Below are 49527 nucleotides of genomic sequence, written 5' to 3'. Positions count from 1 at the left end.
TATTAGCGATCGCACCTTTTTTGTCCAACCTCACAAAATCGCGTTGCTCCCTTGCTAAAACTATGCTCCTGACACAAGGTACATTTGAAGGTTGAAAGCGCTAGATGTACGTGAGGTTGTCTTGGTTTCCACAAATGTATTGGACTGGCTCCATCGCCGTCAACATCATTACCAAACAGAGCAATTGTATGGCATCCCACCGCAGCTGCAATATGCAATGGCCCTGCATCCACTGAGATGAAGGCTTTGGTTTGAAGAAATGCGCCTGCCAATTCTAACAGAGATGTCTGACCTCTGAGATCAATCAAAGCAGTAGTTTGTAATAACTCGTCCTCTATAGAACCTGCATTGTATAGCGTTTTCTGTATCTTCGGCGCACTGCCCACTAAACCGACACTCAATCCTTGTGCCGCACACCACTGGATAACTTGCTGCCAAGCATGAATCGGCCAGAGTTTAGCAGGCCGGGTGGCTGTCACATGAATTAGCACATCGGGTACAGGAAAATTAGGTACTTGACTGGGCAGTTCTAGCTTGAAAAAGTCGGTTTCAACATAGGCTAAACGACAGAAGATTTCCCCAATGTAGTTGCTCTGAATCACGCCTTGATGCCGTTCGACCAATTCAGAACTATTCCAATCTTGATCCTGGAGCAGGCGTTGAATTGAATTCGCATTTTCACCTCCATCAAGCTTTTTCTGAAAGTCTTGTGTCAAAGCCGCTCCTGTCACATACAGAGGACGTAGGGCAGTTGTCATCACTAGGTTGATGGGGCTGAATTCATCACAATTAATGGCTAAATCGTAAGAGCCTGCGACTTGTTGCCGTTGATGAACTACTTGCGCTAACTGCGCTAAGATATCATCGCGATCGCTATACAGAGAAAAGCGCCAATCAATGTAGGGACAATAGAGTTCAAAATCTTGGGTTACCTCACTGCCAAAAAAATCCAACGTGCAATCTGGATATTTTTCTTTCAGGCCTCGCAGCAAGGGGGTAGTTACTACATAATTGCCAACCTTGCTGGAGCCGAATACAGCAAGATGGGGATGTGGGCGTAAGGATTGATCGACAAAGACTTGCATATCACAGATTTATTACAAATTTTTCAAATTATTTTTAGATGATGCCTGACAACAACTTTCCAAGCATTCTCTTAGTTTTATTAATTCGTGATTAGTTTACTCAGTCGATTAAAGGAGTTGAGTTGTTCAAGAATGAATTCCAAGCAGTCTTCAAGAACTTCCTTCTTTTTCTCACCAACAATAACTAGATTCTGATTTTGAGGATAAGACCATCGACGCAGATGGGCAATACTAAATCCTTCCTGTTTCTCTTCTTCTAAAGAAGCTTTTTTCACAGCATCCCATAAAACCAGTGTTGGTTTCGCAAATGCAGTGGCAATATGAGAAGGCCCAGTATCAAATCCTACATATAAATCGCTTGCCCAAATCAGAGCCATTGCTTGTCTAATAGTTGTTTTTGGTGTAAAGATAGAAAACGTCTTTTGCTCAAAGTCATTATTGCCAATATGTAAAAAACTTACTTGATTTTTCAAGTAATCGACTAATTCTAGCCAGTTATCTAAGTGCCAAGGTGAGTCTTTAGTACTCGATGAAGTCCCATAGGGACAGATACAAACAACGGGACGTTTGAGGTGAGCAAGGGTCTTTAATCCCCACTGCATTTCTGCGTGAGATAAAAATAAAGAACCCCTTAATTGACGAGGGCGCAGTCCATGAGCAAAACAGATATTTTCTATGATATGACGGCTTTGACAAAAATTATCTGATTCAACGGACACTTCTAGCATGATGTTCGGGTCTATGTCATCGGCATTGATAATTGTCTCAATATATGGATTGTTCTCCCAGATTGCATACCCGTTTTCTTGAGCTTTTTTATAATAGTTTAAAGGAGCTGTCAATACTTTTATAAATCGCCCTTTGTTTAAAAATAATGCTTCAACTAATGGCGTATAACAGACACAACTTCCTATTCCAAGATAACTAGGTATTGCCAAGTCACAGTTATATTTTTCAGTATAATATTTCGATGCTGCTAATGGTTCTGAATTTCGAAATCGTGGATAGAAGATTGATTGATCTGTAGTACTGTTATTAAACATATTTGGCTTTTCCATATTTAGTGTGTTCAATTTTTAGTTAAATGCCAAAAAAGTAAAGTTAGTATCTCAAAATTATTAAAAGTTTTCCAATATCTCAGCTTGCTTAATGCAGAACTATAAATGTTATTAATAATATTTGGGAATCTTTATGAAACAAAGTACGTAGTATTATAAATCATTACAATAGTTGTGTTAGAGAGATAGTAAAAGCAAGCAGAGTTTTAAAAGTACATACGGTTAGAGTTTCCAAATTCCACCCTTATAAGTTAAGAATTTGCTGGTACAACTGAATGTACCGTTGGGCTTGCACCTCTAACGAGTACTCTTCAACTGCAACCTTGCGGCAATTTTGATTCATCCGATCGCGTAAATTAACATTTTCTAATAATTGGACAATCCCATTACAGAAATCATCAGCATCTTCCGGTTTTGCTAAATAGCCAGTGATACCAGGACGGACATAATCTGGAACGCCACCAACATTGAAGGCAACTGTTGGCGTACCACAAGCTGCTGCTTCCAGACCGACTAACCCGCAAACATCAGCACGGGTTGGAAACAGAAATAAATCGGCGGCAGAATAGGCAACCGCTTTCAAGCGATTGCTGCTGATATAGCCAAGGTGCAGTACTTCTATTTCTGCGGCATTTGAGATTGCCTTAGCTTCATCCCCAAAAGTCAGCAACACGGTTTCAGCTTTGAGCGATTTAGGTATGCGAGAAAGGGCTTTGAGCAATAAATCGCCACCTTTACGCCGATTGGTCATGTCTTGTGCTCCAAATATGAGAACTTTTTTATGCTGGGGAATTCCCAGTTCAGATTGACACTGCTGTTGATCGAGTGGTTGATAGGCTACTGTATCAATTCCGTAGGGAATGTGATGAATGGGGAAACAGTTGAGCATACTCTGTTTAGCGCATTCAGCCAACCAGCAACTAGGAGCCACGATCGTTAAGTTGGAGTGTCGATATGCCCAATTTTTTAACTTCCACTCTAGAGATGTGGCATCTCGTTGAATCGGAGGTAACGCATTAGGATAAGGACATTTTCCACAACCAGTTTGCCATTTTGAACAGTCATAACTGTAGGCACAGTGTCCTGTGAAACTCCACATATCATGTAGCGTATAGACCGCAGGTTTATCTCTCGTCAATGAAGGAAGCATGAGATAGGAAAAATAATCATCATGAAGCAGGTGAAAGTTGAGTAAAGCAGCATTTTGGTAGCAGGCTTGATGTTTAAGATCAGCAATTGAGGGATTGGCAACGTAATTCAAGCCAATTCGTCTTGTAATTGAGTTCGCTAAATCAACAAACTGATTTTTTCTTTGGACAATCTGTACCGTATTTCTCAAATCATTAGCTTTTTCTTGAAATACTCCATCAATCTCATCTTTATAGGCAAAGAAAGATTGAATACCAGCTCTGGATAAACCTTGATGCAGATTGTAGGCAGCAATAAATGCACCACCTAAGCCAAACCAGTTATTAATATGAAGTATATTGAGAGAATTCATTTTACTTCGTCTCCAGTGCCTTCTCTTAAATCTCCCATCTGGGTAGTACTTTTTCACCTCTCTAGTCGATACCTGCTATGTGAATTATTAGCATAGGACTATTTGATAGGACTAAGTAAGACAAAAATACGTGTATTAGGCGCGTGTGTTGGATCATTGATCAACTGTAAGATTTCTAGACCTGTTGACTTACATAATTGCTCAATATTCTTAGTATTTAAGGTTGTCCCCGTCCATGTTTTATCAATGCTAGATAATCCTAGTAATTTCAATAGAAATTTTGAAAGATGACTTTTAGCAAATATTTTGAATTTAGTTAATGGAGAAACTGTCTCTGTCCTTAAGTGAATCATTGCTTTACCAGTTATTTTAAGAAATCGTCGGATCTCAGTAAAGTTTTTCAAGATTACTTTCAAAGAAGACATATGTTGAAAAACTTCATAGGAAAAGACAAAATAAACACTTTCTGATTCTATTAAAGATAGAGAAGTCCCGTCATTTGTATAGAATTTCAAATTAGCATACTGCTCCTCAGAGGATAACTCTTTAGCTTGACGAATCATTTCATCAGCAACATCAACTGCAATGACGCTACGGAATCGTTTGGAGAGCGCACGACTAAACCTACCAAGACCATACCCTATTTCTAATACAGATGCATTACTTGCCGATGGTACTAATTGAGTAATGATCGGGTCAACAATTAATTTAGTTCTCTCTTCACCAAGAGCAAAAAAAGCATCTATATCCCCATTATAGAAAGTTGTTTCTATATAATAAAACGCATCTTTTTTAGCACGTTCATTCCGATTAATTTTCATCAAATTTTTAGCCAAATATAATTATTCTTTGGTAGTTTTTTTGATACATTAAATAATGTTTAAAAAAATATTTTTGATATATCTTTTAGTGTTTTTGAATTAGTATTTAACCTCAAGAGTATCAAATGATAGCGAAAAGTCTGTACCTTCTACTCATTATCATTTTTCTCTACGAGTTACAAAATGGCATTACCCCACTCTGTTTAACAACTGAAGATTCAAACATACCCTGAATATATTCTCTTAAAGAGATCTGAAACAGTCATTTCTGAATGGCTAACAAGCTTCGTCAGAATTTCCTGATAGTTGTTTAATAGGCGATCAATTGTCTCTGCTGTGAATTTCTCAGTGCCGTATTTAGCCCTGATCCGGATTGTTTTTGATAGTTCAACGTAAAGCTCCAACGGAGGTGTTTTGCCATAAAGTTCCATTGGTATATCGCCCCATTGTTCCAATGCGATCGCTTCCCAACCTGGGATTTGATCTTGAACCGAGGGGGTCATGGTAATGCTTGCCAGCAGATTCAGGGGACGTAAGTGTTGGATCTGCTCGATCACCTGATACAGCTGCACCTCTTTATGTTCGATCGCTTCATTGACGGTTTCTTGAAGTTGTTTAATTACAGTCGAGCCAGTCTGTTCCGGTAAAATTAGCGATCGCAGAATCACGTCATTGATAAAGCAGCCAATCATCCGCTCTGTGTCTGGCCCGGTGCGGTTGCCGAGCGTTGCCAGAATTAAAATCTCATTTTGTTGGTTCCACTTCGCTAAAACAAGTTTGAAAGCGCTCAACAAGATCACAAAACTCGTCACCCTCTGTGAACGACTCAGCCCTTCAATCGAACGAACGAGAGACTCAGGTAAGTGGATAAAACGATGCCCTGCCTGTTTACTAGACAGCATCAGACTTGGAGAGGGGTGTAACTCGTCATCAACGAGTTTGCGTTGCCAATAACTGAGTTGCTGTGCGATCGCGGACTCATTATAGACTTGCTGCTGCCACAAGGCAAAGTCTGCATATTGGCATGATAGGGCTGGCAGGGGCGAAGGTTCCCCATTAGCGAAAGCCTGCATCAGTGCGTCTAATTCTTGCAGAAGCACACTAAATGACCAACCATCTGTGATCATATGGTGCATGGTAATCACAAGCCAATGCTCATCCGGATTCAGTTGAAATAAGGCAGTTCTGATCAGGGGAGCAACAGCCAGGTTGAAGGGCTGCTGACGTATTTTAATTCCCAAACGAACCGCTTCCGACTCACGCGTCTCTGGGGGTAGGTGCTGGAGATTTTCATAGATTAATGGCAGGTGCAGGTGAGGTAAAACAATCTGCATCGGCCGATCGTTGATGATGGTGAAGACCGTGCGGAGATTCTCATGACGGCGGACGATTTCATTGAAACTTTGCTCGACGATTTCTGGTGAGAGAGAACCCCTGACTCGCATCAGAGTCGAACTATTGAGAGTTGCAACCTGACTATCTGATTGATTTAGTAACCATAACGCCTGCTGTGATAGCGAGAGAGGCACGGGTGTAGATGGGCTTCTCTCTAAGGGAGACATGGCTTTGTTTGAACTGAGTGTTGGATGGGTTTTTAACGACTCAATTAACTTGCTGAGGGCGGCGATTGTTGGGGTTTCAAACAGACACCGTAGAGGAAAATCAATCGCAAAGACTTGGCGAATTTGGAAGACGAGTGAGGTCGCCAGCAGAGAATGTCCGCCCAAATCAAAAAAGTTATCGTAAATCCCGACTTTCTCAATCCTGAGAATCGCAGCCCAAAGGTTAGCTAAAATTTCTTGGGTGGGGGTGCTGGGTGCTACGAAGCTAGATTCTAGTCCATTGTTAAAATTTTCCGGTATGGGTAGAGCGCGACTATCAACTTTTCCATTGGACGTTAAGGGAAACTTTTCTAGGACAACAAAGGCAGATGGAATCATGTACTCAGGCAGTTTTTTCTGGAGATAGTGGCGAAGGTCTTGAATATATGTCTCTAAACTGTTCCAAGTCGATTCGCGATCGGCTAAACTATTTGCTTGCGTTTTTTGAGGGAAAAACTGCTTTCCATTGGGAAACTCATAGAGAGAGCGATCGCCCTTGGCGGCTCCTAAAGGAGCATCGCCCAGTATACCCTGCTCTCTTAAACTCACCGAATTGAGAATGGTTGAAGCTTGGATATGGTCAGGAACAATATAGGCTACCAATCGCTTATTATTAGGTTCATCCTCTCTGGCAAGTACAACACATTCTTGCACAGCTTGATGCCCAGAAAGTAATGCTTTAATTTCTCCTAACTCAATCCGAAAGCCCCGAATTTTGACTTGATGATCGATGCGTCCTTTATACTCAAGCTCACCCGTAGGCAAATATCGCGCTAAATCCCCCGTTTTGTATAAACGCTCTTTCTGCTGGTTCCTAAACGGATTGGGCACAAACCGCTCCTCAGTAAGTTCACTGCGCCGCCAATAACCCCTCGCCACACCACCACCACCAACATGAATTTCTCCTACCACTCCAATGGGTACAGGTTGTTGGTATTTGTCCAGAAGGTAAATTTGCAAGTCGGAAATTGGTAGCCCAATTAAGCTACTAGTGGCTTTCACATCAGCTAAGGTTAAACGACGGATTGTCACATGAACCGTTGTTTCTGTAATGCCATACATATTTACCAACTGGGGCAGTCGATCCCCATGTCGCTCAAACCAAGGTTGCAACAAAGGTAACGAGAGTGCTTCTCCGCCGAATATCACTACCCGTAAACTCAATTTTTCTGTTGTCTTGAAGTGTTCATCAACTTGAATTAGTTGGTAAAAAGCGGATGGAGTTTGGTTGAGAACAGTCACTTGTTCAGCAATCAGTAAGTTGTAGAATGCTTGCGAGTCTCGGCTCACCTCGTAAGACACAACCACAACACACCCACCATACAGCAACCCTCCCCACAGTTCCCAAACCGAAAAGTCAAATGCAAACGAGTGGAATAGCGTCCATACATCCGTTTCATTAAAGTGATACCAACCTTCCGTTGCTTTGAATAACCGAACGACATTGTGATGAGTGATTAATACTCCTTTGGGCTTTCCTGTAGAGCCGGATGTATAAATCATGTACGCTAGATTATCATCCTGCACACCACTGACTAAGTTATCTTGGGAGTACTGAGCAATTTTGTCTGCCTCTTTATCTAAATAGACAACAAAATTGCTTTGATCTAAAGTGTTACGTAATTGCGAATTCGTTACTAACACTTGCACTTGTGCATCTTCTAGTATGTGGTTCAACCGTTCTTGTGGATTATTGGGGTCTAGTGGTACATATGCCCCTCCGGCTTTGAGTATTCCCAATATGCCCACAATCATTTCTAGTGAACGTTCTACGCAAATGCCTACTAATGTTTCTGGTTTTATACCCAGAGTTTGCAAGTGATGTGCTAGTTGATTAGCCTGCTGATTCAATTCCCGGTAAGTTAGCTGTTGTCCTTCAAACTTAAGTGCTACAGCTTCTGGTGTCTTCTCCATCTGTGCTTCAAACAACTCATGCAAACACAGAAACTCAGACTCAATCCCCTGTATTTCTTTCCCTAGCAACTGCTCCCTTTCTGTAGCGTTGAGTATTGATAAATTGCCGATACGCTGGTTTGGAGATTCAACAATTCTTGTTAGCAAAGTCTGAAAATGTCCACTGATACGCTGGATTATTTCTTCATTAAACAGATAGGCGTTGTACTCTAGTTTCCCTTGCAGTTCTGAGTTTGTTTCCCACAAATTTAAGGTTAAATCAAAGGTTGCTCCGGCTGTTGGTTTATTCAACTCCAGTACTTTTGTCATAACTCCTGGGAGTTGCAATTTCTCCTGAGCAATAGTTTCTAAAGTGAACATCACTTGCAAAAGGGGATTATTACCTGATTTGCGATCTATTTTCAGAGCTTCAATAACTTTAACAAAGGGAACCTCACTATGAGCATATGCTTTTAAAACAACCTTTTGTACTTCAGTTAAGAGTTCTTGAAAGGTAGGATTATCTGGAATCTGAATACGTAAGCCAAGTGTATTGACAAAAGCACCAATAAGTGTGTTTGTCTGCGCTGAGGTACGATTCGCAATAACAGTTCCGACAACTAAATCCTCCTGATGAGTGTAGCGGGAAAGTAAGATGGCGAAAGCAGTTAGGAGGGTGGTAAAAAGGGTTGTCCCAGACTTTTGACTTAACTGCTTTAACTTGCCACTTACCTCAGCACTGACACACAACGGAACTATACCAGATTGAAACGCTTGCTTTACGTTATCATTGCGATCGCGCCCTGCGCGGCTCCCTTTGGTAGCATCGCGTAACATCTCTAAAGGAGAATCGCTTAAGTAAGGCAGTTCCAAAACAGGTACAACTTCTGCCAACTGTTGCTGCCAGTAATTTAACTGTTGGGTAAAATTTTTAAGAGTGATCTGTTGATTTTGCCAATGAGCAAAATCAGCATATTGAATGGGGAGTTCTGGTAAAGAAGCTGTTTTTCCTGTTGAAACTTCTTGATACAGAGCTGATAATTCCCGCAAAAATATCTGGATTGACCAATCATCACAGATAATGTGGTGCAGATTGAACATCAACAAGTGAGTGTGATGATGGAGACGGATTAAAGTCACTCGCCACACAGGAGACTGATTCAAATCAAAAGCACGGGTACGCTCTTGCAAAAGAAGTCTTTGTGCTTGAGAAATACGCTCAGTTTCTGATAAGTTCTGCAAGTCAATTACAGGAATGTCAAAGGTCAGGTGAGGTGTAATAACCTGTACTGGCGAACCATTCACCACCTTGAACCCAGTCCTAAGAATGGAATGACGCGCAATCAGACATTGGATTGCTTGCTCGAAGTTGGAAATATTCAAGTCTCCTTCCAAGCGAAACGCTCTCACCATGTTGTAGATATAATTTGACTCTTCTAGGTGATGGAGCAGCCAAAATTGTTGTTGAGTGAAGGATAAAAGCAAACCTTCATTTTTTATAGTTGCATCAACGGGTTTAATAATTGATTGTGATTCAATTGTTGATTGATTGAGGAAGACTAAAATTTCCGTTTTATATGTTTTAATTTGAGCCAGTATATCTGAAGTTAAAATATCTTTAGGTGCTTGATAGCGGAGGTTGTTGCCATCAGCCCAGACTTTGATATTGAGGCGACTAAGTTCTAACAACAGTTCATCAAACGTTTTCATAGCATCCCTTCATCATAATCATCTGTACTATCAGGCACATCCTTTTGTACTAATATCCGACAAGTGTTTTCAATACGTTTAGCTAGTTGAGCGATCGTTGGTAATTCAAATACAGTAATTAAAGGAATATTTAGTGAGAAAGTGTTAAATAATTCTAGAATAAGTTCATTAACAAGTAAGGAATGACCCCCTAATTCAAAAAAGTTATCATGAATCCCAATTTCTTCTATTTTAAGAATTTGAGTCCAGATGTCAACCAGTATTTGCTCAGTAGGAGTATGAGGCAAAAGTATACTTTCTAACTGCGCTCTTTGCAGCTGATTGAAAGCGGGTAAACCCAAACGGTCAACTTTACCATTGGGCGTTAGGGGCAGAGCTTCTAAAGTCATAAAAGTTGAGGGAACCATGTAGTCTGGTAGGCTTTTTAAAAGCAGACTTCGTAGTTCTCGAAGTGAGAGTACTTGTTGGGGAACGAGCGGCACAATATACGCTCTTAGACCTAGATTGTCAGGTGATACTACGACAGCAGCCTCTCGGATGAGGTTGGTATTGAGCAATGCCATTTCGACTTCCGAAACGTCGATACGGTAGCCCCTGACTTTCACTTGGAAGTCTTTTCTACCTAAGTGCAAAAGGCAGCCATCTGGCAACATACAGCCTAAGTCGCCCGTTTTATATAACAGCTTATTTTCTTCTTGAACTTCTTTCAAAAGTACCGCTTCGGTCAAGTCTGGTCTTTGCCAATAACCACAAAAGAGATAACGACTTCTGACTACAATTTCACCAATTTGATTAAACTTAACTGGTTTACCTTCATCATCAATTAACAAAACCTCATGATCCTCAACTGCGTAGCCAGCTGGTACAGTACTGCCAATAATTTCCGTTTCCTGATCAACAAAGTACTGCCGAATTGGGCTAATTTCCGAACCTCCTAAATTGGCAACAAAAATACAGTTATCAGAGAAATGCTGCTTGTAAAGTTCTACATCTTTTTTATAGACTGTCTCACTCCCTACCTGAATTAAACGCAATTTGGGGAACTTCTCCTGTTGAGTTAAGGTGTTGATAAAATGGCGAAACATAGTCGCTACCGCAAAAAAGATGGTTATTTCTTGTTGGTTTAGCCAGCTACTTAAACCTATTAGCCCTTCTTGTTTAACGTCATATGGCAGAAGAGTTGCACCATTGAGCAACGAGCAGAAGATATCCCTTACAGCACCAGCAAAATTTGGGGAGTACAAAAGTGCTAGCCTGTCATTGGCACAAATATGACCGCTGTTGGTATAGTTCATCGTCAGATGCAGAACATAACGATGGTTTTGGATTACGCCTTTGGGCTGCCCTGTTGAGCCAGAGGTATAAATGATGTAGGCAAAATTATCTGGTTGCAGAGGTAAATCTAGATTTTCACAAGAAATACTGGAATCTATCTCGTCAATATTGAGTATTTCTAATCCGCTAATTTGCAATTTTTTGGCAAATGAGATATTTTTGCTATCTGTTAGCAATAAACCCGCTTGTGAATCTTCCAAAATATAGCTAATCCTTGCTTGTGGCAGCGAGGGATCTAGTGGTACATAAAACTTACCAACTTTCAATACACCCAGAATTGCAGCAATTATCGGAGCACCACTCTCAAATAACATTGCAATCGGTTCTGCTTGGTGATCGCCTTCGGCGCAGCAAAGCTGAACGCGCTTGATTAAGATAGCCCTGGCTATGCGATTGGCGAACTGATTCAGGGCATTATATGTGAACACATGCTCCCCAGTCTTAACAGCAATCTGCTCAGGATGCATATCTACTTGTTTTTGAAAGCGCTCAGGAACCGATAGTTCAACATCTTCCTTGTCGAACTTTATAAAAGGATTATTTGGGTAGACATTACGTCTCTGAATTAACTGTTGCAAAGAATTACTCATCGTTGATTTTCATGATTAGAGCTATTTAATTTTTCCTGGCGTTAATGACTGACTGTCCTCAAATACTGCAAGGATTTAAGTCTACTGTTCAAAGTTAGTTGTACAGGATCAATAATTTCCAATTTTGATAAGAACTCCTTTACTTGCTTAGAAGAGTTAGTTTTCAACCATTCCAGCAAGTAGGGGATTTCGCTACATCCAGCGATGATACAGTCAACAGTAGGCTGGAGCTTGAATAGTTCAACGAAAAAATGTTCACCGACTTTACAAGCAAAATTGTAGTCAGATGTTTTTACTCCTTGATAAATAGATTGCATTAATATTGATTGCAATTCATCGTTGGGTTCTAAGTAAACAATGCCCGCTTTTTGAAGTGGTCGAGAGTAAACACACCCTAGTCGCGTTGCTGTAGTACATAGAATTAAAGGCTGACAAAAGTTTTGTTGTTGCAAGTGGTGTATTGTAGTGTCAATCAAAGAGATCCATTGTAGTCTGAAAAAAATCTTTGAATAATTAAGCAGGAGTTGCTGCATCACTTCAGGTAAGAAATAATGAGCGCCATTGCACAGAACGATCAACTCAACAGCTTCAACGCTAGAGCAAATATACTGCATTGCTTCTCGGATAGCGATCGCCAGCATGATCGCTAAATCCGGCTCTTGAGATGCACCAATTTGAGTCTTTTGTTGAATGGCCGTAGTCCGATTAGGCAGTGAACAAGCTTGAAACAGAACAATTTCCCTACTGTTCTGGAACATCTGACAGGCTACCTCAAAAGCTCCCAAACCTGCTAGAGGCCCCATTCCGCCCAACAGTAGTAAAGCAGGCGCTTGAGTCTGTTTTGGTCTAAGCACAATCACTTCAGTAGGGTAACTTTGATCCTCAACAGCTTCTGAACGTAGTTTTTTGTTTTGAGCGATCGTATACAGATGTTGTCGAAAATCTAAAGTTGCAGCAATAGCTTGTTGAGCATCGTCCAAAAAATACTGAGCTTGAGGTTTAAGACACGGATAGCAGATGTTTTGCTGCATTTATTTCTTGTCTCATCTCTATAGTTAGTGCTTCCATTACAGTACCTAACCGAGTCAGGTACTCCTTAAACAAGAGTTTTGCCTGTGTATAGTCAATTGGAGTATTAGTAGCTTTGCTATACTCATTCAAGGCTTTGACGACCACTTGAAAGTGAGCCACTTCCGTTTCGTCTGCAACATGAACACCGATATAGAACAGAGCTTTATTTTTTTCTTCAGGGGAAAAGTGGTAATACTTCTCAATTAATTCTGAAAAAGCAAATAAGGCTCGCGTATATTCACCGTGGTTGTAAATTTCTGAGAACATATTTGTGAATAACCCCTTGTAAATATCATTTACCACCATGTTGTGATATATCCATTTTTTAAAATCACCCGCTTGGGGTAAACAATATTCATCTAATTGCCAAGGGTAATTTCCTAAAAGGCTATTAGCAAAATCTTCATAGAGTGCAGCGTGAGTTACACCCTCGTAGTCTAACCCTAAATCTTCGTGACTAGTTTCAGCATTGAAGGCGCTGGCTAACAATAATTGTTCCCGTTCTTGAGTTTCTCTGGTTAAAGCAAGACGTTGTAAACGGCAAGATAGACCATATATACCTAACATTTTCAAGTGCGTAGCTTTCCAGGAATTAAAGAATGTAGCTAGCATTTTGCTTGACCAGCAATGGGTAGGTAACAGCTCAAAAAAGTTTTCACAATGTTGCAGTGCTTCACTTGCTTCCAAGAAACTCTGATTCAAAGCTTGTTGCAACTTTTCGTCAGAAACCATGTTGATGATACTGGTAATCGTGTTGAAAATGCTGGGCGTCGATGCGATCATAAATATAGATGTTAAAGGTTAAAGACTGCCTTTTTGCCAGGAAGATTGTATCAATCTTTTTCAAGCTAATATTGGGCATATTTTTCAGGTTGTCAGCAATAAAATCCTTTATCAAAATTCATATTTACAAAGGGTTAGAAATTTTTATCTAAACGAATAAAAACCAAAAGAGTAAATATGAATTTTTTGGATAACTTTTGCAAATTCCCTTGTCCTAGAAGTTTATTAAAGCATTTTCATTTGAAATCAAACAAGTACATAAATGTCATATATTTATCTCTACTGCCAGATATTTTTAGTTACTACATCACAGATTAGTTTTTTGTCAATATATAAGTATTACAACTTTGAACATACAATGTCATAAATATTATTTTTATGCATATTGATGAATACTTTGTCAATAGATAAGATTCATATTTTTAGTTAAAATGTATTAATTTTGATAACAAAAAATTAAATATAAATTATTAATTAAATATTGCTATATTGGGAGACAATTCATTGTAGGCGGTAGTTTATTGTTATTTAAACTAGCTCAAAACAATGATTGCCCAAGAAATTATCAAACGCTATGCAGCTAAGGAAAGAGATTTTCAACACCTGAATTTAAGCCAGATTTATTTGCAGGGTGTTGATTTTAGTGGTGTTGATTTTAGCTATGCTAACCTAAGTAGTGCCAATCTCAGTGAGGCTAACTTGAGTTGTGCCACCCTGGTTTGGACAGATTTAAATCGAGCGGACTTCCAAAAAGCCAATTTGCAAAACGCAAATCTATTAAATGTGAGTTTATTGTGGGCAAACTTGAGTCACGCTACTCTAATTAGAGCGAACTTAAGCGGTGCTCACTTAAATTATGCCAAGCTTGATTCTGTCTGTTTACGAGAGGCAAATTTAACAGATTCTGATTTAGGAAATGCTTGTTTGACTCAAGCAGACTTAACTGGGGCAAATTTGTTTAAAGCAAGTCTCAAAGCCACAGATTGCACTGGCGCTAAGTTTGATGATGCCAATCTTCGCCAATCCAACTGGGAAGGGGCGATTTTATGTGCTGCTTCTTTACAACGAGTTGATTTGGAAGGAGCGCAATTACAGGATACTATTTTAAAGGGAGGTGACTTAACAGAATCAGATTTAATTAAAGCGGACTTGAGTAGTGCAGATTTGAGTGATGCAATTTTACGTCAAGCTGCCTTGGAGTTAACCAGTTTATTTAATGCAGACTTGAGTCGTGCTGATTTAAAGTTAGCTTCTTTGTTTAACGCCAACTTAGAGGAGGCGGTTTTAAATGGGGCAAATTTGAGTGATAGTGATTTAAGACACGCAAATTTCACAAATACCCAATTAGAGGAGGTAAATTTTTCCGGTTCTCGCGTTAAGGGAGCGCTATTTACTGATGCTATTGGGTTAACCCTTCAACAAAAGCAATGGTTGATAAAAAATGGAGCATTGAATATTTCTGATTTGTAAAAAGAATCTTACGCAGGCGCCAAGAGAGGCGCAGAGAAGAGAAACAAGAGAAATATTTAGTGTTCACAAACAAGTTAAAATTGCTGTATTAGAAAATGGAGCTTTAAATACCTTTAGTTTTAAAGAGAGATGAGAAGCATAGAACAAATTATCAAATGCACTGAAACATTAATTAATGATAAGACAGGAAAATCGCTCTCATTCATTCAAAAAGCTGTCTTGTCAGCATCTCTATTGGAAACAAAAAAAAATTATGCACAAATTGCTATAGAAAACAACTACTCAGAGAACTATATTAGGCAATTGGTTGCTCCTAAATTGTGGCAATTACTTTCTAATAGTCTTGGTGAGAAAGTTAATCGTACTAATTGTCGTGCTGTGCTAGAGCAACGACTAAATAATTCATCTTTGCAAACAATATCTCAGCCTACACATATGTGGCAAAAGATAAATTTAGAACCTCCAGATGGACAAGTCCCGCTTTCTTCTACCTTGTATATTGAGCGGGGTTTAGAACAAGTCTGTTATCAAGCAATTCTTCAACCTCGTGCGTTTATCCACATCAAAGCACCGCGAAAGATGGGGAAAACTTCTTTAATGACTAGAATCCTTGCTTATGGTAGTTCGCATAGTTATCATACTGTAAGGTTAAGTTTACATCGTGCTGAAACAGAAGTTTTTAGCTCATTAGAAAAATTTTTACGCTGGTTCTGTGCAAATGTTACTCATCAGTTAGGAATAAAGTCGAAGCTAGAGGAATATTGGGACGAGGATATGGGTGATTTGATGAACTGTACTATCTATTTTCAAGGGTATGTTTTACAGGAAATCAATACTCCCTTAATCTTAGCGTTAGATGAAGTGAATAAGTTGTTTGAATATCCTCAATTGACTCGTGATTTCTTGGGGCTATTGCGCTCATGGTATGAAGAAACTAGAGATATATCAATTTGGCAAAAGTTACGAGTGTTGATTGTTAAATCTACCGACATTTATATTAATTTAGATATTAATAAATCTCCTTTTAATGTAGGATTAGCAATTGATTTGTCTGCTTTTACAAGATTGCAGTTAGAGGATTTAGCACAACGTCACGGACTCCAACTTACAGCTTTGCAATTTGAACAATTAATGGCGCTTACAGGAGGATTTCCTTACTTGGTGCGACTGGCATTTTATCATAGCGTTCAATATCAAATTCCTGTGGACGATATACTACAAAATGCCACGAATGATACTGGAATTTTTAGTGAGCATTTGCACAATCAGTTACACTCCCTTCTGCAAAGTCCTGATTTGGTTGATGCTTTTCAACAGGTTATCAGTTCAACTGTAGCGATTACCTTAGAGCAAGAAGTAGCATTTAAGTTAAAAAGTTTAGGGCTAATATATTTAGAAAATAAAAATGCAACAGTTAGTTGTGGGTTATATAGAGAGTATTTTAATGATTACTTTATTAATAAAACAGCAATTTTAAATCATTCGTAATAAACAAGATCACCAGATCGCCGACTTATTTAAGAATTCGGGTATCTGTAACTTTGAATAAAAAACAAGTTGACTCATGTTGAAAGTAGTAAATATTCCTAGACAGTACTCTTGGTATTTGAAAATATACATAATCTTATTTTTTAGTAATATATTTACTTATTTTCTTACCGATTTTCACCCAGCTAATGCTCAAATAATACCCGATAACACTTTAGGAACCGAAAAATCTACCATTACACCTCAAAATATTCATGAATTAATTGGTGGAGGTGCAATTCGGGGTGAAAATCTTTTCCATAGTTTTCAAGAATTCAATGTAAATCAAGGACAGCAGGTTTATTTTACTAATCCGGCGGGCATTAGTAACATCCTTACTCGCGTTACCGGAAATCATATATCTAAGATTTTCGGCACATTAGGTATAGATGGTACCGCGAATTTATTTTTGATTAATCCTAATGGGATTGTTTTTGGTAAAAATGCCCGATTAGATATCGCAGGTTCTTTCGTAGCTAGTACTGCAAATGTAATTAGATTAGGAGAAAATGGGTTATTTAATGCAACAGAACCGCAAAATAGTAATTTACTAACAATTCAGCCAACAGCTTTATTTGCTAATGCCTTGCACCAACCGCAAGCAGAGATTAGTGTAGAAGGAAATTTAACAATAGGTAGTAGACAAACTCTTACGTTACAAGGAGATATTGTTACTAACACAGGTTCTTTGACTGTACCAGGAGGAACGGTGCAGATTTTAGGAAATCAGGTGAGTTTATTAAATAATGCTACTATTAACACTGATGCTATTAATAATGGCAATGGTGGCACTGTAATTATTAAAGCAAATGATCTAACCCGTTTTGAGGGTAATATTAGTGCCCGTGGCGGTGACAATTCTGGGAACGGTGGTTTTGTAGAAATCTCAGGTGGCAGAGTGGAATTTGCTGGTACTGTGGATACTAGTGCTGCAAATGGTTTTGGTACATTACTGCTTGACCCGAAAGATATTCTGATTCAAGCAGGGGGCACTGTTAGCGGTCAAAGTTTGAGCCAAGCGCTAGCACTTAATAATGTCAGTTTACAAGCTAATAATGATATTACTGTTGATGATGATATCACAGGCGTTGGGGCAAATAATCTTAACTTAGAAGCGGGGCGATCGCTCACCATTAATCCCAACCGCAGTATTATTCTCAATGGTGGTAATTTTAACGTTAAGATTAACGATGAAAATGCGATCGCCATCGAAAGAGATCCTGGAGTAGCGCAGTTTTTCATGAACCCAGGTTCCCAAATCCTCACCAATGGCGGGAATGCAACGATTACATCAGGAAAGTTTGGGCAAACCAGTCAAATTAATACTACCGATGCATCTATCATTTCTGCAAAAAGTAGCGGGAATGGTGGCAACATTGCCCTAAACGCCATCAATGATATTACGACTGGTAATTTAATTAGTGGGTTTTTCAACATACCCAATATCAGCGACTCCATTAATAGCGGTGACATTACTATTAACAGCACCGCAGGCGGAATTACCACTACTAATTATCTGTTAGCTAATGCTCAACAGCAAGCAGGAGATATTTCACTATTAGCCGCAGGTAATCTTAGCCTTAATGGCGCAGCTGACTTTCCTCGTTCAGGTAATATCGCTTCTATTGGAGACACACCAGGAAAAATTACATTTACTAGTGGTAATATCCTCTCTGGTAAAAATATTCGCATTGTCAATGCAAACTTAGGTGCTGGTAGAGGCGATGACATTACCCTGACTGCTCGCTCAATCTTTCTGGACACTACATCTATTTTCGCCCTGGCTAGGGGTAAAGGTCGAGGAGGAAATATGATCCTCAATGCTACAGATGATGTAGTGATGCGGACAAGCGATATTGGTACAAATTCTGATGCGGCGTTGGCTGTAAATCTTCCTACTGGTGCTAGCGGCGATGCTGGGGATTTTACTCTCAATGCTCGTCGGTTGAGCATTAGCCAAGATCCAACAGCTTTTTTCCCTTTTAGAGCAACTTCCATAAGTACTGGAACTGACGCAAACACAACGGGTAATGCCGGGAATTTAACAATCAATGCTTCAGAATCCGTAGAACTTATCGGTCGTCAACTCACAACCCCAATACTTACCCCTAGCCAATTGGTGAGCCAACTTCTACAAGGAACAGGAGTAGGTATAAGCACAAATGCTTTCGGAAGTGGCAACTCAGGCAAACTGACGGTTAATACTGGGCGCTTAGTGCTTCGAGATGCAGGTGGAATTAGCACATTCCCAGTCTCAGGTAATGGCGGAGATTTAACAATTAATGCTACAGAAATATTGTTGCAGAATTTTGCCGGGATTCAAACGGCAACTGCTGGTTCCGGGCAAGCCGGGAATTTGACAATTAACGCTGATAATGTAACGCTCACCGATAGGTCGATAATTAATGCAACTGCGCTAGCTGGTACGGGCAATGCTGGCAACTTAACTTTATCAGTTAAACAACTAAATGTCCGTGATGGTTCTATCGTTTCCTCAGCAACTACAGGAGAGGGGAATGCAGCAACATTAAATCTCAACGCTACCGACAAGGTAGAAGTGGTGGGGAATTTCGCAGACAATAGCAGTTTTCCTAGTGCGATCGCAACGGCTTCTTTGAGTCCGATTGGTAATGCTGGGCCTTTGAATATTACGACTGGGGAGTTAATTGTCCGCCAAGGAGGAGAGATTACCACCGCTACCGTTGGTCAAGGAAATGGCGCACCCATTACAATTAATACCCGCACGCTGCAATTAGATAACGGTAGAATTAACGCTTCTACAGCTGGTGCAGGTAACGGAGGTGATATTACTATCAACGCCACCAAATCTGTAGAAGTTGCTGGAAATGGATTTGCAGACTTGCAAGAAAAAATTATCAATCCAGCTTATGCGGGTACTCTCAGCCTTGATAACTTTGACCAGGGAATCGTTGCTGTGAGTGCAGGCCAAGGTAAAGCCGGAAATGTTGTAATTCAAACCCCGAATTTTCTTAGCCGCAATAGTGGAATAATTGCTACTACCGCCTTGGGTCAAGGACAGGGGGGGAATATTAACGTCAATACCAGTAATACTTTCGAGTTAGATAACTCTTTTATTGGTACAGGAACATTAACCAATGCCGAATCTGGCAATGTTAACCTAACAGCGCGTCAACTTATAGCCAAAGGGGGCGCACAGGTATTTACTACTACCTTTGGTTCTGGAAAAGCAGGGGATTTAACAGTTAATGCTTTCGAGTCCATTGATTTAATTGACCCCTCCCAGCAGAGTTTCGGCTCAGGCTTATTTGCTTCTTCGGCTCAAACTGCTTCGGGAAACGGGGGAGACATTAATATTAACATTCCCAATGGTGACTTAAATATCCGCGATCGCGCAACCATTTCCGTTAGTGCTTTAGGAACAGGGAATGCTGGAGATATCAATATTGATGCCCGTTCAATTTTTCTTGATCAAGGTTCCATCACTGCTACCAGCGTTTCTGGACAAGGAGGTAACATCAACTTCAAGGTAGCCAATAACTTACTTTTACGAAATAATAGTCAAATTTCCACCCGTGCAGGAATAGAAAACAGTGGCGGTGGTAATGGTGGCAATATGGATATTAATAGTGGATTTATTGTTGCTGTCCCACAAGAAAACAGTGACATCACCGCCAATGCTTTTGCTGGAAATGGTGGGAATATCAACATTACTAGCCAAGGTATTTTTGGCTTACAAGTTAGTGATAAACTCACCCCAAATAGTGACATCACCGCCAGTTCTCAATTAGGCATCAACGGCACGGTTAATATCAACACTCCAGATGTTGACCCTACCAGAGGATTAACTCAATTGCCTTCTGTGCCTACCGATCCTGCAAATCAAATTGTCGCAGGTTGTCCCAGCAACGAGGAGGCGAATTTTGTGGTTAGCGGACGGGGAGGCTTACCAGAAGATCCCCGCCAAGTGTTGCGTGGTCAGGTAGTTTTACAGGATATGCGAGTAAGTGCAGATTCCCCAAATAAATCAGAGCAAATCAGCCATAGAAAAGTACCAGATATAAAAGGGCAACCACCATTACTAGAAGCTACTGGATGGATGATTAATCAACTAGGACAGGTGGAATTGGTGGCAAATATTACCACCCAAATACAACCTGATGGTGGGAGAAATAAAAGTGATTGTGGGAATTGATCAGAATTTTAGAACACCGATCACAGAAGTTGGGCTTGGCTGCATAATCTCAGCTTTCTGACAATGCGTAACTTCTATTATATCTGAGGTTTGAACTATCAAAGCTACTACTAAACAATCAACAGCTAAGTGTGAGCTTAAGGCATTTATGAGACTTACGAACCTTACAGATTCTTAGAGAAAGCAGTGCTGTCAGCAAGTGGCAAGATTATCGGCGTTTTCAAGTTCTCAAAATCTGGGAGAAATCTTTTTACAGCAAAACGAACGGCTTCACGTGCCATATCATCTATAGCCGTGCCAACAACCAGAATATTAACGCCTGTACCAATAAATGCTTTAAAATTTTTGATGTTGATGCCACCTTCTGCCAGAGTAGGTGTAGTTACAGAATTAACCAAGGCTTTCAATCGCTCCTGAACGGGCAAAGCAATTTCGCCGGCAGCGACACCCTCGTAGCTCATGCCAGTCGTCAAACCAATCATGTCTACACCAATTTCTTGCATCTCTTTCGCAATTAGAGCAACCTCTTTCGGTGTTTCGGCTGGGATGCCAAACAAATGTAGATCACTGGGATGGGCAATATAGGCATCTACAACCAAGCCATTGCGATGTGCCACTTTGACTATATCGCGCAAATCTTCCCACGTGGTTTTGTGAACGTGAAGCCCATCTGCCCCAGCGAGAGAGAGTAGCATTGCTTCCTTATCCGTAAAGGGTGTCGGCACTGTTTCGGTGAAAGTGCCCGGAGCACCTACGGTGATAAAAATATCATCACTGACGACGTTACGAACTCCTTCTACCACAGTAACCATTTCCTCAATCGGAATTTCATGGCGGAGTAACTCAGCATGGGAGCAACGCGAAAAAGTGAGATCGGGGTTTAGTTCTCAATTATACCTCTATATTCTCAACAAAACTTGGTTTTTTAGTTGCGATCGCATCCCGAAACAAGCTATATACGTCCCAGGTTGCAGCACCTCACAAAATCGCGTTGCTCCCCTCAGCATCGTGCATGGATGTGACACCTTTGTATCCACGAGCCAAGGCGACGGCTGGATGATTCGGTTCGAGCAGCCGAGCGCCAGCTTCCACAGCCGCTAGAGCCAGCCGAGCATCATCGCCAGTGATCCCCGTGCTGAGTAATGTTGTTCCACCGTGAGCCTTAATCGCATCATGAACTTTCTGCATGGCAAAATGACGCTTGCGTTTCATATCACTATCAATCATCAGAACTTCCTTGCTCATGCTGAGTTTAAGTAAAGTCAATAAATTACTGTTACCATTTCCTTATCCTTGAAAGCTGTTTGAGCAGTCAGTCAACCCAACTCAGCTTTTCATTTTCCCCATCTCCCTCTCCCACGTCTCCTGCCCCCGTTCGGCTACGCTACTTCGACTACGCTCACTACAAGTCACGGCAAGCCTGCTCAATAACTCCCCATCACGGTGCCAGGTAATGGAAAGCCCCGTTGTGAGGTCAATTGCGGAGCAATTCATCCGGGCAAATCAGTCTCCTAGACGGGAGGAAAGGCAGCTTTGAGAGGAAATGAATTCTGGGGTAGAGCCGGAACTTATTCCGCGTCGTCGCCGTCAAACACGCAACACGACGCAAAACCACGACGACAAACGAGAAAAAGACGGTAGTACAGATGAATTAGAACCAAGTAGGAACATTATCATCCTCATCCTCTCCATCACTTACTTCTTCCGGATCATGTTCCCCCGTATCGTCTAAACCTCTATAAGAACTGTCTACGGCGGGAGCAGGTGCTAAGATCCACGAGTCCTCAGCATTTTCCACGGTAGTTATATAACCATCGTACTTTGTATCGGGAGCTAGCCTTTGATTACTGTAGGAGATGTTGCTGATGCGAACGCGATCGCCATAGTGAATTGGACTTGCATCGCCAGAAGCATTAGTAATCTGCCAGCTCTGTTTATCCTCATCATAGCCATCTTGCCAATAGTAACAATCATGGCTATCTGCGAAAGCTCCCAAAACATTATATGTTGCCTATTGCTGATTCTGTCGTTGTGATTTTGATGCGGGTGTTGGATTGAACCTCGCCATTGCCGCCCACAAGTTTAAGTTTTACTACTTTTTTTTTCTCTTGACCCAACTTCGGCCAATTGTAGCGTCCTTGGTCAACCGCAATCCAGTATTTACCGCTCTCGTGTTTAAGATAAAAGTTATCATCAAACTTAACGACATCTTGATCAGACATGAGGATGTTCTCCTGATTAATTACACATTTATGTTGCCAAAACTTATCCAGAAATAGTAAAAGGTTTCTTGACGACCTCAACAATCCACCGAAACACATCCATCACCCAACGCAGAAAGTCTTCTTCTCTATCCCCACCATCCATCTAAATGGTATGTAAGCGATTGGTGCGACTGTCCATATAATGAACTCGGTTCAGGAGTTTTTTGGCTCCAGTGCGCTCTGGAAGCGAAGCGCATATAACGTATTGGTGACTGGCATTAGTGATTGTCATTATTTGTAAGTACTGCTTCTTACAAGATATTCTCCCACTTTTCGTCCAAAGTAAAATACATAAAGTTCATATTCCGATCGTAAAAATATTGATTTATATACAATAAAGGAGATTTGTCAATATAGTAATCTTAGATTAATCTTTAACAAAAATACAATGAGTTTTTAGAAATAAAACAACTAATATTATTAACATTATTAATATTGACTAATAATAAATTATATGCCTAAAAAAAGTATAAGAATGATATATTGACATAGGAAACCAAGTGCAATTCTTTTGTGGCGTCTAATTTTAGAATGTTAATAGCATGATATTAACCTTGTTTTATCAGTTTGAGATAACCCAATTGCTGAAAGGCTTTCAGAGCTTGACTTTTCAATTTTTGGCTAGAAATTTTAGTTAATGTTAGAAAACAAAGTCTCAAACCTTGGTTAAATCAAAGTTCCAGAGTCTAACTTCGATTCTTATTTTCCAACAGTGAAAAAACAAGGTTAAGTACGGCTCAGTAGCGTTGTCGATGCTCCACCCTGGAAGCTCCAAGTGATGTCTACTGAAGTTTTACTAATACCTCTTACCTAGATGCTCTCTACCCTGATGTGTAAATATTAGCTAGATATATTTACTTAAGCAGACTTGATGTGATTAATCAACGCTAAAATTCCGAACTAAGAGTTATAAATCGCAAATTATTATGACCATTTATGCGTATTCATCCTCACCTAATTTTAGCCCTACTAATCTTTTTCTTAATAACAACTGTTTTACCAGCCACTGCTGAGTATTCTCTTGACCCAACTCAATCCCCAGTCACCCTACTCGAACAAGGAAAACAACTTTATGATGCCGGAAAGTTGGTAGAAGCTGCACAAATTTGGTCAGAAGCAGCTCAGATATTTCAGCAAAGCAAACAGCAGCACTATCAAGCATTAAATTACAACTATTTAGCGATCGCTTATCAAGACTTGGGCAAGTGGGAAGTGGCGCGATCGCTAATCACCCAAGCAGAGAATATCCTAAAAACAATGGATGATTCCTTCCTTTACGCCCAAGTCCTCAACACCCAAGGAAGTTTACAATTTAACACTGGACAACCGGAATTAGCCTTAGAAACTTGGCAGCAGTCCGAGAAAATCTATTGTTCCCTGAAGGATGTAACAGGGATTGTGCTATCGCAGATTAACCAAGCCCAAGCATTGCAAACGTTGGGAGAGTATCGTCGCGCCCAAAGGCAACTAGAACAAATCAATCAAGACCTTGCTACTTTACCTGATAATCTCTTAAAAGCCAGGGGATTACAAAGTTTGGGGGTAACTCTGCAAGTCGTGGGAGATTTAGAGCGATCGCAACAAGTATTATCGCAAAGTTTAGCGATCGCCAAACTTGTAAATTCTACCGCAGATATTGGGGAAACCTTCTTAAGATTGGGGAATACTGCTAGAGCTAGGGAAGATTTTAAAGCCGCCTTAGAATTTTATCAACAAGCAAGTGCAATTGGTGGCGATCATACTGAATTAGAAGCACTCCTTAACCAACTCAGTCTTTTAATAAAAACTGAGCAAAATCCAGCTGCACTAGTATTATTACCCCAAATTCAAGAACGTCTTGCTAATCTTCCTCCCAGCCGTTGGGGAATTTACGCGCAAGTTAATTTAGCAGCAAGTTGGATGAAACTGTCATCATCAAAAACAAAAGACATTGCTCAACTTTTGGCAACAGCAGTCAAACAAGCCAGCGAATTAACAGATGCAAGAGCGCAAAGTTATGCTTTGGGAGAGTTAGGACATCTCTACGAACAAACTCAGCAATTTTCAGAAGCCTTAAATCTCACCCAAACAGCACTAACTTTAGCACAAGGAGTGCAAGCAGATGATATTGCAGTCAATTGGTTGTGGCAGCAAGGACGAATTGAGAAAGCTAGGGGAAATATTGAGTCAGCAATTACTGCTTATGAACAAGCTGTTGGTTTTTTAACATCTCTGCGTCAAGACTTACTGCAATTGAATCCTGACGTGCAATTTAATTTCCGCGATCGCGTTGAACCAGTGTATCGGCAGTTAGTACAATTAGTTTTACAAGATGTAGACAGCCTACCACAAATCATCAAGCAACAACACTTAGAGAAATCTCGCAAAACAATTGAAGCACTGCAATTAGCAGAATTAGAAAACTTCTTCCACCAAGCCTGCTTAACTTATAAACCGCAACCCATCGATAAAATTGATTTAAAAGCCGCAGTGATTTACCCAATTTTGCTAGAACGTCGCTTGGAGGTAGTTGTTTCTCTTGCTGGACAACCTTTGCAACATTATGGAACAAACCTTTCCTTAAAAGAGGAATCAGAGGTTTTTGATGAACTGCGCCAGTCTTTAAACCCTGCTTTCTTACCTGATGAGGTACTACCTTCTGCCCAAAAATTGTATGATTGGTTATTGCGTCCTGCCGAAAAAGAGATAAAACTTCAGGGGATTAAAACCTTAGTGTTTGTCTTGGATGGTTTTTTACGCAGTGTACCAATGGCAGTTCTCCACGATCGCCAACAGTTTATCATCCAAAAGTACAGCATAGCATTGACTCCTGGTTTGCAACTATTAGAGTCTCGGAATCTTCCTCCCCAACAGTTTCAAGCCTTAACTGCGGGTTTAGCAGAAGCACGTCAAGGCTTTGCTGAGTTACCTGGGGTCAAACAAGAAATTAAACAAATTACAAACTATGTTCATGCAAAGATACTATTAAATGAAAAATTTACTCGCGCCAACGTCCAAAAGCAAATAGAAGAAGTTCCCTTTTCTGTAGTTCATCTTGCCACCCACGGTGAATTTAGCTCCAAAGCCGACGACACATTTCTTTTAACTTGGGAAGACCGGATTAATGTTAAAGATTTAGATAGATGGTTAAAAGGTGCATCTTCAAAAATGAGCAAAAATGCTCCACGCCAACCAATTGAATTGCTAGTTCTCAGCGCTTGTCAAACAGCTAAAGGCGACAACCGCGCCGCTTTAGGATTGGCGGGAGTTGCCATCCGTTCTGGTGCTAGGAGTACTCTAGCAACCCTCTGGTCAGTACAAGACAAATCAACTGCTGACTTGATAGCAGAATTTTATCGTTTGCTTACCCAAAAGGTCGTCAGCAAAGCCGAAGCACTGCGTCAAGCGCAGCTATCTCTATTAAATTCTCCTCAGTACAAACATCCTTATTATTGGTCTGGGTTTGTACTAGTAGGAAATTGGCGTTGACTCACGATGAAGGAGTTAGGGAGGCTTAACAATTCAAAATTCAAAATTCTTGCAATAACAACTGACCATAGACATTTCAGAAAATGATAGTAAATAATGCCTCATATCAATTTAAATTCTTTACTGTTGGCTTATCTCTACAACTGTTGATATTTACTTTACCCAGTTTGGTGCAATCAGAATTAGTCACTTCAATTGCCAGCCTACCAGACCAATTCGTTTTTCAAGAGACTTTTGAACCACCTGGAGAGCCAGAACCAAAAAGTGAAACTGTTGGTGCAGGTTCTCGTGATGGGCTGAGGTGTTCTGAGAATGAACAGGCGATTAGACCTTTGATGCCAAAGCGTAACTTTGGGTTAACCTTCCAAGATCATCCTCCCGTATTCATTTCCTTACCCAAAACTTCAGCACAAAAGGTTGTGCTGACCTTTAGAGATGAAACGGGTAACTATTATGAAAAAACTTTTTTACCTATTACTGCTAGTGGAGGAATTGTTAGCTTTACTCAACCCGAAGAAAAAACGCCGCTAACCGTAGGTAAAAATTACGAATGGTCATTGGTAGTTGTCTGTGGAAAAACTGTGCAACCAGACGATCCTATATTTAAAGGTTGGGTACAACGAGTTGCAAAAACCACCAAAGTAGATAGGGAGTTGAGCCAGTTGACTATCATCGGTCAAGCAAACTGGTACGCACAGAGAGGATACTGGTATGAAATGCTCATGGCTATAGAGAAAGCTAAGAAAGCAGAGTAAAGAACAGAAAGGCAGAAGGACAAAATGGAGGCATGGCTACGGGGATAGTTTCTTTCATGAGCTTTTTTCCGCCTTTTTTATCCAAAAATTATCCGATTTCGGGTTCCTGACTCCTAACTTTAGTTTTTGAATAAATTTTAGTAGACTAAATTTCAATGGTGCAGAGTAGAGCATATACTCTGAATAAATAAGCTAGCCTAAGTAAGAAAATCAGCTAAGAGACGGCGACTTTGTAAAGGCTGTCAATCATTTGTAGTAAAGGTTTGGGGTTGCCATTACCGCATAACTTCCTTGCTCGGTCGCAGCATCTGTTCTTGAGTCAACCCATAGGATTTTGAGTATCCACCAAATGCTAATCGAGTCAACAGATAATTTTCCCACTGACCTATGAGCAATTGCTCAATCCATGCTGTAACTGGTACTTCGCACTTCACAACTTGATAATCGATGCCGCCTATGTGGGACACTATAAATGCAGTACGCCTGACATGGTATGGCGACGTAACAATCAAAGCCGAAGACCAGTGATTCTTCAGCATAATCTTGGTTGCATTGAATAGATTCTGGTAAGTATTTCTTGCCTCTGTGTCTGTCACTAAAGAACTCCTAGGAACTCCTATAGAGTGGGCGAAATTTGCCATTACATCGGCTTCAACATAGTGATTATATACGGCTGCACCTGAAAATAAAATGTATTTCGCCCGTCGAGTGTGAAGGAGGGATACAGCTTTGAGAACTCTTTGCCGCGCAATCTCACCAATACTGCCGTCTGAATTTGCTGGGTTGCCAAGTACAATGATGACATCGAAGGTTTTGCGTTTCGAGTTGACCAAAGGTGCTTGACAGAAAAATAGAGGAACAATATTAATGGCAAGCAGTGAAACTGGTATCGTCAACAAAATCGGTATAACTAACCATAGTGCTGCTCGATAAATTGTTTTAGATTTCCATCGCATCCTCTTAACTTGCACATAGATGAACCGTTATATACTAAGTATAGTGATCGCATAGAGAATTACTGAATGACTTTATAAATGTTTAGCTGTAGCTGGGCTTGTTCTGGGGCGATCGCCGCAGCTAGGTACGACCGCGCAAGTAGGTTGCGAAATAATGGCTATCTAAAACTTTTATATATCAAGCTTTTTAGCAGATAATCAAATCTTGTTGCTTAGTTTTTTCTTACTTGTGTTCAATCCCATAATTAAAGCTCCCATCATTATGAAGCAAGCATTGACTTAAATCTATATATAATGTGTTTGTTAACGCAAAGTATGTACTAAAGCCTCTGGTTGACTTTGAGTAAAAATCGCACTCGGCATAATACAGTAAAATCAAAGATTTTCATGTCTGTATCAAACGCCATTTTATATATTTTTAAGTATTTATGATTTTTTATGAATTGTCTTTGCATCTTGTACTGTTCTTTTTCTCCTCCGCCCCTGTAATCAATCATCCTGTTGTATGATTTTGTCAATCAACTGCTGATTTTCTTTGCCTTCTGCTTGTTTGAAATATTCAATCGCAATTTTTCCAGCAGCAGGTTGCTCTTTTGCAACCGCAAGTAGTAACTTGAGAGTTTGCTGGAGTTGGATTTTCTCAAGCTGCTTAGTTGCAAACATAGGTAGGATAATTGGAGCAAGTATTAATCCCAATAATGGGGGAATAATCGGAATCCACCAACCTTGTAAAAATGCCAGATAACTAAACACGATTAATCCTAGTCCAGTGCTAGTGACGAGAAACATTAATTGTCTAGGTGATTTTAATCGCCAAGCAATTAATGTTCCAATCCCAGACCAAAGCAAAATCCATAAGCTTTTCCATATCTCAGACCAAGTTTGCAACATTCCTCTTCCTTGCAGCGCTGCGGTTAATATTTGGCTGGTAATATTAGCATGAATAAATACTCCTGACATTTGTTTTGTTGACCCCAATAAGCGATTGTTATAAGGTGTCTGAAAAAAGTCATTAATACTTTCAGCTGTTGCACCAATTAAGACAATACGATTTTGGACTTTTTCTTTTGGTATCCGTTCTTGCAACAGATCTGTGATGGAGAAGCTTTGAAAATTTTCTTCTGTACCGTGATAATTAAGTAAAATTTGATAACCTCCGGTATCAGCCTGAACATAGCCTCCGTCAAAAGGCTGCAAGGGTATTATTAAGGCTTTGCCAAGTTGGATATGATGGCGATTTTCAGGATGAGGATGGGGAGTGATGCCAACAGTTTTTAAGTATTGTAATGCTAATTGTAAACCCAAACTCTGCCGTAATTTATTTTTTGGCGATAGCGCAGCGGTAAGGCAGTCGCAGTCCTGGACGCCACTTGCTTCTCCTAAGGGAGACGCTGCGCGAACAAGTCGGGAAACCGCAAAGGCGCAGTGGCTCCGCTTCCCGTCGGTTGCGAACTGCCCTTCCCGAAGGGTAGCGAGTCCGCGTCCCTTGCGCGTCTCGTAAAGAGTGTCTGGCTGCGCCAACGTCTGCGATGAACGCACTGTCAATAAGGCACGACGTACCTTACCATCTCCATCCAATACTTGGTCACTAAAACCCACCTGACTTAATTGGGCTAATATTCTTGGCGGTGCAACCTTAGTGCCTACAACTTTATCAACACCAATAAGATTGGGAGTAGCTTTGAACAATTCTACTAATTCTTGATACCCTGGTTCTACAGGCAAATCTCGATATAAATCCAACCCAATTAATTTAGGTTGGTAAGTTTTCAATTTGTTGAGCGCTTTAACCAAAATATTATCAGGTATGGGGTATTGTCCTATTTTTTGCAAATCTGGTTCATCAATTGTAATTACAACAATACGAGAATCAATTCCTGCTTGAGGTCGTTGTTGCAAAAAGCTATCAAACATATTCCATTCCATTCCCTGCAACAAACCAATAAAGCGTAGCAGGAGAATAAAACTAGAAATACCAATTGCAAAGCTGACAATATACGGTTTACCAAAGTGTAATACAGCATTTAATTTAGTAGCTTTTCGGGCTTGATCCAAAATCCGATTCGCTTCCTTTGCAGCTGCCAGAGTAAACTGTGCTTTTTCTAATTCAATTTTTTCTGCGTTTAAATTTATTTCAATTTCTTGTTTATCCAACTGCTGACTAGTAGCAATAAACCGATAATCTATATTAGAAAGTTTTTTATTTTCTGACCAAGCTACTGCTTCTTTCAATTTCATACCTCTTAATAATTGAGTGTTATCTTGCTGATTACTAGCAACCCAATTTTTGAGGCTTTGAGAATATGGACGTAAATGTTCTAGGTTTTTAGCAACCCAATCTAAATTAGATATAGCTTGATAAATTTTATTTTTTATTTGAATTTTTCCTTGAGATATGATAATTAAACCCGATAGAATTAACTCATTTTTTTCTCTAATATCATCACTTGTGACTTCTTCACCCATTAAAATTTGCTGATAGACTCCTAACAATCTTCCTGCCGTTTGCTCGTTTTTTAGAAGACGTGAGCTTATGGTTCTTAAATGTTCAGGTTCATCTTGAAACTCCCAATTATTTATAATATGTGATTTAACTAAATTACTAATAAATAATTGAGAATTATTTATTAGTAATTTATCTCTATCTTGCGATTGTTCATTTGCCACAATTTTACATAGCTTTTGAGTAAGAAATGGTTGTCCACCAGTCCAAAATAATATCTCTTTTAAAATGCGTTTTGGATTTACTACTTTTCCTTCCAATCCTTTTGTTAAAGCGAGAGTTTCTTGTAGCTTAAAACCCTGAATTTCTATTGATTTCCCAATATTAAATGGTGTACGTATTTTATTTTGAATCAAATCTAATGGAGTTGCCACTCCGAAAATAGCAAAGGTAATACGTTTATATTCAGAATTGATTGCTCGTTGATTATAGCAAAACCGAATCAGTGCAAAAAAATCATCAACTGAGAAATCTAAACTCAGAATACTATCAATTTCATCAACAAAGATAAATAATCGTTTGTCAGGGAAATGAAGCTGTAATAATTCTTCAATAAACCACCTTAATCTTTCTAATAAAGATATATCTTCTTGTTCACGCCACCAACTTTTTAAGTTAATTTTATTTAATAAATTAAAACCTAACCATAAATCACCAACTACACTTTTATACCACTGGAGTGGGGTGATATGTGAAGTACCAATAATCGACATATCAATGCTACTGCATTTAAATCCTTCTTGTTCCAAGCAATGTTTTGTACTTGCAAGCAGAGAGGATTTACCCATTTGTCGAGAGTTCAGTATATAGCAACACTCTCCCTGCTTGAGAGCCTCATAAAGCAGGGTATCTGCTTGTCTTTGCACATAACTAGGTGCATTAACTGTCAAACTGCCACCAACTTGGTATTTATAATCAGTCATAATAAATTCCTTGGGCTAAGTTAGCTCCTCATTCTTTAACCTGGGTTTGCTCTCAAGTTTGAATTTCCTAGTGAAAATGTAATTAATTCTGTCGCTGTACTTAACAACTTGGGTTATATAGCGAAGTCTTTGATCTAATCTGCTGGCTGTATGTAGTTCCATATATCCAATTTGGACAGATCAATTAGTTCTATTTACCTTAGATTTGCGACTCACCCCAAATTTCGCATAATTCCATATGACTTATCAAAAAACACTGTTGCTGTACCTGTTTCACCGTGCCGTGCTTTAGCCATGATTAGCTCTAATATTCCTTGGTCTGTAGTGTCTGGGTTATAGTACTCATCCCGGTAAGCGAGAATAATATTGTCTGCGACCATTTCTAGAATTCCCGACTGGCTAAGGTCACTCATCATTGGGCGCTTATTCTGTCTGCCCTCAACTCCCCTAGAAATTTGAGAAAGTGCCAACACAGGAACTTCTATTTCCCCAGCCATTTTGTAAAGTCCCCGTGCCACGTCACCTAGTTCATAACTACGGTTACCCCCAGAATCCTCTGCCATCATTTGCAGGTAATCAACTACAACTAACCCTAGCTTTCCTTCTTTGGCTTTTACCTGAGGGAGCAACGCGATTTTGTGAGGTGCTGCAACCTGGGACGTATATAGCTTGTTTCGGGATGCGATCGCAACTAAAAAACCAAGTTTTGTTGAGAATATAGAGGTATAATTGAGAACTAAACCCCGATCTCACTTTTTCGCGTTGCTCCCTTACCTGACGGCATTCGGAAGCAATTCCAGAAACGGTAATACCCCTTGAGTCATTCATGTACAGTGGTAGTTCTGAAGCTATACCAACAATTTTGGCAATACTGGCAAATTCCCAGTCTTCTAAAGGTCTACTACCTGAACGATGCCTACGAATACGATCGCTCTTCAGTGGGATCAAGTCTAAATGCTTGTAAATATTAGTAACACTAATTAAACTCCACAGTCTGTACTCCAATTGCTTTTTTGTCATCTCCAACGAGAAGATAGCCACAGGTAAATCGTGGAGCAGGATCATCTGGAGTGCCAGGAACAACCCGATGAAGGATTTACCCATTGATGGCCTCCCCCCAACTATAGTGAGTGTGCCATTTTCAAATCCCAACATTAAATTATCAAGTTCATGAAGTCCTGTGGGGTAGATGGGATTATCTGAATATAATTCCTCATAAGCAGCAATATTAATTGTGCTGTTGTGCTCAGTATTGGAAGATAAAATTTGATTAGATAGTTGAAAAACCTTTTGTTCTGCCTGATCCAGGACAATTGGTAACTCTTTTTCAGTCTCATAACCCAGATGCACAATTTCATTACCACCTTTAATCAACTGCCGCCGCACGTACTTTTCCATTACCAGTCCTGCTAGAGCGTCAATGTTAACGGCTGACACTGTGCAATCTACCAGAGTTGCTAATTTATTTCTTCCGCCAATGCGGGCCAGCAAGTCGTGGTCAGCAAGCCAGTTAGTGACTGTGAGCAAGTCTGTAGGTTTACTCTGACTGTAAAGACGCAGTGTTGCTTGATAAATATCTTTGTGAGCGCTGATGTAAAAGGCTTCTGGAATAAGGATTTCGTAAATCCTGCTTATTGCTTCTGGATCTAGCATTATGCCGCCCAAGATGGCCTCTTCCGCCTCGATATTTTGGGGTGGCAGGCGATCTTTACCATTGCCTTGAAAACTTAGTTCTTTAGCCATAAGTAACTTGAGATTTTCAATTCAGAGGAGCATTTTTCAAGGAGGCGATACCGAACGCGAAGAGCGTCTGGTAGAGCTGGCGGGCTATGCCGACGCTAAATCTACCCATTGCTTCTGGATTTGGCATTACCCAACCCAAGCTAGCTTTTTTAGCTTCAACTTTCTGGAGTGGCATTGAGCACCGGGAATAATCATATTTTCTCCTTATAAGTTTCAATAGCTTGCTGACGCTGTTGCTCAATTTCCTGTTGAAACTTTTTCATTATTTGGTTGCTACGGCTGCTTTGAGATTTTTTGGATTGCGCTTGTTGCCAAGCCAGAAATTTCTTATGATAAACCTCCCAGCGATTTTGTCCAGCTTTATTCTGATGAGCTAACCAAGCTTCAATGTCGTTGACTGGCTGACTGAGATTTTTGGTTTTCTCCCCACAGAATTCCAAAAAATTCTCTCGCTCGTCTTCTGAGAGAGTCTTTATAAAGTCTAAATAATTCTTATTAATCTTAGGGCTTTGAAATTCTTTCTCCACAAGGGTTTCAGCCTCTGTATGGTGCGTGGCGATCGCGCATGGTGCGTCATGATCCATCGTGGTGTGTGGTGATCCACCGTGGTGCGTAGCGATCACGCTCGGTGCGTCATCACACCTTGGGTGTGTCATCACACCATTGGTGTCTCCATACACCTCTGGTGCGTCATCACACCATAATCCTTTAGGCTTTACCTTGGTTCTAACTAGCAGCAACTCTAAGTCAATGAATCCCTTTGCATCCAATTCTTTTAGGGCACGACTTACAGTTTGCCTGTGGACTATCCGCTCTGGTGCTGACAGCTGACGGGCAACCTCAGCAGCATTGATGTCAATCCCTTGGTTATAAGGGTCAATGGTTCGGATGTAATAGAGGACATCCCTTTGTGCTGGTGTTAGTTCACGGCAGGCTTTCAGCCATTCTTCATGCTGAAGTGGGTAGAAACGTCCTTGAATTTTTGAATTTGGTTGTGTCACAATTCTGCTAATACAAATGACAAGACAAAATTTCGCCTCTATTCCAACGGATCTAGGCTAATTTTTAGGTGTTCATCATTAATGCCTTGTGAAATAATTTTCATATTTAATCGTGACAAGACATTTATTTGATCGCTATGCTAGTAGTTTTAAGATTAAAGATATGTCTAGTAAAAAGCACTCCTAGCAAGAGTTTGATAAGATTAAGGTATACATCATAGTTGTTATTTCATCGAACATCACATAGTATAACCGTTAAACTTAAATATAATTAGCAAAGCAATGCAAAGTTTTGTATCAGAAAAAACTCAACGCTATCAGCAGTTATTCGATGAGATGATGAATCGTTTTAATTTGGAAGCGAAGACAACTGCTGAACAAGCTAAAGTTTCTGAAGTCATGTTGTCCCGCTTTCGCCGAGGAAAGGCGGATTTAGGAGCATCAAAACTAATAGCTTTACTTTTGGCTGTTCCAGTAGAAGCAAGGGTGTGGTATTTATCCGAGTTATTTGGACAAAAGCCTGGGATTAGCCTGCGATCGCTAATTGCTGAAGCACCACCTGAAGAACAAGCTGAAGTTTTACGACTAATTGCGGATATTTTTGTGAATAACAGCCGTGAGGCTACAGATACAGTGCAGTTACTTAAAGTTTTGTAAGTTAGATAGATATAGCCGCTGCTAGGTAGTTGGAGACATAAACTGATCATAAAGCCCTGACACCAAGAGACTTTTCACCCTGTTCCCTGCTATAGCTGGAAAATTGGTTGTCCAAAGGGTACTGAATCAGGTTAATAAAAAAATATAGAGTGTTGCGATCGCCAATCAGTTGAAGAAAAACCTAACTGATGAAACACTGGTAAGGTAACTATTCGAGTAAAATTTAATTTCCCTTTATTTTTGCTAGAAGCCTTATCTGCTTGTTAATAGTCATTAATTGAGTGTGAATGAGGGCAACAGAGCTTGTTAAATCTGAGAGAATATCTACACCTAACGGTATTTAAATAGTGGTGTAGCTAAATGTAATTTATTGCCCAGGTTGTTGGTATGGTTACAGAAAAAATTCCGATGTCAGAGGAGCTTTCTGTACTTGAAAAGTTTTCTAACACAACCGTTTTTCATTAGTTCTGAAACGGCTTTATTATTGTACTAAGCACTTTATCTTTTACGTAAGGAATGTTTTGTTGGGGTAAATTCAATTGAATCGCGTAATTACATTATTTAATCAATCTGGTGGTGTAGGTAAATCGAGTTTAGCTATGAACCTCGCTTACCATCTCCAAGAGCTAAAACATCAAGTGCTTTTGATAGATATGGACCCTCAAGGTTCATTGACGACTTTCATGGGTTTAGACCCCACTTCACTGAAGCAGACTGTTTATAATGCGATTTTACACTCTTCACCTCTACCTATTCACTCTAAAATTCATGGTGTCGATTTAGCTCCTGCTAATATCAACTTGAGTGCTGCTAAATTAGAACTGGTGGTGGCAGATATGCGGGATATCCGACTTAAGGAAGCTGTGGAGCCAATACTTAATGAATATGATTTCATTCTTATAGACTGTCCACCTAGTTTGGGGCTTTTGAGTTACATCAGTCTAGTGGCAGCAACTCATGTGCTTGTCCCAATTCAAACTTAATACAAAGCATTTTGTGGTACTGAGTTATTGTTGAGTACGGTAGCACGAGTGTGATCGCGTCCTAATCGGAAACTGGCGATCGCTGGGTTTATTCCCACTATGTACGATGGTCGTAACGTCCAAGATGTTCGTACTTTGGATTTAATACAGCAGCAGTTAGCGAAAGTAGGTATTGTGTATCCGCCAATTCCCCGTTCTACTGCTTTTGCCGACGCATCTGAAGAACATGTACCTTTGGCTGTTTATAACCGGAAGAATCCTGCCGTGCCTATCTCAAACAGATTGCAAAAAGTTTGGAGAAACTGTCATGAATAGCAGGCGCGATCGCCCTTATCAGCAAATGAAGTCTTTGGATATTCTGTTTGGGGAGTCTCAAGCAGTAGTTAAGGTAGTTTCTATTGAGGCAATTTGTCTATCACCACAGCAGCGCAGGCGTTACTTTGACCCACAAGCAATGCAAGAATTAGCAAAGTCTGTGCGACAGCATGGAATTCTGCAACCGCTTCTAGTACGTCCGCTCCCAAAGAACAATTACGAGCTAGTAGCTGGCGAAAGACGCTATCGAGCTGCTAAGGAAGTTAATCTGACTGAAGTGCCAGCTGTCATTCGAGAACTCAGCGATGAAAAAGCTATGCAGGGGCTGACGCTCTCTAGGAGACACTGGCATTTGAACGGCGATCGCAATATCTGAATCTTGATTTGACAGGATTTGCTCACTATGCCCAATCACAGTAGCGCTAGAGCCAAAGCGCCGGAACATCTGGGCAAACTCCAATCCAATGTAGCCACTTCCAACCACGATTAGGTGATCCGGTAACTGTTCCAGTTCCATGACCGACTCGCTCGTTAAAAAGCTGACTTCTGTGAGTCCGGGCATCGATGGAATTAACGGTCGTGTGCCTGTATTGATGAAGACCCGTTCTGCGGTGAGTAAGCGACTGGTGCCAAGAGCCGTTGTCACTTTATCCCTCTTCTGTCACTTTCCGAGTATTCTGAATAAAAGGATTAAAAGAAAAAACTCTCTTTAGGTAAGCAGGGCAATGGATGTAGAATTACAAATCCTAAAACATTTAGCAAGAGATGCCCACCCAACAGTTGGATGATTTAGCTTATTTACTACTTGCTTATTCCGGAAAGTGACAGAAGAGGGATACAACACACCAACGAGCTTACAAATTATCCAAAATTATTTGTACATTTGTAGGGGCACAAGACCTTGTGCCTTTACGTTCGCGGAGCGTCCCGCAGGGATGGAATGTTTTTTTTAATTGGAAGTCCCTAAGAGTGAGCGATTCTGCTAACTGCTGAAAATATCGGTATTGCTCGTCTGCATACTCCCCTGGCTCCAATTCTAAAAGCTCACAAAATTTGAAATAATCAACTTGAGAGTAGAATTCACCAATCGCGCTGACAAACTTTTCGGCTATTTGGCATCATTGGATGCTGGCTGTTGATCCTTTCCCATTATTGTTGTAAATGCTGCCAAGCTGCATCATATTAACGTGAGTTCGACGGAACTAAAAAATCGCAAGAGGTCGGTTTAATAAATGTTCTAGCGTTGGACGTTCTTCAATCCTCTCTAATTGACGTGAACAGGTTAATAAGGTGGCAATTATATGTTTGCACCAACCATCATAATCATAAGCACAGTTACAACAAGTCGGTGTAATTCCACCTGCATCAAAAGGAATACTAACTTGATGTGGTGTAATTTCGCTAGCCTCTACTTTTGCCTGAATCAGATTGCCCCGTTTTCTTGGCGTTGCATAATTAAAGGATGAACTGTCCATACTGTGCATCAAAATGAGGCGTTAGAGTTATAGCGTATTATTGCTTCAGAAATTCCTGGAATCAACATAGGACACAGATTTGGCGGTAGTAACGACAAAGTTAATCAATGTTGCTGGGGTCCCCTTTGACCACTATTAAATATTCCGGACGTGTGTAATTGCTAGAGAATCGGATGGATGATTAGAATTCCGCTATATATGGTTTCAAGCGTTCTGCTAAGACTTGTATATGAGGTTCCAAAATGCATGTGTAGTGATTACCGGAAACATCAACAATTTTAATATCTTCTGCATCCATGATAGAGAATAATTCCACCCACACAAGAGTTGGATCAGGAGCCATGATATGCTTTTCTGTAGCTCTAAATACGGTGACTTTTCCTGGATATGGCTGTTGCACGTAGGAATAAGTTGCTTTTAGAGTTCCAATTAATACATCGAGAATGCGTCGGTTTTGTTGACTTTGATTTGATGGCGGTAATATCTTAACTTTTACCGCCTTGTCAAGAATGTAGTTGATTTGTTCGTTAATACTCAAGTGGTTGATTTCATCAGGCATTATCAAATTATCCTGACCTAACATTCCGCCAAAATACCTGGAAAGAACGCCAACCAAATATAGAGCGTCAATTTTTTTATTTTTATCTAAGAGAATTGGAATATAAGAATCTACTATTGCCAACAAAGAAACTTCATGTCCCTGTTTGTGTAATTGCTGCGCCATTTCATACGCCACAACTCCCCCAAATGACCATCCTCCAATAGAGTACGGACCTTGAGGCTGAAATTTCTGAATTGCTTGGATATAGAGGTTTGCCATATCCTCAACTCGCGTTAATGGTTCTTCTTCTCCATGAAACCCTTGCGCTTGCAAACCATAAAACGGTTGATCATTACTTAGATGCTGTGCAAGTTTTAAATAGCACATAACATGACCTCCTGCGGGATGTACGCAGAAAAATGGTTGTTTGTTACCTTTTGGTTGAATGGGGATCAGGAGGGAGCGATCAAAAGTATATCCACTAATATCAAGAAGGTTTGCAAACTCTTCAATGGTGGGATTGGTGAGGACTGCTGATAAGGGTAATTCCTTAGCAAACTGCTGTTCAATTGCAGCTATTAAGTGGATTGCTGAAAGAGAATTTCCACCGATTTCAAAGAAATTATCTTTAATACCTACTGGCTGAATGTTTAAAATCTCTGACCAGATTTTTGCCAGTCCCCGTTCGGTATCGTTGCGTGGTGCGACAAATTCATTATGCTGGGTAAAGCTAGAAACTGTTGGCTTCGGCAAAGCGCGACGGTTTATTTTTCCACTAGGAGTTAAGGGTAATTTGTCTAATATAACAAAAGCTGTTGGCACCATATAATCTGGTAGCTTCTGTCTGAGGAAATCACGCAGGGTATCAGGCGTTGGTTGCCCTTGTTGAACAGTGAGATAAGCGACTATTTGTATTTGTTCTGGTCGATCAGATTGGGTAATCACAACCGCTTCTTGCACCTGTGGATGAGTAGAAAGAGTGTTTTCTATTTCCCCAAGTTCGATCCGAAAACCCCGAATTTTTACTTGATTATCTATTCGACTAACGTATTCAATGATGCCATCATGGAAGTAACGAACTAAATCTCCGGTTTTGTAAAAATAAGAACTAGATAAGAAAGGATTAACAATAAACCGTTCAGCAGTGAGTTCAGAACGGTTGAGGTATCCCCGTGCAACTCCAACACCACCTATATACAATTCCCCAATAACTCCTATTGGGACTGGTTGGAGGTGAGAATCTAATATGTAAATTTGTGTATTGGCAATGGGACGACCAATGGGGGCTAGCGCATGAGGTAGTTTCGCAGCTTCTACCTGAAAGACAGTAGACCAAATGGTCGTTTCAGTCGGTCCGTACAGATTCCATACAGCAGCACCTTTTTCTAATAATTGCTGTGCCAAGTCACTAGTTAAACCTTCCCCACCGCAGAGAATTTTTAATTGAGGAGAACCACTCCATCCAGCTGCAAGCATCATCCGCCAACTAGCTGGTGTGGCTTGCATAACTGTAGCACCAGTAGTATCAATAATATCTCTGAGCAGCCTACCATCACTGGCTACTTTTCGAGTAGCTAATACCACCTTAGCCCCCGTAATTAGGGGTAAATATAGCTCTAAGGCAGCAATATCAAATGATATTGTAGTCACTGCCAAAAGTATATCTGACGCTGTTATTCCGGGTTCATACTGCATGGATTTTAAGAAATTGACCACAGCGCCGTGAGGAATTTCTACTCCTTTCGGCTTACCAGTCGAGCCGGAGGTATAAATAACATAAGCTAGACTTTTAGCCGTTGCACATGGTGCAGGATTGTCTTTGCTATGGGTTGCAATATTTTCCAGGTTTGTACGTAAACAGACAACTTTCCTTTTTTCATCATCAGCAAATAACTTTTGATTATCAGTCAGTAATAATGACACCTGAGAATCAGATAAGATTAATTCCAAGCGTTCTTGTGGATAGGATGGATCTAGGGGTAAGTAAGCTGCGCCAGCTTTCAAAATACCCAAAAGTCCTACTAGCATCTCTAAAGAACGCTCAATACAGATACCTACTAATACCTCTGTTTTAACTCCCAGTGTTTGTAAGTAGTGCGCTAGTTGATTTGCTTTTCTATTCAGTTCATCATAGGTAAGCTGTTCTCCTGCAAAAGAGACTGCGATCGCATCTGGTGTTCGCTCTACCTGTGCTTCAATTAATTGGTGGAGACAGATCCCCAGGTCATAATCGGTCTGAGTTGCATTCCAATCAACCAGTATTTTCTCTCGTTCCCTGTCACTCAGCAATGGTAATTGAACTACTGATTGTTCTGGATTTGAGACAATACTTTTCAGTAAATTTTGGAAATGTTCATTAATCTGAGCAACCATCACTGCATCTAACAGATTGCTATTGTACTTAAAATAACCTAGCAATGATTCAGAAAACTGGATGACTTCCAAACTTAAATCAAACTCAAACTCTACTTTTGGCTGGGCTAGTTCCTCGTATTCTGATATATTCTCCTGTTCATTTGTCTTCTGAAAAGCAAACGAAGCTTGACAAATAGGTGAATGACTTGAGTTAGACTTTGACTCTAATTGTTTTACCAATAAATCAAACGGATAATCTTGATACTCTGTTATTTCTAAAACCGTATGATTAACCTGACTCAGGAACTTATTAAATGAAAGACCTTCTGAAATCAAATCCCGTGAAACAACTATTTTGTTAGCAAAATTGTCAACAACTCTTTCAGATTCGGATTTATCTGACTGAGTTAGTATCAATCCTACCAAAATATCTTTTTCATTAGTGTAACGGTAAAGCAAAACTTTAAACGCTGCTAAAAGAAGGTTTTCAAGGCTAACACTTTGACTACTTACCAGTTTATTTAGTGAGCGAGTTAATTTATTGCTAATCACAAAACTCAAGGAAGAACCATTAAATGCTGTTAGAGGAAAACGAGGCAACCTAGCAGGTAATTCCAGTAAAGGTAATTCTCCGGCTAACTGTTTTTCCCAATAATCTTTCAGTCTTTTGAATTCCGAATTTTCTCCAGGAAGTAATGCTTTCATATTTAAGGATTTATTATTCATAGGTCTTTGTAAATTATTATTTTATTGAAGTAGCAAATAATGATTAAAAAAATGTAAGAGCGTAAATCTCAGTTTATTTAGCTATCAATTGAAAAGAAACGCAGTTTATACAATTTATGATGCTGAGAGGATTACTGCTTTAATTGTTAATTTAAAAAGATGGGAGCAGTTAAGATGTAATTCATGAAGCACTTATTGAAGTTGTTAATCCTTAAATAAAATTATTTTCAATAAAATGGATAAGAAAACAATTGCGACTTAAAAATAGGACTTATGCAAAAACCCTCTTAAACTCTTATTTCTCCGTGACCTCTGCATCTTCTGTGGTTCGTTTTCCGTTACCTGTGCGTAAGTCCTAAGAAAATTTAAGCTAATAACACGATGCCTTCTTCTATCGAAGACGCTGCGCGTGGCTTCGTTGCTGAAAGGGTTAAGCCAAGCCTCTAAACGTCCATGCTCATGCGATGGGTTGCTAATGAAGCTGGTTTCAGATCACGAATATTGCACATATTACCGAAAGCCGTAAGTATCTTTCGCTTAAGTTTAGTATTGAGTCTACTATGAGCGACCTGTAGATTATCCACCACAAGAATATCGCCTTGTTTCCACTTAAAGACAGATGCATTTTTCCATTCAGATTTGCCTAATTCTTGTGCTTCTGCTTGCGTCATCTCAGTATCTTGACCATCCTCGTTCAAAAAATATGTGTTAAGAGTACTGGTTCGTTTTTGTGAACTATCGACAACAGTTGCTGCTGTTGTTAATCCTTGTTGAAATCTTTTGTACAAGCTCGCTGGTAGCCAATTGTAATAGAGCCTTTTCCAAAATGAATACCGTTGCCCAATGTTTCGATACCATTCTCTACTAACTAAAGAATCAACAATGCTAAGGGAAAAGCAGAGCCTACTCGTTTTTGGATGACTAAATAAAGTAATATAAGAACATTCAAAATAAATAGAGCCATCCTCTTGCCAGTTAAAATCAAATCCTTGTTTCTGAAGAAGTCTGGTAATTTCCTCTTGCAAAAGACCCTCGAAGACAATCTCTAATAGATGCTTAGGAACATATCGCACAAATCGTTGAGGGAAATTAGCAATTTTGTACTGTAAGCTAGGAGATAAATTATCAAATAACTTTTCGGTATTGATGATGGGAGTCTCGCCATATATATCTGGCTGAACTTGGCAGAAGAAAGCGAGTACACTCGGTCGCATCGGTACCATATTCAGCTCATTATGAGGAGCAATGATTCTATCTGGTGGAGCTTCAGAAGAGGTGAAAATTTTATCAGTTATTCGTACACGATGAGCGCTGCCAAAATGATAAACTGACTCCAATTGTACATTCAGTAGCTCTAGCACTTTTTGAAATTGCTCTGCATCCTCAACTTCAAATCCTCGAAATAAAATGGCTCCGTATGTATCTAGCTGTTGATTAAACCAGTCGCTACTTTCATTGAGTAATCCCTTCAAAACTGCAAAATATTTTTCCTTTACTGGCTCAATCACTAGAGGTAATTCTTTTTCATTACTTATAAAGGTTTTTTCATTATCCTGCAAAAACCTTAACTTCATGTCTTTTGAAATAGAAATGGGAAGATTTGGCATGGTATTTTTAGAGTGATAAAATTATTTTATCGGTATGTATAAGGTTAGACCATTTTTACAAATTTTAACAAATTTAGGTTAATTTGCGTCAACATATTTATGCGTTTTTCAACATACTTTGTTAAACATTTATCAGGGTTTTGGTCTTTGAAAAATAATTTACTTATAGCAATAGTAGAACAAAATATTTTTGCCCCAGTAAAATTTCCTATCCACACTGTTGGAGCAAAACTTTTAAAAACAAAAAAAAACCAGTATTTTCGTATATTGATGACACTAGTAATTATTTGTTCTAATAGTTCTAAAGTAATCCCGTTAATATTAGAATTTGTTGTCTCTCAAGACGGATATAAGAAGCTTTCGTCATCAAAAGGCAGCAGCAAAAGGTGGGATTAGGAAATATACCAAACAGTATATTTCTCAAGGTACTATCGAACCATTTTTGAATTTAGTCGAGTAGGAAATAGGACGCAGGTGGCTGCTTATTTCCTACTCGACTTGGGTGAAAATTCTTACTCCTGTATAACTTCATGATACTTAAATTCCATCACTGTCAAGCTAGTTCCTGTATAAATGACTTTTTCTAATTGAAAGCCACTCTTTTCAAACAACTCCTTATATTCTTGTTCTGTGCGCCAGTAACCCCCCGGGTTTGTCACCATCATCTGAACCGCTGCAAGAGCTGGGATAGTCCCATCTGGATATTCTACCGGCGCACCACGCGGTGGAACTAGTGTTTGTAGAAGTACTACCTTACCTTGTTTGGGGAGAGCCTCTCTACACCGAGTTAATACCTTGATTGCATCTTCAACACTGAATACGGAGAGGAAATACTTCATTATGATCGCATCTGCACCCTTTGGTATCTCCTCTAATGCATTACCACCAATGACTTGCACGGCATCTTCATCAATTCCTTGCCTCGCGAGGAAAGCAGGGGCTGTTTCAATCTCGTGCGGTAGGTCAAACAATATGCCTTTACAGCCAAATTTTTTGACAATATGGGCAATTAGTGCGCCTTGATTGCCTCCAACATCCATAACTGTATTAAATTGACCGAAATCATAGACCTCAAACAGCGAATCAATTGCCTGATTCGTTAAAAAGCTCATGGCATTGTTGAACAGATTTCTACTATCGGGATTTTCTGTCATGAAGAATTCGTAGAAATTCTTGCCCTGTGCTCTCTCAAAAGCAACTTCGCCTGTTTTCAAGGAATTCCCTAATTCTCTCCAAGCATCCCACATAGAGGGTTCTATAATATGCATCAGGAAATGTCCAAGAGAAGGCTCTGCATTTGTAATCAAGTGTTCTGAGAGTTCTGTCGCTGCAAATACACGTCCGGGCTTTTCTACAAACACACCTAGATGAGCTAAAGCACGGAGAAGAACATAGAGAGTTTCTACTTTTGTGGAAGTCTCTTTTGCGATCGTTTCTACAGTCATTGGTCCCGACTGCAAGAGGTTAGGTATACCTAAGTTTGTTGCCACATAAAGGCACTGGCTTTGCCAGTAGCCATAGGTCATCTGGGCAAGCTTCTTGGATGCTGAAGTTGTTCCTAACAAATTCTATTCTCCTTGTAAAATTATCGGGGTTTGCGAGTAGGTACAATATACAGTGAACTGAAGTATTGGGTAGGAAATGCTCACCCAATAGCCAAATTTAGCTAACTTTTAATTAACTCCACTATCTATATTTATCTTTAGAAAATCCAGAGTATTAGTCAAATTAATGTTTAGTATTTTAATATGACAATATTAGTAAAAACTGAAGATTCAGAATTTAAATATTTCTGAGTTACTCGTAATAAAATTAAAAATTTATTACAAGATAGTTTTGTTGTAAAAAACTTCTCTTCTAGAGTTGCTTGAATTGGTTTTCTATTTATCTATAAAATAGACTGATTTCAGCTTGAAGTTGTAAATAAGTTACTGCTTGCTAAATCAGAAGTACAACAATAATTATAACATATCTTAATAGATTTTAGTCAACCCACCATGCGACGGATACTGCGTAATTAGGCATTTTAATGAAGTATATCTAAAGATAGATATCTAAATTTTGTTTGACTTTTTTGCACAGTGATGCTCAACTTATCGGTCGGGCTATTCGCAAACATTGGAGTATTGAAAACCAGCCTCATTGGACTCTCGATTGTACTTTTGCTGAGGATGCCTGCCGCATTCGTTCATTCCACAGTGCAAGTAATTTTGGATGCATCGCTCTCAATGCCCTCAACCGCGAACAGATCTATAAACGTAGTCTCAGACAAAAAATGAAACGGACTGCTATGGACAATAATTATATTATTCACGTTCTCAGTTATTGCTTCATTGACAATGCATAAGAGGGTTTAAATTGATTCATTGCAATAATTCAATGGCTACTTTCACCATCTAAACTATCTGCTACTAACAGTTCAATATTAAAGTTATCTTCAATCAATTCTATAATAATTTATGACGCTAACTCTATTTTGGTTTTATATTTATCCTCTATTTTTAGCGTCCCTTTTGGCTTGAATACTTTTACAGTTAATGGAAAAGTTATATTAGAGTAAACTCCATAAGCATTGACTGATACTATCCCATTCTCTACTTTCCGACACTTCCCAGATATTGTCTTGCACTTGCCGCAGTCTTTTTACCTTTTTTCCTATCTTTTGTTTCATCTATTATTAGCGTAATCGCATTCTCATTTATTATTCTCTTGATTTTATTTAATCTTCGGATTTTTAATTCATTTACTGATCAATCTGAATTTGCTATAAAATGATTTAATGACTGAGCATAGTTTATATAGCCGTAGCCATATTAATTAGGACGATGCTTGCTTGAGAACGGTTTCTATTGGATCAGGTAAATTATCGGATTTGGGTAACAACTGACGAACCCTAGTTTTCAGCCATGCCCAACACTTTTCAATGCGATTGAGGTCTGGCGAGTAGGGCGGGAGGTAGACTAGCTGACACCCTACGGCTTCAATTAATGAAGCAATCCGACCACCATGATCAAATGTAGCATTATCGACAATCACCCACTCACCGGGAGGCAAGACCGGAATCAAACAAGTTTCTAGCCAGGTCTCAAACACGGTACGGTTACACGCCCCCTCGATAGTAAATGGTGCAATCAATTGCCCCGCTCGATACCCAGCAATCATATTAATGCGACCTTGTCGCCGACCTGATTTGAGGTCGTAGAAGCGTTCCCCAATAGGAGAGTAGCCGTAGCCATAGCTATCACGTTCATCCATACCAGACTCATCAACATAGACCAGATGTGGTGATTTTGGGTTATCCAGTTGTGCTAAGAACGCTGCTCTTTTATAGCTCTAGCCAACGAGATTAGGACGTAAACGAAAAGAGTTGTGATCGCGTCTACTTCATTTCAATGGCTAAAGCTTATAGTGATGATTTCCGGCAAAAAGTGATACAAGCGATTGAGTTGGACGGTCTCAAAAAGTGTGAAGCAAGCCTTCTGTTCAATATTAGTCGCTCTTGCGTTTAACTTGTGGTTGCAGCGCAAAGCCCAAACGGGTGATGTCAAACCCAAACCAAGGAAAGCATCGCAGCAAAGCAGCAAAATTACCGATTGGGAGAAGTTTCGCAGCTTTGTGAAACAGCATGGGGATAAAACCCAGAGCGAAATGGCACAGTTATGGGATGAAGAGATTAGCCAACGCACGATTTCCAGGGCATTACGAATATTGGACATACACGTAAAAAAAAACATCCGGATATAGTCAACGCTCGGAAGCTATAGCAGCTGCCATACTGGTTAGGACAAATCCTATGGATAGCTAGTTGTGACAGAGGACTTTCCGCTTTGTCTGGAATTGAGTACATAACAAAACTTTTCTTCCTTCAGTCCTTGATACAACTCGCCGTCGCCTTCCCGTGTCACAGAAGAGATGGCTTCTTTAGATAGACTTCCAGAGAAAATGTGCTGGTCAACCATAACTTACCCTAAACGCACTGAGAAGTACTGACGATATAGTTCATAACTGGGGATGCAGTCATTACCAGAGAGTTTTATCAAACCTAGAATACATGTTACTTATCTGTAGGCGTAGCCCGCCGCAGGCATCGCATAAGGACTGAACCTGGTAGCAATCCTAGGGCATGAAGGACTTGCGTCTAACTTGGCGTTTGCTCAGGTGCAGAATTTGTGATCAATTGGTTGTCAAATTCTCATCTGGCACGTTTTGACAACCATTGGTTGTCAAATTTTCGTAAACCTCGGCTGCGGCAATTCAGGAATAAGCCAAAATTTATACCAATATAAAGCCCAAAAATGTTCCGAAGTTTTATGAGACGTGGGGTTGAGACAACTTTGGATACTGCGACGTTACCTTGATTCTGTCGTCCAACGACTGAAGCGATCGGCATCAAATTGCACAAAAGTTGAAAATATTTCAATGATGCTTTGTCGAGGATGCATAAAAAATTAGATGGCAATATTTTCAATTGTACTGAGATATCTTACGTACCTACCTATGGTACACCTAATGAATATGCCATTGACCACCTATCCGGCAAAGAGATGCCTGGTAAACGCGATCGCTTAGGTAATTTTAATGACCGAGTTCGTCAAGGCGAATACCTCTGTTCTATCTGCCCTATGCTTCCAGTTTGTGGCGGTGCTTGTCCTAAAAGTTGGTTGGAAGGAATAGCACCTTGTCCTAATGCAAAACATAACATTGAGGAGCGTTTACTTCTAACTTATGCCTTATCGCGTATTCAGCAAGAAGAATCAAGTTTACAGGAGGTTAGTTTAATCAATGCTTGATGTCTCCAGTCAACTTCTACAGCAGATAATGGTAAGTTATCGTCAAGGACGTGGCAAGCATTTTTTCCTTCTCTCTGTGTTCTTGGCACGGCAGTTGCTTCTCTTAAGGGAGACGCTGCACAACAATTATTAAGATGTTATCGTCATGTAGTCAAGGACGCAGACCATTTTTACAAGTAATAATCGTTAGCCAAGGTAGGATAAATGACCCACGAACTTAATAAGAAGATAAAGATACATCAGAAAAATACTCTTCCTGCCTCTTCTTAGAAAAAAACCTTTTATTTTTCGCGCTTGCCTTTGGCTCAAGTTTGCTCACAACTGCTTGCGGTTCTGCTAAAAATAATACAATCGACTGCTGCATCTGCTGGGAGTCAGCCCCAAGCTTCAGTAGTCACTCAATTTGCCAAAAATGGAAATCAGATGCTTGGTCAATTTGGGACCCAGGGCTTTCAACAGCAGAAGAGCACTATGATGCTCGTCGCATCCTTGATGAATAATCCTGCTCCCAGCTATGGAGTCTATGTAGTTTGCCGCTCCGTTTTAGCTGAACATCCTCAAGCTGTAAAGGCAATTGTAGATATACTCAAAAAAGAGGGAGATTGGGCAACTAATAATCCCGAAAAGTCCGCCACCATCTTAGAAAAAGCGATGGGGTTATCGCCTGCTGTTATTAAACGAGTAGTAGCTAACCGTCCTCCCGAACAAGTGCTGCCTTTAGAACCGAAGGTAATTGCTGAGATTCAAGAAGTTGCAGATTGGATGGTGGAATAAAAAGTCATTCCCAAACCGATGGATGTGGCTTCATCAGTCTGTCCAGCAGCGAATTAGAATAAGAGAGATGGATATGAGAGGAATACATTCATACACTGAAATAGAATTCTTTGTTGGTGATATTCCGTACCAAATGTATGTTCAGCATTACCGCCCAAGGCAAGACTAAAATTCACTTTTTACTGTGCTTTTACATGGTGGTTTTCATACAGGTGCTTGCTTTGTCCAAACACCTGAGCGCCGCCCAGGTTGAGCAGTGCTATTGATGACTTGTTTATCAATTGGCTGTATAGCAAAGGTTTACAGTTGGCAAGCAACAAATAACTAAACTAAAATCAATCAATCCGCTTCAGCAACCACTTGGAAATATACTTCGACGACTTGACGCTTACGATCGGCCTCGCTCCAAAATTCGTAATAATAGTATTTTTAGAGTTGCACGATTCTTTAACGTTTTTACCGATAGGTTCTTCTAACTCATCAATGAGAAATGCAAAAATTACAGGTTTGTCATTAGAAGGCAGCAAAGGAGCGATCGCTTGATTAAAAAGCTAAATACAGTGGTTAGTTGCTTGTTATCAGCATACTATTCCCCGGTTACACAACTCAAAAAACTTGTACAGCAGCATGATTGCAATGTTTCTAGAATTCTGACTCAAAAAGAAGGAGAACAAGATTATGCAACAACTCAATTTGTTTGGTGAATCAACCCCAGTTTTACCTATCACTTACTACCCCGATTTTTTAACTCTTGAACAAGCCAACTCGCTCTATCAACACTGTCTACAACTGCAATGGCAGCAGAGCCAATTCAGTTTTGCGGGTAAAACAATACCCGTTCCCCGCCTCGAATGTATTTACGGGGACAACGGGTGCAACTACCTCTACTCGAATAGCGTGTTTTTGAAACCACTATGGTGGACAGAAAAGTGAATTGCGAATTGGAAAAGTCCTTGGGGTCAGCAGTCAGCGGCAAGACTTAAACAACTCCTACCAGTAGGGCGATCGCACCATTTAATACCAAGTTGTGATAGATAGTATTATTTAGAAGAAGTAAAATCAGTGTGCAGCG

The 49527-nt window shown here is 40.0% G+C and carries 34 protein-coding genes and 7 pseudogenes; 13 read left to right on the top strand and 28 right to left on the bottom strand.

What is annotated here, in order from left to right; genetic code table 11:
• Positions 1-2: 2 nt before the first annotated feature.
• The 8 genes from Q0541_RS00475 to Q0541_RS00440 form a co-directional block, all read right to left on the bottom strand.
• The gene (locus tag Q0541_RS00475) at positions 3-1085 is read right to left on the bottom strand and encodes a glycosyltransferase family 9 protein (protein WP_298904121.1); all 1083 of its coding nucleotides are present in this window, start codon (positions 1083-1085) and stop codon (positions 3-5) included.
• Positions 1086-1165: 80 nt separating this feature from the next.
• Entirely contained in the window at positions 1166-2143 is a 978-nt protein-coding gene (locus Q0541_RS00470; RefSeq protein WP_298904118.1) for a glycosyltransferase family 9 protein, read from the bottom strand.
• 244 nt (positions 2144-2387) lie between these two features.
• Entirely contained in the window at positions 2388-3644 is a 1257-nt protein-coding gene (locus Q0541_RS00465) for a glycosyltransferase family 4 protein (RefSeq protein WP_298904117.1), read from the bottom strand.
• 98 nt (positions 3645-3742) lie between these two features.
• Complete coding sequence (locus tag Q0541_RS00460; protein ID WP_298904115.1) at positions 3743-4480, bottom strand: methyltransferase domain-containing protein; 738 nt, start codon at positions 4478-4480, stop codon at positions 3743-3745.
• A 203-nt stretch (positions 4481-4683) separates the two neighbouring features.
• Positions 4684-9669, bottom strand: coding sequence for a non-ribosomal peptide synthetase (locus Q0541_RS00455; protein WP_298904114.1), 4986 nt, complete (start codon positions 9667-9669; stop codon positions 4684-4686).
• The gene (locus Q0541_RS00450; RefSeq protein ID WP_298904112.1) at positions 9666-11594 is read right to left on the bottom strand and encodes a non-ribosomal peptide synthetase; all 1929 of its coding nucleotides are present in this window, start codon (positions 11592-11594) and stop codon (positions 9666-9668) included. The genes Q0541_RS00455 and Q0541_RS00450 overlap by 4 nt, the downstream gene beginning before the upstream one ends.
• A 41-nt stretch (positions 11595-11635) precedes the next feature.
• Complete coding sequence (locus Q0541_RS00445) at positions 11636-12625, bottom strand: aspartate/glutamate racemase family protein (protein ID WP_298904110.1); 990 nt, start codon at positions 12623-12625, stop codon at positions 11636-11638.
• Positions 12594-13448: a hypothetical protein gene (locus Q0541_RS00440; RefSeq protein WP_298904108.1), complete on the bottom strand. Its 855-nt coding sequence runs from the start codon at positions 13446-13448 to the stop codon at positions 12594-12596. The genes Q0541_RS00445 and Q0541_RS00440 overlap by 32 nt, the downstream gene beginning before the upstream one ends.
• 546 nt (positions 13449-13994) lie before the next feature.
• Between Q0541_RS00440 and Q0541_RS00435 the strand changes: the two genes are divergently transcribed.
• The 3 genes from Q0541_RS00435 to Q0541_RS00425 all read left to right on the top strand — a co-directional run bounded on the left by Q0541_RS00435 (position 13995) and on the right by Q0541_RS00425 (position 20619).
• Positions 13995-14918, top strand: coding sequence for a pentapeptide repeat-containing protein (locus Q0541_RS00435; RefSeq protein ID WP_298904106.1), 924 nt, complete (start codon positions 13995-13997; stop codon positions 14916-14918).
• A gap of 129 nt (positions 14919-15047) precedes the next feature.
• A complete protein-coding gene (locus Q0541_RS00430) occupies positions 15048-16406 on the top strand; it encodes an AAA-like domain-containing protein (protein WP_298904104.1) in 1359 nt (452 codons plus the stop codon).
• A 76-nt stretch (positions 16407-16482) separates the two neighbouring features.
• Positions 16483-20619, top strand: a complete 4137-nt coding sequence (locus Q0541_RS00425; protein ID WP_298904102.1) for a filamentous hemagglutinin N-terminal domain-containing protein — start codon at positions 16483-16485, stop codon at positions 20617-20619.
• 164 nt (positions 20620-20783) lie between these two features.
• Here the strand turns inward: Q0541_RS00425 and Q0541_RS00420 are convergent, their stop codons facing one another.
• The 4 genes from Q0541_RS00420 to Q0541_RS00405 form a co-directional block, all read right to left on the bottom strand.
• The gene (locus tag Q0541_RS00420) at positions 20784-21422 is read right to left on the bottom strand and encodes a hypothetical protein (RefSeq protein WP_298904100.1); all 639 of its coding nucleotides are present in this window, start codon (positions 21420-21422) and stop codon (positions 20784-20786) included.
• A 175-nt stretch (positions 21423-21597) separates the two neighbouring features.
• The gene (locus Q0541_RS00415) at positions 21598-21846 is read right to left on the bottom strand and encodes a hypothetical protein (protein WP_298904098.1); all 249 of its coding nucleotides are present in this window, start codon (positions 21844-21846) and stop codon (positions 21598-21600) included.
• Positions 21847-22270: 424 nt separating this feature from the next.
• A complete protein-coding gene (locus Q0541_RS00410; RefSeq protein ID WP_298904096.1) occupies positions 22271-22615 on the bottom strand; it encodes a hypothetical protein in 345 nt (114 codons plus the stop codon).
• Between the two features lie 4 nt (positions 22616-22619).
• On the bottom strand, positions 22620-22841 hold the full coding sequence (locus Q0541_RS00405; protein WP_298904094.1) for a hypothetical protein: 222 nt from the start codon (positions 22839-22841) through the stop codon (positions 22620-22622).
• Between the two features lie 978 nt (positions 22842-23819).
• On the opposite strand from Q0541_RS00405, the gene Q0541_RS00400 reads away from it, so the two are divergent.
• Positions 23820-26351: a CHAT domain-containing protein gene (locus tag Q0541_RS00400; RefSeq protein WP_298904092.1), complete on the top strand. Its 2532-nt coding sequence runs from the start codon at positions 23820-23822 to the stop codon at positions 26349-26351.
• A gap of 83 nt (positions 26352-26434) precedes the next feature.
• The gene (locus Q0541_RS00395) at positions 26435-27106 is read left to right on the top strand and encodes a DUF928 domain-containing protein (RefSeq protein ID WP_298904091.1); all 672 of its coding nucleotides are present in this window, start codon (positions 26435-26437) and stop codon (positions 27104-27106) included.
• Positions 27107-27381: 275 nt separating this feature from the next.
• Here the strand turns inward: Q0541_RS00395 and Q0541_RS00390 are convergent, their stop codons facing one another.
• The 6 genes and pseudogenes from Q0541_RS00390 to Q0541_RS00365 all read right to left on the bottom strand — a co-directional run bounded on the left by Q0541_RS00390 (position 27382) and on the right by Q0541_RS00365 (position 34232).
• Positions 27382-28062, bottom strand: coding sequence for a YdcF family protein (locus Q0541_RS00390; protein ID WP_298904089.1), 681 nt, complete (start codon positions 28060-28062; stop codon positions 27382-27384).
• 489 nt (positions 28063-28551) lie between these two features.
• Entirely contained in the window at positions 28552-31488 is a 2937-nt protein-coding gene (locus tag Q0541_RS00385; RefSeq protein ID WP_298904087.1) for a CHASE2 domain-containing protein, read from the bottom strand.
• A 212-nt stretch (positions 31489-31700) separates the two neighbouring features.
• A pseudogene (locus Q0541_RS00380) lies at positions 31701-32108 on the bottom strand (DnaB-like helicase C-terminal domain-containing protein); the annotation flags it as partial.
• A complete protein-coding gene (locus Q0541_RS00375) occupies positions 32065-33231 on the bottom strand; it encodes a DnaB-like helicase N-terminal domain-containing protein (protein WP_298904085.1) in 1167 nt (388 codons plus the stop codon). The gene Q0541_RS00375 and the pseudogene Q0541_RS00380, both read right to left, overlap by 44 nt.
• A 16-nt stretch (positions 33232-33247) precedes the next feature.
• Complete coding sequence (locus tag Q0541_RS00370) at positions 33248-33406, bottom strand: hypothetical protein (RefSeq protein ID WP_298904083.1); 159 nt, start codon at positions 33404-33406, stop codon at positions 33248-33250.
• 16 nt (positions 33407-33422) lie between these two features.
• Complete coding sequence (locus Q0541_RS00365; RefSeq protein ID WP_298904081.1) at positions 33423-34232, bottom strand: helix-turn-helix domain-containing protein; 810 nt, start codon at positions 34230-34232, stop codon at positions 33423-33425.
• A 282-nt stretch (positions 34233-34514) separates the two neighbouring features.
• Between Q0541_RS00365 and Q0541_RS00360 the strand changes: the two genes are divergently transcribed.
• From Q0541_RS00360 to Q0541_RS00350, 3 genes and pseudogenes are all read left to right on the top strand, one after another.
• The gene (locus Q0541_RS00360; RefSeq protein WP_298904079.1) at positions 34515-34889 is read left to right on the top strand and encodes an XRE family transcriptional regulator; all 375 of its coding nucleotides are present in this window, start codon (positions 34515-34517) and stop codon (positions 34887-34889) included.
• 539 nt (positions 34890-35428) lie between these two features.
• A pseudogene (locus Q0541_RS00355) lies at positions 35429-36183 on the top strand (ParA family protein).
• Positions 36180-36563 (top strand): ParB/RepB/Spo0J family partition protein, encoded by a 384-nt coding sequence (locus Q0541_RS00350; RefSeq protein WP_298904077.1) that lies wholly within the window; start codon positions 36180-36182, stop codon positions 36561-36563. The pseudogene Q0541_RS00355 and the gene Q0541_RS00350 overlap by 4 nt, the downstream one beginning before the upstream one ends.
• 36 nt (positions 36564-36599) lie before the next feature.
• On the opposite strand, the pseudogene Q0541_RS00345 reads toward Q0541_RS00350, so the two are convergent.
• From Q0541_RS00345 to Q0541_RS00325, 5 genes and pseudogenes are all read right to left on the bottom strand, one after another.
• Positions 36600-36833 (bottom strand): annotated as a pseudogene (locus Q0541_RS00345) (FAD-dependent oxidoreductase); the annotation flags it as partial.
• Positions 36834-37389: 556 nt separating this feature from the next.
• The gene (locus Q0541_RS00340; protein WP_298904074.1) at positions 37390-37662 is read right to left on the bottom strand and encodes an SWIM zinc finger family protein; all 273 of its coding nucleotides are present in this window, start codon (positions 37660-37662) and stop codon (positions 37390-37392) included.
• 181 nt (positions 37663-37843) lie between these two features.
• The gene (locus Q0541_RS00335) at positions 37844-41284 is read right to left on the bottom strand and encodes a non-ribosomal peptide synthetase (RefSeq protein ID WP_298904072.1); all 3441 of its coding nucleotides are present in this window, start codon (positions 41282-41284) and stop codon (positions 37844-37846) included.
• 443 nt (positions 41285-41727) lie between these two features.
• Positions 41728-42891, bottom strand: coding sequence for a TauD/TfdA family dioxygenase (locus tag Q0541_RS00330; protein ID WP_298904070.1), 1164 nt, complete (start codon positions 42889-42891; stop codon positions 41728-41730).
• Positions 42892-43403: 512 nt separating this feature from the next.
• Entirely contained in the window at positions 43404-44456 is a 1053-nt protein-coding gene (locus tag Q0541_RS00325) for a methyltransferase (protein ID WP_298904069.1), read from the bottom strand.
• Positions 44457-44947: 491 nt separating this feature from the next.
• Between Q0541_RS00325 and Q0541_RS00320 the strand changes: the two are divergent.
• Positions 44948-45238 (top strand): annotated as a pseudogene (locus tag Q0541_RS00320) (ISAs1 family transposase); the annotation flags it as partial.
• Between the two features lie 32 nt (positions 45239-45270).
• Here the strand turns inward: Q0541_RS00320 and Q0541_RS00315 are convergent.
• A pseudogene (locus tag Q0541_RS00315) lies at positions 45271-45689 on the bottom strand (transposase); the annotation flags it as partial.
• A gap of 19 nt (positions 45690-45708) precedes the next feature.
• A pseudogene (locus tag Q0541_RS00310) lies at positions 45709-46221 on the bottom strand (IS630 family transposase); the annotation flags it as partial.
• A gap of 111 nt (positions 46222-46332) precedes the next feature.
• Here Q0541_RS00310 and Q0541_RS00305 point away from each other — a divergent pair.
• Positions 46333-46635, top strand: a complete 303-nt coding sequence (locus Q0541_RS00305; RefSeq protein ID WP_298904067.1) for a hypothetical protein — start codon at positions 46333-46335, stop codon at positions 46633-46635.
• Positions 46636-46682: 47 nt separating this feature from the next.
• Here Q0541_RS00305 and Q0541_RS00300 read toward each other — a convergent pair whose 3' ends face one another.
• Positions 46683-46850 carry a hypothetical protein gene (locus tag Q0541_RS00300; RefSeq protein ID WP_298904065.1) on the bottom strand — a complete coding sequence of 56 codons (168 nt, stop codon included), beginning with the start codon at positions 46848-46850 and terminating at the stop codon, positions 46683-46685.
• A gap of 294 nt (positions 46851-47144) precedes the next feature.
• Positions 47145-47333 (bottom strand): annotated as a pseudogene (locus Q0541_RS00295) (sigma-70 family RNA polymerase sigma factor); the annotation flags it as partial.
• Between Q0541_RS00295 and Q0541_RS00290 the strand changes: the two are divergent.
• The gene (locus tag Q0541_RS00290) at positions 47328-47681 is read left to right on the top strand and encodes an SPASM domain-containing protein (RefSeq protein ID WP_298904063.1); all 354 of its coding nucleotides are present in this window, start codon (positions 47328-47330) and stop codon (positions 47679-47681) included. The pseudogene Q0541_RS00295 and the gene Q0541_RS00290 sit on opposite strands and share 6 nt — an antisense overlap.
• Positions 47682-47898: 217 nt before the next feature.
• Here Q0541_RS00290 and Q0541_RS00285 read toward each other — a convergent pair whose 3' ends face one another.
• A complete protein-coding gene (locus Q0541_RS00285; RefSeq protein WP_298904061.1) occupies positions 47899-48045 on the bottom strand; it encodes a hypothetical protein in 147 nt (48 codons plus the stop codon).
• A gap of 107 nt (positions 48046-48152) precedes the next feature.
• Between Q0541_RS00285 and Q0541_RS00280 the strand changes: the two genes are divergently transcribed.
• Positions 48153-48455, top strand: coding sequence for a hypothetical protein (locus tag Q0541_RS00280; protein ID WP_298904059.1), 303 nt, complete (start codon positions 48153-48155; stop codon positions 48453-48455).
• A gap of 678 nt (positions 48456-49133) precedes the next feature.
• Positions 49134-49388, top strand: a complete 255-nt coding sequence (locus Q0541_RS00275) for a hypothetical protein (protein ID WP_298904057.1) — start codon at positions 49134-49136, stop codon at positions 49386-49388.
• Positions 49389-49527 lie beyond the last annotated feature (139 nt).

It is taken from the genome of uncultured Nostoc sp., from assembly GCF_937863485.1.
Classification (GTDB): domain Bacteria; phylum Cyanobacteriota; class Cyanobacteriia; order Cyanobacteriales; family Nostocaceae; genus Nostoc.
The sequence above is the reverse complement of the archived record's forward strand: the minus strand, read 5'-3'. Positions and strand labels throughout refer to the sequence as shown.

What these genes read in the sequence shown, in the direction of transcription:
- Q0541_RS00470 (WP_298904118.1), bottom strand. Translation starts at nt 2,143, where the DNA reads ATGGAAAAGCCAAATATGTTTAATAACAGTACTACAGATCAATCAATC.
- Q0541_RS00330 (WP_298904070.1), bottom strand. Translation starts at nt 42,891, where the DNA reads ATGCCAAATCTTCCCATTTCTATTTCAAAAGACATGAAGTTAAGGTTT.
- Q0541_RS00430 (WP_298904104.1), top strand. Translation starts at nt 15,048, where the DNA reads ATGAGAAGCATAGAACAAATTATCAAATGCACTGAAACATTAATTAAT.
- Q0541_RS00300 (WP_298904065.1), bottom strand. Translation starts at nt 46,850, where the DNA reads ATGGTTGACCAGCACATTTTCTCTGGAAGTCTATCTAAAGAAGCCATC.
- Q0541_RS00340 (WP_298904074.1), bottom strand. Translation starts at nt 37,662, where the DNA reads ATGGACAGTTCATCCTTTAATTATGCAACGCCAAGAAAACGGGGCAAT.
- Q0541_RS00335 (WP_298904072.1), bottom strand. Translation starts at nt 41,284, where the DNA reads ATGAATAATAAATCCTTAAATATGAAAGCATTACTTCCTGGAGAAAAT.
- Q0541_RS00375 (WP_298904085.1), bottom strand. Translation starts at nt 33,231, where the DNA reads ATGGCTAAAGAACTAAGTTTTCAAGGCAATGGTAAAGATCGCCTGCCA.
- Q0541_RS00425 (WP_298904102.1), top strand. Translation starts at nt 16,483, where the DNA reads ATGTTGAAAGTAGTAAATATTCCTAGACAGTACTCTTGGTATTTGAAA.
- Q0541_RS00465 (WP_298904117.1), bottom strand. Translation starts at nt 3,644, where the DNA reads ATGAATTCTCTCAATATACTTCATATTAATAACTGGTTTGGCTTAGGT.
- Q0541_RS00395 (WP_298904091.1), top strand. Translation starts at nt 26,435, where the DNA reads ATGATAGTAAATAATGCCTCATATCAATTTAAATTCTTTACTGTTGGC.
- Q0541_RS00475 (WP_298904121.1), bottom strand. Translation starts at nt 1,085, where the DNA reads ATGCAAGTCTTTGTCGATCAATCCTTACGCCCACATCCCCATCTTGCT.
- Q0541_RS00285 (WP_298904061.1), bottom strand. Translation starts at nt 48,045, where the DNA reads ATGCAGCAGTCGATTGTATTATTTTTAGCAGAACCGCAAGCAGTTGTG.
- Q0541_RS00455 (WP_298904114.1), bottom strand. Translation starts at nt 9,669, where the DNA reads ATGAAAACGTTTGATGAACTGTTGTTAGAACTTAGTCGCCTCAATATC.
- Q0541_RS00275 (WP_298904057.1), top strand. Translation starts at nt 49,134, where the DNA reads ATGCAACAACTCAATTTGTTTGGTGAATCAACCCCAGTTTTACCTATC.
- Q0541_RS00435 (WP_298904106.1), top strand. Translation starts at nt 13,995, where the DNA reads ATGATTGCCCAAGAAATTATCAAACGCTATGCAGCTAAGGAAAGAGAT.
- Q0541_RS00415 (WP_298904098.1), bottom strand. Translation starts at nt 21,846, where the DNA reads ATGATTGATAGTGATATGAAACGCAAGCGTCATTTTGCCATGCAGAAA.
- Q0541_RS00445 (WP_298904110.1), bottom strand. Translation starts at nt 12,625, where the DNA reads ATGCAGCAAAACATCTGCTATCCGTGTCTTAAACCTCAAGCTCAGTAT.
- Q0541_RS00405 (WP_298904094.1), bottom strand. Translation starts at nt 22,841, where the DNA reads ATGTCTGATCAAGATGTCGTTAAGTTTGATGATAACTTTTATCTTAAA.
- Q0541_RS00360 (WP_298904079.1), top strand. Translation starts at nt 34,515, where the DNA reads ATGCAAAGTTTTGTATCAGAAAAAACTCAACGCTATCAGCAGTTATTC.
- Q0541_RS00400 (WP_298904092.1), top strand. Translation starts at nt 23,820, where the DNA reads ATGCGTATTCATCCTCACCTAATTTTAGCCCTACTAATCTTTTTCTTA.
- Q0541_RS00290 (WP_298904063.1), top strand. Translation starts at nt 47,328, where the DNA reads ATGCATAAAAAATTAGATGGCAATATTTTCAATTGTACTGAGATATCT.
- Q0541_RS00450 (WP_298904112.1), bottom strand. Translation starts at nt 11,594, where the DNA reads ATGAGTAATTCTTTGCAACAGTTAATTCAGAGACGTAATGTCTACCCA.
- Q0541_RS00370 (WP_298904083.1), bottom strand. Translation starts at nt 33,406, where the DNA reads ATGCCACTCCAGAAAGTTGAAGCTAAAAAAGCTAGCTTGGGTTGGGTA.
- Q0541_RS00385 (WP_298904087.1), bottom strand. Translation starts at nt 31,488, where the DNA reads ATGACTGATTATAAATACCAAGTTGGTGGCAGTTTGACAGTTAATGCA.
- Q0541_RS00280 (WP_298904059.1), top strand. Translation starts at nt 48,153, where the DNA reads ATGATGCTCGTCGCATCCTTGATGAATAATCCTGCTCCCAGCTATGGA.
- Q0541_RS00440 (WP_298904108.1), bottom strand. Translation starts at nt 13,448, where the DNA reads ATGATCGCATCGACGCCCAGCATTTTCAACACGATTACCAGTATCATC.
- Q0541_RS00350 (WP_298904077.1), top strand. Translation starts at nt 36,180, where the DNA reads ATGAATAGCAGGCGCGATCGCCCTTATCAGCAAATGAAGTCTTTGGAT.
- Q0541_RS00390 (WP_298904089.1), bottom strand. Translation starts at nt 28,062, where the DNA reads ATGCGATGGAAATCTAAAACAATTTATCGAGCAGCACTATGGTTAGTT.